General features: G+C 71.2%; 52 protein-coding genes (2 of these 52 running past the window's edge). 32 read left to right on the forward strand and 20 right to left on the reverse strand.

What is annotated here, in order from left to right; genetic code table 11:
* The 6 genes from gap to pgi all read left to right on the forward strand — a co-directional run.
* Positions 1-599 carry the 3' portion of a type I glyceraldehyde-3-phosphate dehydrogenase gene (gene gap, locus ACGFT2_RS31160; protein ID WP_393284761.1) on the forward strand. The gene continues 412 nt to the left of window position 1, outside the view, so the window shows 599 of its 1,011 coding nt (coding positions 413-1,011); its start codon lies off the left edge, out of view; it ends in the stop codon at positions 597-599.
* A 135-nt stretch (positions 600-734) separates the two neighbouring features.
* Complete coding sequence (locus tag ACGFT2_RS31165) at positions 735-1,946, forward strand: phosphoglycerate kinase (RefSeq protein ID WP_393284763.1); 1,212 nt, start codon at positions 735-737, stop codon at positions 1,944-1,946.
* 5 nt (positions 1,947-1,951) lie between these two features.
* Entirely contained in the window at positions 1,952-2,728 is a 777-nt protein-coding gene (gene tpiA / locus ACGFT2_RS31170) for a triose-phosphate isomerase (protein ID WP_393284765.1), read from the forward strand.
* Positions 2,729-2,835: 107 nt separating this feature from the next.
* Positions 2,836-3,072, forward strand: a complete 237-nt coding sequence (secG, locus tag ACGFT2_RS31175; protein ID WP_393284768.1) for a preprotein translocase subunit SecG — start codon at positions 2,836-2,838, stop codon at positions 3,070-3,072.
* A gap of 233 nt (positions 3,073-3,305) precedes the next feature.
* Positions 3,306-3,641 carry an RNA polymerase-binding protein RbpA gene (locus ACGFT2_RS31180; RefSeq protein WP_003957010.1) on the forward strand — a complete coding sequence of 112 codons (336 nt, stop codon included), beginning with the start codon at positions 3,306-3,308 and terminating at the stop codon, positions 3,639-3,641.
* Positions 3,642-3,882: 241 nt separating this feature from the next.
* Positions 3,883-5,535: a glucose-6-phosphate isomerase gene (gene pgi / locus ACGFT2_RS31185; RefSeq protein WP_393284771.1), complete on the forward strand. Its 1,653-nt coding sequence runs from the start codon at positions 3,883-3,885 to the stop codon at positions 5,533-5,535.
* Positions 5,536-5,776: 241 nt separating this feature from the next.
* Here pgi and ACGFT2_RS31190 read toward each other — a convergent pair whose 3' ends face one another.
* From ACGFT2_RS31190 to ACGFT2_RS31200, 3 genes are read right to left on the reverse strand one after another with little or no spacing between them, the layout of a single operon-like run.
* Positions 5,777-8,059, reverse strand: coding sequence for an ABC transporter permease (locus ACGFT2_RS31190; RefSeq protein WP_393284774.1), 2,283 nt, complete (start codon positions 8,057-8,059; stop codon positions 5,777-5,779).
* A gap of 55 nt (positions 8,060-8,114) precedes the next feature.
* Entirely contained in the window at positions 8,115-8,867 is a 753-nt protein-coding gene (locus ACGFT2_RS31195) for an ABC transporter ATP-binding protein (RefSeq protein WP_393284776.1), read from the reverse strand.
* On the reverse strand, positions 8,864-9,379 hold the full coding sequence (locus ACGFT2_RS31200; protein WP_393284779.1) for a PadR family transcriptional regulator: 516 nt from the start codon (positions 9,377-9,379) through the stop codon (positions 8,864-8,866). Before ACGFT2_RS31200 ends, ACGFT2_RS31195 begins: the two co-directional genes overlap by 4 nt.
* 123 nt (positions 9,380-9,502) lie before the next feature.
* On the opposite strand from ACGFT2_RS31200, the gene ACGFT2_RS31205 reads away from it, so the two are divergent.
* From ACGFT2_RS31205 to ACGFT2_RS31225, 5 genes are all read left to right on the forward strand, one after another.
* On the forward strand, positions 9,503-10,774 hold the full coding sequence (locus tag ACGFT2_RS31205) for an ABC transporter substrate-binding protein (RefSeq protein WP_393284782.1): 1,272 nt from the start codon (positions 9,503-9,505) through the stop codon (positions 10,772-10,774).
* A gap of 309 nt (positions 10,775-11,083) precedes the next feature.
* The gene (locus tag ACGFT2_RS31210; RefSeq protein WP_393284785.1) at positions 11,084-12,706 is read left to right on the forward strand and encodes a glycoside hydrolase family 13 protein; all 1,623 of its coding nucleotides are present in this window, start codon (positions 11,084-11,086) and stop codon (positions 12,704-12,706) included.
* 38 nt (positions 12,707-12,744) lie between these two features.
* Positions 12,745-14,070, forward strand: a complete 1,326-nt coding sequence (locus tag ACGFT2_RS31215; protein ID WP_393284788.1) for an ABC transporter substrate-binding protein — start codon at positions 12,745-12,747, stop codon at positions 14,068-14,070.
* Between the two features lie 11 nt (positions 14,071-14,081).
* Positions 14,082-15,434 carry an ABC transporter permease subunit gene (locus tag ACGFT2_RS31220; RefSeq protein WP_393284791.1) on the forward strand — a complete coding sequence of 451 codons (1,353 nt, stop codon included), beginning with the start codon at positions 14,082-14,084 and terminating at the stop codon, positions 15,432-15,434.
* A gap of 22 nt (positions 15,435-15,456) precedes the next feature.
* Positions 15,457-16,296 carry a carbohydrate ABC transporter permease gene (locus ACGFT2_RS31225; protein ID WP_393284794.1) on the forward strand — a complete coding sequence of 280 codons (840 nt, stop codon included), beginning with the start codon at positions 15,457-15,459 and terminating at the stop codon, positions 16,294-16,296.
* A gap of 19 nt (positions 16,297-16,315) precedes the next feature.
* On the opposite strand, the gene ACGFT2_RS31230 is transcribed toward ACGFT2_RS31225, so the two are convergent.
* The 6 genes from ACGFT2_RS31230 to tkt all read right to left on the reverse strand — a co-directional run bounded on the left by ACGFT2_RS31230 (position 16,316) and on the right by tkt (position 23,626).
* Complete coding sequence (locus ACGFT2_RS31230; RefSeq protein ID WP_393284797.1) at positions 16,316-16,813, reverse strand: lamin tail domain-containing protein; 498 nt, start codon at positions 16,811-16,813, stop codon at positions 16,316-16,318.
* A 166-nt stretch (positions 16,814-16,979) separates the two neighbouring features.
* Positions 16,980-17,762, reverse strand: coding sequence for a 6-phosphogluconolactonase (gene pgl / locus ACGFT2_RS31235; RefSeq protein WP_393284799.1), 783 nt, complete (start codon positions 17,760-17,762; stop codon positions 16,980-16,982).
* Positions 17,759-18,850 (reverse strand): glucose-6-phosphate dehydrogenase assembly protein OpcA, encoded by a 1,092-nt coding sequence (gene opcA / locus ACGFT2_RS31240; RefSeq protein WP_393284802.1) that lies wholly within the window; start codon positions 18,848-18,850, stop codon positions 17,759-17,761. The genes pgl and opcA overlap by 4 nt, the downstream gene beginning before the upstream one ends.
* Positions 18,847-20,385: a glucose-6-phosphate dehydrogenase gene (gene zwf, locus ACGFT2_RS31245; protein ID WP_393284805.1), complete on the reverse strand. Its 1,539-nt coding sequence runs from the start codon at positions 20,383-20,385 to the stop codon at positions 18,847-18,849. Before zwf ends, opcA begins: the two co-directional genes overlap by 4 nt.
* 1 nt (position 20,386) lies before the next feature.
* Positions 20,387-21,505 carry a transaldolase gene (tal, locus tag ACGFT2_RS31250; RefSeq protein WP_393284808.1) on the reverse strand — a complete coding sequence of 373 codons (1,119 nt, stop codon included), beginning with the start codon at positions 21,503-21,505 and terminating at the stop codon, positions 20,387-20,389.
* Between the two features lie 33 nt (positions 21,506-21,538).
* On the reverse strand, positions 21,539-23,626 hold the full coding sequence (gene tkt / locus ACGFT2_RS31255) for a transketolase (RefSeq protein ID WP_393284810.1): 2,088 nt from the start codon (positions 23,624-23,626) through the stop codon (positions 21,539-21,541).
* Positions 23,627-24,003: 377 nt separating this feature from the next.
* Here tkt and ACGFT2_RS31260 point away from each other — a divergent pair, with 377 nt between their 5' ends.
* The 3 genes from ACGFT2_RS31260 to ACGFT2_RS31270 all read left to right on the forward strand — a co-directional run bounded on the left by ACGFT2_RS31260 (position 24,004) and on the right by ACGFT2_RS31270 (position 26,783).
* Entirely contained in the window at positions 24,004-24,993 is a 990-nt protein-coding gene (locus ACGFT2_RS31260; RefSeq protein ID WP_393285152.1) for a heme o synthase, read from the forward strand.
* A gap of 90 nt (positions 24,994-25,083) precedes the next feature.
* Complete coding sequence (locus ACGFT2_RS31265) at positions 25,084-25,416, forward strand: hypothetical protein (protein WP_393284812.1); 333 nt, start codon at positions 25,084-25,086, stop codon at positions 25,414-25,416.
* Positions 25,417-25,643: 227 nt separating this feature from the next.
* Positions 25,644-26,783 carry an amidohydrolase family protein gene (locus ACGFT2_RS31270; protein WP_393284814.1) on the forward strand — a complete coding sequence of 380 codons (1,140 nt, stop codon included), beginning with the start codon at positions 25,644-25,646 and terminating at the stop codon, positions 26,781-26,783.
* 1 nt (position 26,784) lies between these two features.
* Here the strand turns inward: ACGFT2_RS31270 and ACGFT2_RS31275 are convergent, their stop codons facing one another.
* The 4 genes from ACGFT2_RS31275 to ACGFT2_RS31290 form a co-directional block, all read right to left on the reverse strand.
* Positions 26,785-27,795 carry a heme A synthase gene (locus ACGFT2_RS31275; RefSeq protein ID WP_393284816.1) on the reverse strand — a complete coding sequence of 337 codons (1,011 nt, stop codon included), beginning with the start codon at positions 27,793-27,795 and terminating at the stop codon, positions 26,785-26,787.
* A gap of 222 nt (positions 27,796-28,017) precedes the next feature.
* Positions 28,018-28,791: an ABC transporter permease gene (locus ACGFT2_RS31280; RefSeq protein WP_393284819.1), complete on the reverse strand. Its 774-nt coding sequence runs from the start codon at positions 28,789-28,791 to the stop codon at positions 28,018-28,020.
* Positions 28,788-29,711 (reverse strand): ABC transporter ATP-binding protein, encoded by a 924-nt coding sequence (locus ACGFT2_RS31285; protein ID WP_393284821.1) that lies wholly within the window; start codon positions 29,709-29,711, stop codon positions 28,788-28,790. Before ACGFT2_RS31285 ends, ACGFT2_RS31280 begins: the two co-directional genes overlap by 4 nt.
* A gap of 31 nt (positions 29,712-29,742) precedes the next feature.
* Positions 29,743-30,558, reverse strand: coding sequence for an aminoglycoside N(3)-acetyltransferase (locus ACGFT2_RS31290; RefSeq protein WP_393284824.1), 816 nt, complete (start codon positions 30,556-30,558; stop codon positions 29,743-29,745).
* A 184-nt stretch (positions 30,559-30,742) separates the two neighbouring features.
* Here ACGFT2_RS31290 and ACGFT2_RS31295 point away from each other — a divergent pair, with 184 nt between their 5' ends.
* From ACGFT2_RS31295 to ACGFT2_RS31330, 8 genes are all read left to right on the forward strand, one after another.
* On the forward strand, positions 30,743-31,486 hold the full coding sequence (locus ACGFT2_RS31295; RefSeq protein WP_393284827.1) for a helix-turn-helix transcriptional regulator: 744 nt from the start codon (positions 30,743-30,745) through the stop codon (positions 31,484-31,486).
* Positions 31,483-32,904 (forward strand): Fe-S cluster assembly protein SufB, encoded by a 1,422-nt coding sequence (sufB, locus tag ACGFT2_RS31300; RefSeq protein ID WP_393284830.1) that lies wholly within the window; start codon positions 31,483-31,485, stop codon positions 32,902-32,904. Before ACGFT2_RS31295 ends, sufB begins: the two co-directional genes overlap by 4 nt.
* 63 nt (positions 32,905-32,967) lie before the next feature.
* Positions 32,968-34,152, forward strand: a complete 1,185-nt coding sequence (gene sufD / locus ACGFT2_RS31305) for a Fe-S cluster assembly protein SufD (RefSeq protein WP_393284832.1) — start codon at positions 32,968-32,970, stop codon at positions 34,150-34,152.
* Complete coding sequence (locus ACGFT2_RS31310) at positions 34,149-34,466, forward strand: non-heme iron oxygenase ferredoxin subunit (protein WP_393284834.1); 318 nt, start codon at positions 34,149-34,151, stop codon at positions 34,464-34,466. The genes sufD and ACGFT2_RS31310 overlap by 4 nt, the downstream gene beginning before the upstream one ends.
* A gap of 7 nt (positions 34,467-34,473) precedes the next feature.
* Positions 34,474-35,238 carry a Fe-S cluster assembly ATPase SufC gene (gene sufC, locus ACGFT2_RS31315; protein ID WP_393284837.1) on the forward strand — a complete coding sequence of 255 codons (765 nt, stop codon included), beginning with the start codon at positions 34,474-34,476 and terminating at the stop codon, positions 35,236-35,238.
* Complete coding sequence (locus tag ACGFT2_RS31320; protein ID WP_393284839.1) at positions 35,235-36,491, forward strand: cysteine desulfurase; 1,257 nt, start codon at positions 35,235-35,237, stop codon at positions 36,489-36,491. Before sufC ends, ACGFT2_RS31320 begins: the two co-directional genes overlap by 4 nt.
* Before the next feature lie 18 nt (positions 36,492-36,509).
* Positions 36,510-36,977, forward strand: a complete 468-nt coding sequence (gene sufU, locus ACGFT2_RS31325; RefSeq protein ID WP_393284841.1) for a Fe-S cluster assembly sulfur transfer protein SufU — start codon at positions 36,510-36,512, stop codon at positions 36,975-36,977.
* On the forward strand, positions 36,974-37,306 hold the full coding sequence (locus tag ACGFT2_RS31330) for a metal-sulfur cluster assembly factor (protein WP_353604701.1): 333 nt from the start codon (positions 36,974-36,976) through the stop codon (positions 37,304-37,306). Before sufU ends, ACGFT2_RS31330 begins: the two co-directional genes overlap by 4 nt.
* A gap of 99 nt (positions 37,307-37,405) precedes the next feature.
* Here ACGFT2_RS31330 and ACGFT2_RS31335 read toward each other — a convergent pair whose 3' ends face one another.
* Positions 37,406-38,158 carry an AbfB domain-containing protein gene (locus ACGFT2_RS31335; protein WP_393284844.1) on the reverse strand — a complete coding sequence of 251 codons (753 nt, stop codon included), beginning with the start codon at positions 38,156-38,158 and terminating at the stop codon, positions 37,406-37,408.
* Positions 38,159-38,358: 200 nt separating this feature from the next.
* Between ACGFT2_RS31335 and ACGFT2_RS31340 the strand changes: the two genes are divergently transcribed.
* The 3 genes from ACGFT2_RS31340 (at position 38,359) to dapD (ending at position 40,279) form a co-directional block, all read left to right on the forward strand.
* Positions 38,359-38,682 carry a DMT family transporter gene (locus tag ACGFT2_RS31340; protein WP_393284847.1) on the forward strand — a complete coding sequence of 108 codons (324 nt, stop codon included), beginning with the start codon at positions 38,359-38,361 and terminating at the stop codon, positions 38,680-38,682.
* Positions 38,682-39,218, forward strand: coding sequence for a TetR/AcrR family transcriptional regulator (locus ACGFT2_RS31345; RefSeq protein WP_393284850.1), 537 nt, complete (start codon positions 38,682-38,684; stop codon positions 39,216-39,218). The genes ACGFT2_RS31340 and ACGFT2_RS31345 overlap by 1 nt, the downstream gene beginning before the upstream one ends.
* 74 nt (positions 39,219-39,292) lie before the next feature.
* Entirely contained in the window at positions 39,293-40,279 is a 987-nt protein-coding gene (gene dapD / locus ACGFT2_RS31350) for a 2,3,4,5-tetrahydropyridine-2,6-dicarboxylate N-succinyltransferase (RefSeq protein ID WP_393284853.1), read from the forward strand.
* Positions 40,280-40,588: 309 nt separating this feature from the next.
* Here dapD and ACGFT2_RS31355 read toward each other — a convergent pair whose 3' ends face one another.
* Both ACGFT2_RS31355 and dapA read right to left on the reverse strand, forming a co-directional pair.
* Positions 40,589-40,876, reverse strand: a complete 288-nt coding sequence (locus ACGFT2_RS31355) for a hypothetical protein (protein ID WP_393284856.1) — start codon at positions 40,874-40,876, stop codon at positions 40,589-40,591.
* A gap of 174 nt (positions 40,877-41,050) precedes the next feature.
* Positions 41,051-41,968, reverse strand: a complete 918-nt coding sequence (gene dapA / locus ACGFT2_RS31360; protein WP_393284858.1) for a 4-hydroxy-tetrahydrodipicolinate synthase — start codon at positions 41,966-41,968, stop codon at positions 41,051-41,053.
* Between the two features lie 826 nt (positions 41,969-42,794).
* On the opposite strand from dapA, the gene ACGFT2_RS31365 reads away from it, so the two are divergent.
* The 3 genes from ACGFT2_RS31365 to ACGFT2_RS31375 all read left to right on the forward strand — a co-directional run bounded on the left by ACGFT2_RS31365 (position 42,795) and on the right by ACGFT2_RS31375 (position 44,780).
* The gene (locus ACGFT2_RS31365) at positions 42,795-43,322 is read left to right on the forward strand and encodes a DUF3618 domain-containing protein (protein WP_393284860.1); all 528 of its coding nucleotides are present in this window, start codon (positions 42,795-42,797) and stop codon (positions 43,320-43,322) included.
* A 104-nt stretch (positions 43,323-43,426) separates the two neighbouring features.
* A complete protein-coding gene (locus ACGFT2_RS31370) occupies positions 43,427-44,029 on the forward strand; it encodes an ArsR/SmtB family transcription factor (RefSeq protein ID WP_393284862.1) in 603 nt (200 codons plus the stop codon).
* Between the two features lie 13 nt (positions 44,030-44,042).
* The gene (locus ACGFT2_RS31375; protein ID WP_393284864.1) at positions 44,043-44,780 is read left to right on the forward strand and encodes an SRPBCC domain-containing protein; all 738 of its coding nucleotides are present in this window, start codon (positions 44,043-44,045) and stop codon (positions 44,778-44,780) included.
* Between the two features lie 160 nt (positions 44,781-44,940).
* Here ACGFT2_RS31375 and ACGFT2_RS31380 read toward each other — a convergent pair whose 3' ends face one another.
* Positions 44,941-46,767 carry an endonuclease/exonuclease/phosphatase family protein gene (locus ACGFT2_RS31380; protein WP_393284867.1) on the reverse strand — a complete coding sequence of 609 codons (1,827 nt, stop codon included), beginning with the start codon at positions 46,765-46,767 and terminating at the stop codon, positions 44,941-44,943.
* Positions 46,768-47,033: 266 nt separating this feature from the next.
* On the opposite strand from ACGFT2_RS31380, the gene ACGFT2_RS31385 reads away from it, so the two are divergent.
* The 4 genes from ACGFT2_RS31385 (at position 47,034) to ACGFT2_RS31400 (ending at position 52,982) form a co-directional block, all read left to right on the forward strand.
* A complete protein-coding gene (locus tag ACGFT2_RS31385; RefSeq protein WP_393284870.1) occupies positions 47,034-48,458 on the forward strand; it encodes a hypothetical protein in 1,425 nt (474 codons plus the stop codon).
* Between the two features lie 243 nt (positions 48,459-48,701).
* Complete coding sequence (locus ACGFT2_RS31390; RefSeq protein ID WP_393284872.1) at positions 48,702-50,153, forward strand: alkaline phosphatase PhoX; 1,452 nt, start codon at positions 48,702-48,704, stop codon at positions 50,151-50,153.
* 547 nt (positions 50,154-50,700) lie between these two features.
* Positions 50,701-52,284: a TROVE domain-containing protein gene (locus ACGFT2_RS31395; protein ID WP_393284875.1), complete on the forward strand. Its 1,584-nt coding sequence runs from the start codon at positions 50,701-50,703 to the stop codon at positions 52,282-52,284.
* Positions 52,285-52,415: 131 nt separating this feature from the next.
* Positions 52,416-52,982 carry a TetR/AcrR family transcriptional regulator gene (locus ACGFT2_RS31400; protein ID WP_393284877.1) on the forward strand — a complete coding sequence of 189 codons (567 nt, stop codon included), beginning with the start codon at positions 52,416-52,418 and terminating at the stop codon, positions 52,980-52,982.
* 54 nt (positions 52,983-53,036) lie between these two features.
* On the opposite strand, the gene ACGFT2_RS31405 is transcribed toward ACGFT2_RS31400, so the two are convergent.
* The 3 genes in view from ACGFT2_RS31405 to ACGFT2_RS31415 are tightly spaced (at most 60 nt apart) and all read right to left on the reverse strand, a layout consistent with a single transcriptional unit that may run on beyond the window.
* Complete coding sequence (locus ACGFT2_RS31405; protein WP_393284879.1) at positions 53,037-54,233, reverse strand: TerD family protein; 1,197 nt, start codon at positions 54,231-54,233, stop codon at positions 53,037-53,039.
* Positions 54,234-54,293: 60 nt separating this feature from the next.
* Positions 54,294-55,283, reverse strand: coding sequence for a zinc-dependent alcohol dehydrogenase family protein (locus tag ACGFT2_RS31410; protein ID WP_393284882.1), 990 nt, complete (start codon positions 55,281-55,283; stop codon positions 54,294-54,296).
* Positions 55,280-55,975: the 3' portion of a carbohydrate ABC transporter permease gene (locus tag ACGFT2_RS31415; RefSeq protein WP_393284885.1), read on the reverse strand. The gene runs 129 nt beyond the window's last position; 696 of the gene's 825 nt are visible here — the last part of the coding sequence; the start codon falls outside the window, past its right edge; the stop codon is at positions 55,280-55,282. Before ACGFT2_RS31415 ends, ACGFT2_RS31410 begins: the two co-directional genes overlap by 4 nt.

Consider the following 55,975-nt stretch of genomic DNA (forward strand, 5'->3'; position numbering starts at 1 on the left):
ACAAGTACGACCCGGCGCAGCACCACGTCATCTCCAACGCCTCCTGCACCACCAACTGTGTGGCGCCGATGGCGAAGGTCCTCGACGAGAACTTCGGCATCGTCAAGGGTCTGATGACCACGGTGCACGCGTACACGAACGACCAGCGCATCCTGGACTTCCCGCACAAGGACCTGCGCCGCGCGCGTGCCGCCGCCGAGAACATCATCCCGACCACCACCGGTGCCGCCAAGGCCACCGCCCTGGTCCTCCCGCAGCTCAAGGGCAAGCTGGACGGCATCGCGATGCGCGTCCCGGTCCCGACGGGCTCGGCCACCGACCTGGTCGTGACGCTCCAGCGCGAGGTCACCAAGGACGAGGTCAACGCCGCGTTCAAGAAGGCGTCCGAGGACGGCGACCTCAAGGGCTACCTGTCCTACACCGAGGACGAGATCGTCTCCTCGGACATCGTCGGCGACCCGGCCTCCTGCACCTTCGACTCCTCCCTGACCATGGTCCAGGAGGGCAACTCGGTGAAGATCCTCGGCTGGTACGACAACGAGTGGGGCTACTCCAACCGCCTCGTCGACCTCACGGTCTTCGTCGGCAACCAGCTCTGATCGCCGCAGCCGAATCTTGAAGTGAGAGCAGGGCCCGGGCAGCGCACCGCCGCGCTGCCCGGGCCCTGCTCTCACGTGCGGACCACGCCCTTTTACGATCAGGTGCACCACGAGCTCTCCTCAGGAGTCCACCCCATGAAGACGATCGACGAACTTCTCGCCGACGGCGTGAGCGGCAAGCGGGTCTTCGTCCGCGCCGATCTCAACGTGCCGCTGGCCGACGGAACGATCACCGACGACGGCCGCATCCGTGCCGTCCTGCCCACCGTCAAGGCCCTCACCGACGCGGGCGCCAAGGTGATCGTCGCCTCGCACCTGGGCCGCCCCAAGGGTGCCCCGGACCCCGCCTTCTCGCTGCTGCCCGCCGCCGAGCGCCTCGGCGAACTGCTCGGCGCCCCGGTCGCCTTCGCCCAGGACACCGTCGGTCCCGCCGCCCACGACGCCGTGGACGGCCTCCAGCCCGGCCAGGTCGCGGTGATCGAGAACCTGCGCTTCAACCCCGGTGAGACCGCCAAGGACGACACCGAGCGGGGCGAGTTCGCCGACCGGCTGGCCGCCCTCGCCGACGTCTACGTCGGTGACGGCTTCGGCGCGGTCCACCGCAAGCACGCCTCCGTCTACGACCTCCCGGCGCGGCTGCCGCACTACGCCGGCTACCTGATCGCCACCGAGGTCGGCGTGCTGAAGAAGCTCACCGACGACGTCAAGCGCCCCTACGTCGTCGCGCTCGGCGGCGCCAAGGTCTCCGACAAGCTCGCCGTCATCGACCAGCTGCTCGGCAAGGCCGACCGCCTCCTCATCGGCGGCGGCATGGCCTACACCTTCCTCAAGGCCAAGGGCTACGAGGTCGGCATCTCCCTCCTGCAGGAGGACCAGGTGCCGGTCGTCACCGAGTACATGGAGCGCGCCGAGAAGAACGGCGTGAAGCTGGTCCTCCCCGTCGACGTCGTGGTCGCCGGGGAGTTCCCGGACCTGAAGACCAAGGCGCCGACCCAGAACACCGTGGTCGACGCGGACAAGATCCCCGCCGACCAGGAGGGCCTGGACATCGGCCCGAAGACCCGAGAGCTGTACGCCTCGGCGCTCGCCGACGCCGAGACCGTCTTCTGGAACGGTCCCATGGGCGTCTTCGAGCACCCCGACTACGCCGAGGGCACCAAGGCGGTCGCCCAGGCCCTCGTCGACTCGGACGGCTTCACCGTCGTCGGTGGCGGTGACTCCGCCGCGGCCGTGCGTACGCTCGGCTTCGACGAGAACGCATTCGGCCACATCTCGACCGGTGGCGGCGCCTCCCTCGAATACCTCGAGGGCAAGACGCTCCCCGGCCTCGCCGCACTGGAGGACTGACCTCAATGAGCACGCGCACGCCGCTGATGGCGGGCAACTGGAAGATGAACCTCAACCACCTCGAGGCCATCGCGCACGTCCAGAAGCTCGCCTTCGCCCTGGCCGACAAGGACTACGAGGCGGTCGAGGTCGCCGTCCTGCCGCCCTTCACCGACCTGCGCTCCGTGCAGACCCTGGTCGACGGCGACAAGCTCAAGATCAAGTACGGTGCCCAGGACATTTCGCAGCACGACTCCGGTGCCTACACCGGCGAGATCTCCGGTCCGATGCTGGCCAAGCTGAAGTGCTCCTTCGTGGCCGTCGGCCACTCCGAGCGCCGCCAGTACCACAACGAGACCGACGAGATCGTCAACGCCAAGGTCAAGGCCGCCTACAAGCACGGCCTGACCCCGATCCTGTGTGTCGGCGAGGAGCTGGACGTCCGCGAGGCGGGCAACCACGTCGGCCACACCCTCGCGCAGGTCGAGGGCGGGCTGAAGGACGTGCCCGCCGAGCAGGCCGAGACCGTCGTGATCGCATACGAGCCCGTGTGGGCCATCGGCACCGGCAAGGTCTGCGGCGCCGAGGACGCCCAGGAGGTCTGCGCCGCCATCCGCGCCAAGATCGCCGAGCTGTACTCGCAGGAGCTGGCCGACCGGGTCCGCATCCAGTACGGCGGCTCCGTGAAGTCCGGCAACGTCGCCGAGATCATGGCCCAGGCCGACATCGACGGCGCGCTGGTGGGCGGTGCCTCGTTGGACGCCGACGAGTTCGTCAAGATCGTGCGCTTCCGCGATCAGTAGGACGAGCTGCGAGTAGGCGGCAGCGGCGATACGTCGTACCCTTGCGGGGGCACAGCCGTGTGCTGTGCCCCCGTCGTCCATCCGTATCCGAGGAAGTTGGTCCAGCCGTGGTTCTGGGGTTCTCGATCGCCCTGATCGTCTTCAGCCTGCTGATGATGCTGCTGGTGCTGATGCACAAGGGGAAGGGCGGCGGCCTCTCCGACATGTTCGGTGGCGGCATGCAGTCCTCCGTCGGCGGTTCCTCGGTCGCCGAGCGCAACCTTGACCGGATCACCATCGTGGTCGGCCTGCTGTGGTTCGCGTGCATCATCGTGCTCGCGCTTCTGATGAAGTCGAACAACTGACGGCACATGCGAACAGCTGGCGTGAACACCGCGTACAGCATGTACATTCCGCACGTAACGCCCCATGTTCGGTACGCGCCCGCGAGCGCGGCCTATCATGGGGCTTGCGTCTATGTGTGGGGGCTGTAACTCCAATCACTGGACGCGCGTTGGGCCTTACGTAGACTGAGGCGCTCGCGGCGAGGCGGAACGCCGAATCGCTTCGCGGCACCATCACGCAGGGAGTTACGACCGTGGCAAGTGGCAACGCGATCCGAGGAAGCCGGGTCGGGGCGGGGCCGATGGGCGAGGCCGAGCGTGGCGAGTCCGCGCCGCGCCTGCGCATCTCCTTCTGGTGCTCCAACGGGCACGAGACGCAGCCGAGCTTCGCCAGCGACGCTCAGGTCCCCGACACCTGGGACTGCCCGCGCTGCGGCTTCCCGGCCGGCCAGGACCGGGACAACCCGCCGGACCCGCCGCGCACCGAGCCGTACAAGACGCACCTCGCGTACGTACGGGAGCGGCGCAGCGACGCGGACGGCGAGGCGATCCTCGCCGAGGCGCTCGCCAAACTGCGAGGCGAGATCTAGTACTTCTCACCGGCCGGGTGCCCACGGGCGCCTGGCCGGAACCGTTTCCGCGCCCAGGGACCAGGCCGGTCGCGAGACGGGGGACAGACATGCGCCCGCGCGGTAGGAGGACCCTCGCACGACCACGGGACGGACCGACCGGTCGTCGCCGGCGGGCACAGCGTCGCGACCGCTCATCGCGTGCACTGATCAACTAGGTTGGAACAGTTGGGACAGGCACGAAAGAAGGCTGAAGTCGCAAATGAACGCAGACGGCCGTACCAGGCTCAACCAGACCCCCGAATGGACCGCTCTCGCCAAGCACCGGGAGGAGCTGGCCGACACCCATCTGAGGGACCTGTTCGCCGCCGATCCGCAGCGCGGTGACACCTGCACGCTCCAGGTCGGCGACCTGTACATCGACTACTCGAAGCACCTGGTCACCGACGAGACGCTGCGGCTGCTGCGCGAGCTGGCCGCCGCCACCGGTGTGTTCGCGTTGCGGGACGCCATGTTCCGCGGCGAGCGGATCAACGTCACCGAGGACCGGGCGGTGCTGCACACCGCGCTGCGCGCCCCGCGGGACGCGGTGATCGAGGTCGACGGCGAGAACGTGGTGCCGCAGGTGCACGCGGTCCTGGACAAGATGGCCGGCTTCGCCGACCGGGTCCGCTCCGGGGAGTGGACCGGACACACCGGCAAGCGGATCAGGAACGTCGTCAACATCGGCATCGGCGGCTCCGACCTCGGCCCCGCCATGGCCTACGAGGTGCTCCGCAGCTTCACCGACCGCGACCTGACGGTCCGCTTCGTGTCGAACGTGGACGGCGCCGACCTGCACGAGGCCACCCGCGACCTGGACCCGGCCGAGACGCTGTTCGTCATCGCGTCCAAGACGTTCACCACGATCGAGACGATCACCAACGCCACCTCGGCCCGCTCCTGGCTGCTGGACGCGCTCGGTGCCGAGTCGGCGGTGGCCAAGCACTTCGTGGCCCTGTCGACCAATGCCGGGAAGGTCGCCGAGTTCGGCATCGACACGGCCAACATGTTCGAGTTCTGGGACTGGGTCGGCGGCCGGTACTCGTACGACTCGGCCATCGGACTCTCCCTGATGATCGCCATCGGGCCCGACCGGTTCCGGGAGATGCTGGACGGTTTCCGCCTGGTCGACGACCACTTCCGCACCGCACCCGCCGAGGCCAACGCCCCGCTGCTGCTCGGCCTGCTGGGCATCTGGTACGACAACTTCCACGATGCCCAGTCGCACGCGGTCCTGCCGTACAGCCACTACCTCTCCAGGTTCACGGCCTACCTCCAGCAGCTGGACATGGAGTCCAACGGCAAGCACGTGGCCCGTGACGGCAAGCAGGTCGACTGGCAGACCGGGCCGGTCGTGTGGGGCACGCCCGGCACCAACGGGCAGCACGCCTACTACCAGTTGATCCACCAGGGCACCAAGCTGATCCCGGCGGACTTCATCGGCTTCGCCGAGCCGGTCGCGGAGCTGAGCGGTGAACTGAAGGCGCAGCACGATCTGCTGATGGCCAACTTCTTCGCCCAGACCCAGGCCCTCGCCTTCGGCAAGACCGCCGAGGAGGTCCGGGCCGAAGGGGTGCCGGACGAGCTGGTCCCGCACAAGTCGTTCCAGGGCAACCGGCCGACGACGACCATCCTGGCCAGGGAACTCACCCCTTCCGTCCTCGGCCAGCTGGTCGCCCTCTACGAACACAAGGTGTTCACGCAGGGCGCGGTGTGGGACATCGACTCCTTCGACCAGTGGGGCGTGGAACTGGGCAAGGTGCTCGCCAAGCGCGTCGAGCCGGCGCTGACCGAGGGCGCGGAGGTGCCCGGCCTGGACGCGTCGACCAAGGCGCTGGTCGCCAAGTACCGGGAACTGCGCGGCCGACGCTGACCGGCGGCCCGGCCCGGCCCGGGCGAACGTGGGACACGGTCTACGCACGGTCGCCCGTGTCCCGCACGCTCCGGACCGCCCCGCCGTGCCCCCCCCCGTGTCCCGCACGCTCCGGACCGCCCCGCCGTGAACATCCTGCGCACCCCTCGGCATGCGCCCGGGCGGCCACAGCGCAGGCGGTGTACGCCCGAACGCCCGGAACCCGTACGGAGGTTGACCGTAGGTCCCGCAGTTCGGCGGCTCAGGCCACCGCGCTCAGCGTGTCCGCGAGCCGCTTGCGGGCCGTGCGAGCAGCGGGGAGTGCGGCCAGTCCCGCCGCCCCCAGCACGGCGGCGGCACCCACCAGGAGCAGCAGCCCGGGGGAGGGTGACTGGGCGATCCCGGCGCCGATGCCGCTCGAGCTGCCCTCGGCGTCGATCAGCCGGTGGGCCAGCGGAAGGCCCAGCACCGTACCGGCGACGGCCGCGGACAGGGCCGTGCAGCTCATCGCCGTGACGGTGATCGCGGTGATCTGCCGCGGGGACATGCCGATCGCCCGCAGCGCCAGCACGTCCCGCTCGCCCTCGCGGACGATGCCGCCGATCGCGGTGAGCAGCTCGACCAGCCCGATGAGGGCCAGGACGGCGATCAGCCCGGCGACGACCGCACGCAGCGGGGACAGCCCGTCGGCCGGGTTCGTCACGGGATGCACGTCCAGGTGGCCCCGGGCGGCCGTGGTGAGCGCGGTGGCCACGCGGTCCGGGTCGGCGCCGGGACGCAGGCGCAGTTCGTAGAAGGCCGGGGCCAGCCCGGGGTCGTTCTCGCGGAGGGTGTCCAGGGAGGTCGTCACCACCCGGCCGGCGTTCCGCGGTTCGAGACTGCGGCCGACGATGTGCAGGATCTGCGGCCGGTCGCCGACCGTCATCCGCACCCAGTCGCCGACCCGCACCCCCAGCAGGTCGAGCAGGCCCTGGCCGGCCACCGCCTCGTCCGGCCCGCGTGCGGCACGGCCGTCGGCGAGCGCGTAGGGGTAGGGCTCGCCGCGGGTGCCGACGCCGCGCAGTGCGATGGTGCCGGTCTGGCCGGGCACCAGCGCGGCCACCTCGACCCCGGGGTAGGCGGCGGCGACCCGGGAGTCACGGGTCAGCAGGGCGCGTACCCGGGCCGGGTCCGCTGTGCCGTCCGCGCGGGCCGTGAGCGCGGTGGGCAGGCCCACCCGCTCGGGACTGCTGTGGAACCGGTCGATCGTGGTCCACGCGCTCAGCGCCACCACGATCAGCAGCAGTGGCAGCGTCAGCCGGGCCACGGTCGCCAGTGACCGGCCGCGTCCGGTGAACGCCCGGTGGCAGCCGAGGACGAGCGCGGCCGGCAACCGCACGCCCAGGGCCCGCCGGGCCAGTCCGGTCAGCCGCCCGCCGGCGGGGGCGGACGGTCGCGGCACGGGAACCGGCGGCACCCGCCCCGCCCGCCAGGCCGCGAGCCCCGTGGTCAGGGCGATCAGCAGCACCGTGCCCACGGGCACCAGGCAGAGCGCCAGGCTGTGCCCGGGCAGCCCCTGCCACACGCCCACGGCGTCCCCGAGCCGCCCCGGTATCCGGCGGCCCAGAACCTCGGTGAGCGCCGCGGCGGACACGGATCCGAACACGGCGTACGCGAGGTGCTGGAGCAGGAAGACCCGCACCACCTGGCCCGGCGTGAAGCCGATCGCCTTGAGCACCGACAGGTCCCGCAGATGGCCGCGGATCCGGGTGGCGATCGCCCCGTGCACCGCGAATCCGGCGGCGACCAGAGCGCCGAGTCCGAACAGCCCGAGCACCTGCCCGAGCAGCCGGTTGTCGCCCTGGGCCGCGGAGCGCGCCTGCTGCCAGGTGGACACCTCGTCGACGGCGCCCGCGCCCAGCACGGTGACGGCGCGCTGCACCGCGTAGTCCGTGTCGTCCGGATCGCCCAGCCGCAGCCCGGTCACCTGGCCGCCGGGGGCGCGCACGGCGGACGGCAGGGCCCACACCAGACCCGGCTGCTCGCCCGGGCCGTAGCGGGGCTCGGCGCTGTCGGCGATGCCCTCGACGGTGAGGGTGCGGGCGGTGCCGGGCAGGGTGAGGGTGTCCCCGGGCTCGGCCAGCAGGGCGCGGGCCAGGCCGCTCTCCAGCACCACACCGTCCGGCTCGGCCGCGTCCAGCCAGTGTCCGGCGGTGAGCAGCGGGCGGCCCACGGCGGGCAGGCGCGCAAGTCCGCGCAGCTCCACGGAGGCGCGGATGCCACGCGAGGAGACCGTGGCGGCCTCGGTGCGGTAGGGGCCGGCGACGGAGTCGACGCCGGGCAGCCGGGCGAGCCCCCGGGCGTCGGTGGACGCGGCGGTGTGGATCCACACGTGCGCCCCGCGGGCCTGGGTGAAGACGCGCTGCCAGGGGTTCGTGGCGTAGCCGAACAGGGCGGTGGCCAGCAGCAGCGAGGCGACGATGCCGGCGGTGGCCAGCACGAGGAAGAGCGCCTCGCCGCGATGCGTGCGCAGGTCGGAGTGCGCCCAGCGCAGGGTGGCTCGCACGCGCCTCAGCCCCTTGCCCCGCGCGGCACCGTCACACACGTCGCCGGCCGCGCCATCAGTCCCTCAGCTCCAGCACACCGGAGATGCCCCCGCGGCGGGGCGGCCCGCCGTCCAGAGCGGCGTCGTCGGCTATCCGGCCGTCGAAGAAGCTGATCACACGGTCGGCGGCGCTCGCCAGCCGGGCGTCATGGGTGACGAGGACGATGCTCTGCCCGCGCCCGTGGAAGCGGGACAGCAGCCGCATCACCTCGCGGGTGCCCTTGCTGTCGAGGCTGCCGGCGGGCTCGTCGGCGAGGAGCAGCGGCGGATGGTTGACCAGGGCCCGGGCGAGCGCGACCCGCTGCTGCTCACCGCCGGACAGCTCGCCGGGCATGCTGCGTTCCTTGCCCTGCAGGCCCAGCTCGGCGAGCAGGGCCTCGCGCTCGGCGCGGGCCTTCTTCGGCGGGACGCCGGCCAGCAGGGCGGGCAGTTCGACGTTGTCGGCGACGGACAGGTTCGACACCAGGTTGAAGAACTGGAAGACGATGCCGACGGCCCTGCGGCGCTCCACCGCCCAGCGCGCCTCGCCGAAGGAGTCCGTGCACCGGCCGTCGAGCCAGATGCTGCCCTCGTCCGGCCGCTGCAGGCCGCCCAGCAGGTGCAGCAGCGTCGACTTGCCCGCGCCCGACGGGCCGGTGATCGCCACGAACTCGCCGCGCGCCACGGCCAGGTCGATGCCGCGCACGGCGCGGACCGGCGCGCCCTCGCCGTGGTGGGTCTTCACCAGTCCTTCGGCACGCAGCAGGGGACCGGCAGAGCCGTCGCTCATTCCAGCTCCTCCAGTTCCTCCTGGCACCGCTCCAGCCAGTCGAGGTCGGCCTGCAGATGCAGCATCGCGCCCTCGATGAGCAGGTGGGCGATTCGGTTGTCCCGGTTCTCGGCCGCGGCCAGCTTGGACAGATTGCGCATGGTGTTGAGGTACTGGCGCCGCTGTCTGTTGATGAGGGCTATCTGGTCGGTGAGACCGGTCTGCGGGGCGAGGGCGAGCTTCATGAAGAACTCGTCCCGTACCCGAGGCTCGTCCTCGGTCTCCTCGAACCAGGCGTGCAGCGCCTCGCGCCCGGCGTCGGTGAGGTGGTAGACCTTCTTGTTGGGCCGGCTGGACTGCTCGATGTCCTCGCCCTCGATCAGTCCCGACTTCTCGAGGCGGCCGAGGGTGACGTAGATCTGGCCGACGTTCGGCTGAGGGTACGCGGCGCCCAGCAGTTGCTCAAGGTCCTGCTTCAGCTCGTAGCCGTGGGCCGGGCCGCGGGCCAGGAGTGCCAGGAGGGGCAGGCGCACTCGTGCTGTCCTCCTGTCTGCTCAATGTGCTCCAGGCCCTAGTATCGCTCATACCTAACAGGTATACATGGCCTCTGATCCCGGGCGAGGGTGCCCGCGATGCCGGTGTACAGGGAGGAACCTATGCGGTGGATGCACGCCGCCGGTAGGGGCCTTCTCGTTCTCGTCGTGATCATGGCAGGGTACGTCGCCTCCGGCGCCCGTGCCGACGAGGGCGGCGCCCAGGGCCGCGGACCACTCACCCTGGCCACGGCCGGCGACCTCACCGGCTATCTCGGCCCGCTCCTGCGGGGCTGGAACCGCGCCCATCCCGGCGAGAAGGTCACGCTCGTCGAGCTGCCGGACTCCGCCGACGAGACCCATGCGCAGATGACCACCGACCTGCGCGGCGGCGACCGCGGCCGCTTCGACGTACTGAACATCGACGTCAACTGGACCTCGGAGTTCGCGGCGGCCGGCTGGATCCGCCCACTTCCCCGTGCCCGCTTCCCGCTGCGGAGCCTCCTGCCGCCGGTCGTGGACACGGCAACCTACGACGGACGCCTGTACGCCGTGCCGTACGTCACCAACGCCGGGCTCCTGCTGTACCGCAAGGACGTCCTCGCCGAGGAGGGCGTCCGGCCGCCGCGGACCTGGGCCGAGCTGGAGCACGACGCGAAGACGCTCGCGCCGAGGCACGGTCTGGGTGGTTACGCCGGCCAGTTCCTGCCCTACGAGGGCCTCACCGTCAACGCGGCCGAGGCCGTCTACTCGGCGGGCGGCACGATCCTCGGCGCCGAGGGCACCCGCGTCACCGTCGACTCGGCCGCCGCCCGCGAGGGCATCGGCTTCCTCGCGCGGGGGGTCCGGGAGGGCTGGATCCCGAAACAGGCGCTGACGTACAAGGAGGAGGAGTCCAAACAGGCCTTCCAGGACGGCCATCTGCTCTTCCTGCGCAACTGGCCCTACGTCTACGCCGTCGCCTCCGCCAAGGGGTCGAAGGTCGCCGGGAAGATCGGCGCGGTACCGCTGCCCGGGCCCGACGGGCCGGGGACGAGCGTCCTCGGCGGCTCCAACCTCGCGGTCAACGCCCACACCCGCCACCCAGACTCCGCCGCACGTCTGATCGCCTACCTCACCAGCGAGCCCGTCCAGCGCCAGGTGCTCACCCGCGGCGCACTGCCGCCGGTGCGCGCCGCGCTGTACGCGGATCCCGCGCTGGTGCGGCGGTTCCCCTATCTGCCGACCCTGCGTACCGCCGTCCTCACCGCCGCCCCGCGCCCCAAGAGCGCGCACTACGACCAGGTCAGCCTGGTGGTGCAGGCGGTCGTCCAGGACGCGCTCACCGGGCGCCTGACACCGGGGCAGGCCGTGCGCAGGCTGGCGCGCGAACTCGACGCGATCGCGCGCCGCTAGTCGGCTCCACGCGCCGCCGGTCGGCTCCACGCGCCGCCGGTCGGCTCCACGCGCCGCCGGTCGGCTCCACGCGCCGCCGGTCGGCTCCACGCGCCGCCGGTCATGCGTCGGGCGCCGCCGCCCACTCGATCCCGCGGATAGTTACGTGTTAAGTAACGCCACCATCACGACTGCGGTTGCCTTGTTCTGAAATGCCCTGATTCCAGAGGATGACCAGCCGGTAGCTTCCGTTCATTTCATTGACACCTGTGCGCGACGCCTACCTAACATGCATGCACAACAGCCCCCCTCAGAGACAGGTCCACAGGGTTGAACAGGCAACATTGGTGGCGCGACGCGGTGATCTACCAGGTGTACGTCCGCAGCTTCCTGGACAGCACCGGCGACGGCATCGGCGACCTGGCCGGCGTCCGGGCCGGCCTGCCGTACCTGAAGAAGCTCGGCGTCGACGGCATCTGGCTGAGCCCGTTCTACCCCTCGCCGCAGCACGACCACGGCTACGACGTGGCCGACTACCGCGGCGTCGACCCGGTCTTCGGCGACCTCGACGAGTTCGGCCTGCTCATGGCCGCCGCCCGGCGGCTCGGCATCAAGGTGCTCCTCGACATCGTCCCCAACCACTGCTCCAGCGAGCACCCGTGGTTCCGCGAGGCCCTGGCCGGCGCACCCGGCAGCCCGGCCCGCGCCCGCTTCCACTTCGCCGACGGCCGCGGCCCCGAGGGCGCCGAACCGCCCAACAACTGGCACGCCATGTTCGGCGGCCCGGCCTGGACCCGGGTCACGGAGCCCGACGGCCGCCCGGGCCAGTGGTACCTGCACATGTTCACGCCCGAGCAGCCCGACTGGAACTGGCGGGAACCGGAGATACCCGCGGAGTTCGACCGCGTCCTGCGGTTCTGGCTCGACCGCGGCGTGGACGGCTTCCGGATCGATGTGGCGGCCGGGCTGTACAAGCACCCCGAGCTGCCCGACTCCGACGACCCCGAGGCCGACGCCCGCACCCGCGACTCCGTCAACCCGCTGGCCTGGAACCGGCCCGAGGTGCACGACGTGTGGCGGCAGTGGCGCGCCACCTGCGAGGAGTACACCGCCCGGGACGGCCGCGAACGCCTCCTCGTCGGCGAGGTCTCCGTCCCCACCGCCCGCGAACACGCTCGCTACGTCCGCCCCGACGAACTCCACCAGGCCTTCTTCTTCGACCTGCTCGGCGCCCCCTGGGACGCCGAGGCCTTCCGCAAGGTCATCACCGAGGCCATGCAGGACATAGCCGGCACCGGCTCGACCGTCACCTGGGTCCTCAACAACCACGACCAGGTCCGCACCGTCACCCGGTACGGCGAACCCGCCGTCGAGGGCAGCGGCCTCGGCCCCGCCCGCGCCCGGGCCGCCGCCCTGCTGATGCTGGCGCTGCCCGGGGCCGCGTACATCTACCAGGGCGAGGAGCTGGGGCTGCCGGAGGTCGTCGACCTGCCCGACGACGTGCTGACCGACCCGATCTTCCACCGCACCGGCAGCCGCGCCCGCATCCGCGACGGCTGCCGGGTGCCGCTGCCCTGGTCCGGGCAGGCCTCCCCGTTCGGCTTCACCTCCGGCGCGGAGGGCGCCAAGCCGTGGCTGCCGCAGCCCGAGTACTTCGCCGAGTACGCCACCGACCGCGCCCTCGCCGACACCCGCTCCTTCTGGCACCTGTACCGCGACGGACTCCAGCTGCGGCACTCCCTGCCCCAGCTGGGCGAGGGCACGCTGCGCTGGCTGGACACCCAGCCCGGCGTCCTCGGCTTCGTGCGCGGCGACGGACTCGTCTGCGCCGTCAACTTCGGGACCGCACCCTCCCCCGCGCCGGTCTCCGGCACCCCCCTGCTCGCCAGCGGCCCCTGCCCGCCCGGCGTCCTGCCCGGCTCCACGGCGGCCTGGTGGCTGAACGACCTCTGATCCGCCGTCAACAACCACCCCTCGAAGGGACATCGACGATGATGCGACGACGTACGACCCTGCTCACCGCCTGCACCGCGGTCACCCTGGCCCTCTGCGCCACCGCCTGCGGCGGCGGCCCGGTCTCCGCGGGCGGCGGTGACAAGGCGCTCGGCGGCCAGACGGTCACCGTGGCCGGCGTCTGGACCGGCAGCGAGCTGAAGAACTTCCAGAAGGTGCTGGACGCCTTCACCGAGAAGACCGGCGCCAAGACCCGGTTCGTGTCCACCGGTGACAACGTCTCCACCGTCGTCGGCAGCAAGATCGAGGGCGGGAACGCACCCGACGTGGTGATGGTCCCGCAGGTCGGCGTGTTGCAGCAGTTCGCGAAGAAGGGCTGGCTGAAGCCGCTGTCCACCGCCACCGAGAAGTCCGTGGACGCCGGGTACGCGCCCGTCTGGAAGAAGTACGGCAGCGTCGACGGCACCCTCTACGGCCTCTACTTCAAGGCCGCCCACAAGTCCACCGTCTGGTACAGCCCCGAGGCGCTCACCCAGGCCGGGGTCCAGCCGCCGAAGACCTACGGCGAGCTGCTGAAGGCCGGGCACACGGTCTCCGACTCCGGTCTCGCCGCCTTCTCGGTGGCCGGAGAGGACGGCTGGACCCTCACCGACTGGTTCGAGAACGTCTACCTCTCCCAGGCCGGCCCCGAGAAGTACGACGCCCTCGCCGCCCACAAGCTGCCGTGGACCGACCCCAGCGTGGTGAAGGCGCTCACCACCCTCGGCAAGCTCTTCAAGGACAAGCAGCTCGTCGCCGGTGGCTCGAAGGGGGCCCTGGACACCGACTTCCCCGGCTCGGTGGAGAAGGTCTTCGGCCCCAAGCCCGAGGCCGGCATGGTCTACGAGGGCGACTTCGTCGCCGGGGTCGCCCACGACCAGTACGGGAAGTCGATCGGCAAGGACGCGAACTTCTTCCCCTTCCCCGCGGTCGACGGGGGCCGCGCACCGGTCGTCAGCGGCGGTGACGCGGCGGTCGTCCTCAAGGACGCCAAGAACGGCAAGGCCGGTATGAAGCTCCTGGAGTACCTGGCCACCCCGGAGGCGGCCGGCGTGTGGGCGAAGGCGGGCGGCTTCCTGTCCCCGAACAAGAAGCTCGGCCTCGACCAGTACGGCGACGACGTCACCCGCGCCACCGCCAAGTCCCTCGTCGGCGCCGGTGATTCGGTCCGCTTCGACATGTCCGACCAGGCGCCCGCGGCCTTCGGCGGCACCAAGGGCGCCGGCGAGTGGAAGCTGCTGCAGGACTTCCTGCGCGACCCGTCGGACCCGAAGGGCACCGCGGCGAAGCTCGAAGCCGCGGCGGCCAAGTCCTACCAGGACTGAGCGGCAGCACCATGACCGTCACCACACTCGAGAAGAAGCAGGCGGGCCGGCAGGCCGCCGGCGCGCCGCGCGGGCGCCGCGGCCGGCGGCGCGCCCGGCTCGGCGCCCTGCTCTTCGTCTTCCCCGCGCTGCTCCTGCTCGGCGCCCTCGTCGTCTACCCGGTGCTGTTCTCCGTCGGCCGAAGCTTCTTCGACGCCTCCGGCGCCCGGTTCGTCGGCGGCGACAACTACGCCGAGATGTTCCGGGACCCGGCCACGCTGAAGGCCGTCCGCAACACCACCATCTGGGTGGTCGTGGCCCCGGCCCTGCTCACCGGTCTCGGTCTGATCCTGGCCGTCCTGGTGGAGAAGGTCCGCTGGGCCACGGCGTTCAAGCTGCTCCTCTTCATGCCGATGGCGGTGTCCTTCCTCGCCGCCGGCATCATCTTCCGCCTCGCCTACGACCAGGACCCGGACAAGGGCGTGCTGAACGCGGCCGTCGTCTCCGTCCACGACGCCTTCACCGGGACACCGGCGTATCCGACGGCCCGGGGACGCCAGGGCCTGGTGACCCAGGACCGGGACGGCTCCTACGGCACGACCGCGGCGACGGGCCGCCCGGTGACGCTTCCCATGGTCGGCGTCCTGCCGGCGGACCTGCCCGGGGACGCGTCGCCCGCGTATCCCGCGGCCGGCGCGAAAGCCGCCGCCGACGAGCTGCGCGGTGTCGTCTGGCTGGACTTCACACCCGGCGGCGGAGGCAGGCAGGGCAAGGTCGACCGGCGGGAGAGCGGGCTGCCCGGCATGAAGGTCGAGGCGGTGCGGGACGGGAAGACGGTCGCGAGCACGACGACCGCGGCCGACGGCTCCTTCCGCATCCAGGGGCTCGACCAGGGCTCCTACACGGTGAAGCTGCCCGCCGCCAACTTCGCCGCGCCCTACCAGGGCGTCTCCTGGCTCGGTCCGGCCCTCGTCACCCCGGCGATCATCGGGGCGTACCTGTGGATCTGGACGGGATTCGCGATGGTGCTGATCGGCGCCGGCCTCTCCACGCTGCCCCGGGACACGCTGGAGGCGGCCCGGATGGACGGCGCGAACGAGTGGCAGATCTTCCGCCGGATCACGGTCCCGCTGCTCGCGCCCGTGCTCACGGTGGTCTTCGTGACCCTCGTGATCAACGTGATGAAGGTCTTCGACCTCGTCTACATCATCGCGCCCGGCCCGGTGCAGGAGGACGCCACCGTCCTCGCCACCCAGATGTGGCTCGTGTCCTTCGGCGGCGGCAACAACCAGGGACTCGGCAGCGCCCTCGGCGTGCTCCTGCTGCTCCTGGTGATCCCCGCGATGGTCTTCAACGTCCGCCGTTTCCGACAGAGTCAGCGATGAGGTCAGCGATGAGGAGTCAGCGATGAACGCGGTTCGGCGAGGTCTGGGCAACGCCCTGGTGCAGGCCTTCCTGGTGGTGCTCGGCCTGGTCTGGCTGACGCCGCTGGCCGGACTGTTCCTGTCCTCCATGCGGTCGGCGCAGGACACCGCGAAGGGCGGCTGGTGGACGGCCCTGGCCGGCCCCGGGCAATTGTCCTTCGACAACTACTCGGCGTTGCTGAAGAACTCCGGTATCACCCACGCCTTCTGGAACACCGTGCTGATCTCGGTGCCGGCGACCACCCTGGTCGTGGTGATCGCGGCGCTCGCCGGATACGCCTTCGCCTGGCTGGACTTCCCCTTGCGGGAGCCCCTGTTCCTGCTGGTGGTGGCCCTGCTGGTGGTGCCGGTGCAGATCGGTCTGCTGCCCGTGGCCAAACTCTTCGGGCAGCTCGGCCTGTTCGGCACCATCCCCGGCGTCGTCCTGTTCCACGTGGCCTACGGGCTGCCGTTCGCGGTGTTCCTGCTGCGCAACTACTTCGCCGAGATACCGAAGGAGATGCTGGAGGCGGCGCGGATGGACGGCGGCAGCGAATGGCGCATCTTCACGCGCCTCGTGCTGCCGGTGGGCCGCCCGGCCATCGCCTCGCTCGCCATCTTCCAGTTCCTGTGGGTCTGGAACGACATGCTGGTCGCGCTGCTCTTCGCCGACAGCTCGTCCCAGCCGCTGACCGTGGAACTCCAGTCCCAGATCCGCCAGTTCGGCAGCAACATCGACGTCCTGGCGCCCGGCGCCTTCCTGTCCCTCATCGTCCCGGTGGCGGTGTTCTTCGCCTTCCAGCGGCACTTCGTCCAGGGAGTGATGGCGGGCTCGGTCAAGTGACCGAGCCCGGCCCGTGGCGTCAGCCGTGGTAGGCGATGTAGCCGTTGCCGTCGCGGTCGTCGTGGGACTTGGTGTAGGCGTGGGTGTCGGCGTGGGCGCCGGACGGCTTGTACAGGTAGACGGTGTCCTTGTCGTTGTTCCAGATGAAGTTGCAGTTCTGGCGGTAGACGACGTTCTTGGCGTCCGAGTCCGTGCCGTGGCCCCCGCGCAGCTGGACGTAGTCGCCGGGCTGGAGGTAGTGGTCGGCGGCGAAGGTGAACCGGTTGCCGGTGGCGTCCTTGACGACGTACCCCTTCAGGTTCACCGTCGCCGTGCGCGAGTAGTTCTTGACCGTCAGGTACTCGCTCTTGCTGTTGCCCGTACGGCAGTTGTTGGAGTCCCGGCCTGGTGCGTCGTACTGGACGCCCTTGATCTTCAAGGACGACGAGTACTCGGTGGCCTGGGCCGGGCTCGCGACGACGACGGCGAGCGTTGCGGCCGTGACGGCGCCGGCGGCCAGGGCGAAGCGTATGCGCATGAGGTCCCCCCTCGATGGTGCGGATGGAGCGGCAGGAGCTTACACAAAGCATGGACGGCATGTGGCCGTATGGTGCAGGAAGTGTGAACTGCCTGATGGGGAGGGGGGAGTGGGGAGATGACGAAGCGGCGGGGAGCAACTCCCCGCCGCCTGCGTCGGATGTGCCTCAGGGCGAAGCCGGCGGATACAGCGAACGCGGCAGCTGCGAGGCCGCCGCCGCGTCCAGCAACCACAGTGTGCGCTGCCGGCCGTACGCGCCCGCCGCCGGGGCCTGGATCTCGCCCGCGCCCGACAGGGCGATGGCCGCGGCCTCGGCCTTGTCCTCCCCGGCCGCGAGCAGCCACACCTCGCGGGCCGAGCGGATCGCCGGGAGGGTGAGCGAGATGCGGGTGGGCGGCGGCTTCGGCGCGCCGTGCACACCGACCACCGTGCGCTCGGTCTCCCGTACGGCCGGCAGCTCCGGGAAGAGCGAGGCCACATGGGTGTCCGGCCCGACGCCCAGCATCAGCACGTCGAACGTCGGGACCGAGCCGTGGTTCTCCGGCCCGGAGGCCTTCGCCAGTTCCGCCGCGTAGGCTTCCGCGGCGGCCTCGACGTCCGCGCCGTACGGGCCGTCGGAGGCGGGCATGGCGTGCACGCGCTCCGGGTCCAGCGGCACGGAGTCCAGCAGGGCCTCGCGGGCCTGCGTGACATTGCGCTCGGGATCGCCCTCGGGCAGGAAACGCTCGTCGCCCCACCACAGGTCGAGGCGGCCCCAGTCGACGGCGTCCCGGGCGGGGGCCGCCGCCAGCGCGGCCAGCAGGCCGTTGCCGTTGCGGCCGCCCGTGAGGACCACGGACGCGGTACCCCGGGAGGCCTGCGCGTCCACGATCTTCGTGATGAGGCGGGCCGCGGCGGCCTGCGCCATCAGTTCCTTGTCGTGGTGGACGACCAACTGCGGAGTGCTCACTTCGCCGCTGCCTTCCTCGCCGGTGCCTTCTTCGCCGTCTTGGCCGCGGCCTTCTTCGCGGGTGCCTTCGCGGCCTCCTCGACCGGCTCCGGCTCGGCCCCGGCACCCGGCCCGACGGCCTCGGCGGCCCCCGGCCCAGCGCTCTCGGACTGCTGCTCCGGGACGGTGTGCAGCCGATCCACGCCGTAACGCAGCGCCGACGCGTAGGTGTCGTCCGGGTCGAGCCGGCGCAGCTCCTCCGCGATCAGCTCGGCGGTGTCCCGCCGGTTGAGCGCCACGGCGCGGGGTGGCTGCCCCTCGATGGACAGCGTCGCCAGCGATCCGTCCGCCCGGTCCAGGGCGATCGGGCCGCAGGTGGTGTCCATCCGGACGGCCGTCAGCCCCGGTCCGGGCGACAGCGACCGCCGCACCGGCACGTCCAGCCGGTCCGCCAGCCACATCGCCAGCAGCTCGCAGCTCGGGTTGAACTCCTCGCCCTCCACCTCGACGGCCTTCACCTCGCAGGTGACCTGGTCCAGGGCCGCCGCGAGCATCGAACGCCACGGCGTGATCCGGGTCCAGGACAGGTCGGTGTCGCCGGGCGTGTAGGCCTCGGCGCGGGCGGACAGCTCCCGCACCGGCTGCTCGGCGGTGTAGGTGTCGGTGACCCGGCGCTGGGCGAGCGCGCCCAGCGGGTCCTTCGCCGGGTCCGGCGGAGAGTTCACCGGCCACCACACGACCACCGGCGCGTCCGGCAGCAGCAGCGGCAGGACGACCGAGTCGGCCTGGTCGACCACCTCGCCGTACAGCCGGAGCACGACCGTCTCGCCCGTGCCCGCGTCCGCGCCCACCCGCACCTCGGCGTCGAGACGCGAGGACGTGCGGTCGCGCGGGCCTCGGGAGACCCGCTTGATGACCACGAGCGTGCGCGAGGGGTGCTCGCGCGAGGCGTCGTTGGCGGCCTTCAGCGAGTCGTAGGCGTTCTCCTCGTCGGTGACGATGACGAGGGTCAGGACCATGCCGACGGCGGGTGTGCCGATGGCCCGGCGGCCCCTGACGAGCGCCTTGTTGATTTCGCCGGCAGTGGTGTCGGTCAGGTCCATCTTCATGGCCGGCGCCAGCTCCGTCCGTCTCGTGCGAGCATCTCGTCCGCCTCGGCGGGGCCCCAGGTGCCCGACTTGTACTGGGCCGGCCTGCCGTGCTTGTCCCAGTAGTGCTCGATCGGGTCGAGGATCTTCCAGGACAGCTCGACCTCCTCCGTGCGCGGGAAGAGGTTGGCGTCGCCGAGCAGCACGTCCAGGATCAGGCGCTCGTACGCCTCCGGGCTGGACTCCGTGAACGACTCGCCGTAGGCGAAGTCCATGGAGACGTCCCGGATCTCCATCGAGGTGCCCGGCACCTTGGAGCCGAAGCGGACCGTGATGCCCTCGTCCGGCTGGACGCGGATGACGATCGCGTTCTGGCCCAGTTCCTCCGTCGCCGTGTGGTCGAAGGGGGAGTGCGGGGCCCGCTGGAAGACGACCGCGATCTCGGTGACCCGGCGGCCCAGCCGCTTGCCGGTGCGCAGGTAGAAGGGGACGCCCGCCCAGCGGCGGTTGTCGATCTCCACCTTGACCGCGGCGTAGGTGTCGGTCTTCGACCCCGGGTCGATGCCCTCCTCCTCGAGGTAGCCGACGACCTTCTCGCCGCCCTGCCACCCGGCCGCGTACTGGCCGCGCACACTGTGCCGGCCGAGGTCGTCGGGCAGCCGCACCGCGCCGAGCACCTTCTCCTTCTCCGCGGCCAGCGCGTCCGCGGAGAACGAGGCGGGCTCCTCCATGGCGGTGAGGGCCATGAGCTGGAGCAGGTGGTTCTGGATGACGTCACGGGCGGCGCCGATGCCGTCGTAGTAGCCGGCCCGGCCGCCGATGCCGATGTCCTCGGCCATGGTGATCTGCACGTGGTCCACGAAGGACCGGTTCCAGATCGGCTCGAACATCGTGTTCGCGAAGCGCAGCGCCAGTATGTTCTGGACGGTCTCCTTGCCGAGGTAGTGGTCGATCCGGAACACCTGGTCCGGTTCGAACACCTCGTGCACGACCTTGTTCAGCTCCTCGGCCGACTTCAGGTCGTGGCCGAACGGCTTCTCGATGACCGCGCGCCGCCAGGAACCGCCCGACTGGTCGGCCAGGCCGTGCTTCTTCAGCTGCTGGATGACCACCGGGAAGGCGCCGGGGGGCACCGACAGGTAGAAGGCGAAGTTGCCGCCCGTGCCCTGGGCCTTGTCCAGCTCGTCGATGGTCGCGCGCAGCCGCTCGAAGGCCTCGTCGTCGTCGAAGGTGCCCTGGACGAAGCGCATCCCCTGGATGAGCTGCTGCCAGACCTCCTCGCGGAACGGCGTGCGCGAGTGCTCCTTGACCGCGTCGTGCACGACCTCGGCGAAGTCCTCGTGCTCCCAGTCGCGGCGGGCGAAGCCCACCAGCGAGAAGCCCGGCGGCAGCAGACCCCGGTTGGCGAGGTCGTACACCGCGGGCATCAGCTTCTTGCGGGACAGATCGCCCGTGACGCCGAAGATGACCAGACCGGACGGCCCCGCGATGCGCGGGAGCCGTCGGTCGGCCGGGTCACGAAGCGGGTTGGCTCCGGAACCGGAAACGGGTGACAAATCAGCCCTCCGAGGGGGCAAGGCGCTCGAGCTCCGCCTGGGTCGACTTCAGCAGGTCGTTCCAGGACGCCTCGAACTTCTCGACGCCCTCCTCCTCCAGCACCCGGACCACGTCGTCGTACGAGACCCCGAGGTTCTCCAGGGCGTCGAGGTCGGCGCGGGCCTTCTCGTAGGTACCGGCGATCGTGTTGCCGGTGATCTCGCCGTGGTCCTCGGTGGCCTCCAGCGTGGCCTCCGGCATGGTGTTCACCGTGTTCGGCGCGACCAGCTCGGTGACGTACATGGTGTCCGGGTAGGCCGGGTCCTTCACGCCGGTCGACGCCCACAGCGGACGCTGCTTGTTGGCGCCCGCCTTCTCCAGCGCGTTCCAGCGGTCGGAGGAGAAGACCTCCTCGTACGCCTGGTAGGCGAGACGCGCGTTGGCCACGGCCGCCTTGCCGCGCAGCGCCGCGGCCTCGTCGGTGCCGATCTCGTTCAGGCGCTTGTCGATCTCGGTGTCCACACGGGACACGAAGAAGGACGCCACCGAGTGGATCTTCGACAGGTCCAGGCCGCGCTCCTTGGCCTTCTCGAGGCCGGAGAGGTACGCGTCCATGACGGCCCGGTACCGCTCCAGGGAGAAGATCAGCGTGACGTTGACGCTGATGCCGAGGCCGATGACCTGCGTGATCGCCGGGATGCCCGCCATCGTGGCCGGGATCTTGATGAGGGTGTTCGGGCGGTCGACGAGCCAGGCCAGCTGCCGGGCCTCGGCGACGGTCGCCTTCTCGTTGTGCGCGAGGCGCGGGTCGACCTCGATGGAGACCCGTCCGTCCTTGCCGCCGGTGGCGTCGAAGACGGGGCGCAGGATGTCGGCGGCGTCGCGGACGTCCGCCGTGGTGATCATGCGGATGGCCTCTTCGACGGTGACCTTGCGGGCGGCGAGGTCGGAGACCTGCTGGTCGTAGCCGTCGCCCTGCGAGATCGCCTTCTGGAAGATCGTCGGGTTGGTGGTGACGCCCACGACGTGCTGCTGGTCGATCAGCTCGGCGAGGTTGCCGGACGTGATCCGCTTGCGCGACAGGTCGTCCAGCCAGATCGCGACGCCTTCTTCGGAGAGGCGCTTGAGTGCGTCTGTCATGGAATTACATCTCCTACGTGTCGTATGTGAGCGTCAGCGCTGGGCGGCGGCGATGGATTCCCGGGCCTTGGCGGCCACGTTCTCGGCAGTGAAGCCGAACTCGCGGAAGAGCACCTTGCCGTCGGCGGAAGCACCGAAGTGCTCCAGGGAAACGATGCGGCCGGCGTCCCCCACGTACTTGTGCCAGGTCAGCCCGATGCCCGCCTCCACGGCGACACGGGCCTTCAGGGACGGCGGCAGCACGGATTCCCGGTACCCCTGGTCCTGCTGCTCGAACCACTCCACGCACGGCATCGACACCACCCGGGTGGGGACGCCCTCGGCCTGGAGCCGCTCACGGGCCTCGACGGCCACGTGCACCTCGGAACCGGTCGCGATCAGCACGACCTGCGCCTCGCCGCCCTCGGCCTCGAAGAGGACGTAGCCACCGCGGGCGGCGTCCTCGTTCGGCTCGTAGGCCGGCACACCCTGGCGGGTCAGGGCGAAGCCGTGCGGCTGGCCCTTGCCGAACTCCTTCGTGTACCGCCCGAGAACCTCGCGCCAGGCGATCGCGGTCTCGTTGGCGTCCGCCGGGCGGACGACGTTCAGGCCCGGGATGGCGCGCAGCGAGGCCAGGTGCTCGACCGGCTGGTGGGTGGGGCCGTCCTCGCCGAGACCGATGGAGTCGTGCGTCCACACGTACGTCACCGGCAGGTGCATCAGGGCCGACAGGCGCACCGCGTTGCGCATGTAGTCGGAGAAGACGAGGAACGTGCCGCCGTAGACCCGGGTGTTGCCGTGCAGCGTGATGCCGTTCAGCTCCGCGCCCATGGAGTGCTCGCGGATACCGAAGTGGATCGTGCGCCCGTACGGGTTGGCCTCGGGCAGCGGGTTGCCCTCGGGGAGGAAGGAGCTGTCCTTGTCGATCGTGGTGTTGTTCGACCCGGCGAGGTCGGCGGAGCCGCCCCACAGCTCGGGGATGACCGCGCCGAGCGCCTGCAGCACCTTGCCGGAGGCGGCTCGCGTGGCGACCGCCTTGCCCGGCTCGAAGATCGGGAGCTTCTCCTCCCAGCCGGTGGGCAGCTCGCCCTTGCTGATGCGGTCGTACTCGGCGGCGCGCTCGGGGTTCGCCTCCCGCCATGCCTGGAAGGGCTTGTCCCACTCGGCCTTGGCCCGGCGGCCCCGGTCGAGGGCGCCGCGGGTGTGGGCGAGCACCTCGTCGTCGACCTGGAAGGACTTCTCGGGGTCGAAGCCGAGGACGCGCTTGGTGGCCGCGACCTCCTCCTCGCCCAGCGCCGAGCCGTGCGCGGCCTCGGTGTTCTGGGCGTTCGGGGCCGGCCAGGCGATGATCGAGCGCATCGCGATGAAGGACGGCCGGTCGGTGACCCGCTTGGCCTCCTGGATCGCGGCGAAGATCGCCTCCGGGTCCAGGTCGCCGTCCTCCTTGGCGGCCACGCGCTGGACGTGCCAGCCGTAGGCCTCGTACCGCTTGACGGTGTCCTCGGAGACGGCCGTCTCGGTGTCGCCCTCGATCGAGATGTGGTTGTCGTCCCACAGCAGGACCAGGTTGCCCAGCTTCTGGTGGCCGGCCAGCGAGGACGCCTCGGCGGAGATGCCCTCCTGCAGGCAGCCGTCACCGGCGATGCAGAAGACGAAGTGGTCGAAGGGGGACTCGCCCTGAGGGGCCTCCGGGTCGAACAGACCGCGCTCGTAGCGGGCTGCCATCGCCATGCCCACCGCGTTGGCCACGCCCTGGCCCAGCGGGCCGGTGGTGGTCTCGACGCCCCTGGTGTGCCCGTACTCCGGGTGGCCCGGGGTCTTCGATCCCCAGGTGCGGAAGGACTCCAGGTCCTCCAGCTCCAGGCCGAAGCCGGCCAGGTAGAGCTGCGTGTAGAGGGTCAGGGACGAGTGGCCGGCGGACAGCACGAAGCGGTCGCGGCCGACCCACTCCGGGTCGGCCGGATCGTGCCGCATCACCTTCTGGAAGAGGGTGTAGGCGGCGGGGGCCAGGCTCATCGCCGTACCGGGATGGCCGTTGCCGACCTTCTGTACGGCGTCGGCGGCCAGGACGCGGGCGGTGTCCACGGCCCGCTGGTCCAGGTCGGTCCACTCAAGGTCTGTGGTGGTCGGCTTGGTGCTCACCCTGGGTCAGGGCTCCTCTCCACATGTCGGTCGCCGGTCTTCGGGGCATGCGCCCACCCGGCCGCCGGCGTGCTTCTGCCCGCCGGCCGCTGTCGAGCCTACCCCCGTAAGGACGTGCGTTTTTTCGACTGTTTCCAGACTGCCGGGACTCCGTGCGATCCGCCTCCCGACTGGCCGACAAGGCATTTGGCACATGAATACGGAGCCGCTCATCTGACTGCTCAATCGAGCCCCTTGACCCCTCTTCTGTGCTGCCCGCCAACACGAGCCCACCCCCGCGAAGGGCGGGGTATGGGCAACGTCTAAAGTGGCGTGGTACGCGCGAGCCTTTACCGGTACTTCACACGGGAGGGCTTGCTGGGATGTCTCTGTCAGGGGTGTGCGTGACGGCCGTCGAATCCCGTCCTGGGGGCACCTCCCAGGCCTTCAAGGCCCTGGGGGAGGGTGCGCTCGGCGATGCGGGCCAGGGCCCGGCTCATCGGCCGTTCGGGGCCCGCGTCAAGGCGTTCGTGGCGCTGACCAAGCCGCGGATCATCGAGTTGCTGCTCATCACCACCGTTCCGGTGATGTTCCTGGCGCAGCAGGGTGTGCCCGACCTGAGGCTGGTCCTGCTCACCTGCGTCGGCGGCTACCTCTCCGCGGGTGGCGCCAACGCGCTGAACATGTACATCGACCGGGACATCGACGCGCTCATGGACCGCACCGCGCAACGGCCGCTGGTGACCGGCATGGTCAGCCCGCGCGAGTGCCTGGCCTTCGGCATCACCCTCGCCGTCGTCTCGACGCTGCTGTTCGGGCTCACCGTCAACTGGCTGAGCGCCTGGCTGTCACTCGGGGCGCTCCTTTTCTACGTCGTCGTCTACACGATGCTCCTCAAGCGGCGTACCTCGCAGAACATCGTCTGGGGCGGTATCGCCGGGTGCCTGCCGGTGCTGATCGGCTGGTCCTCGGTCACGAACTCGATGTCCTGGGCGCCGGTCGTCCTCTTCCTCGTCATGTTCTTCTGGACCCCGCCGCACTACTGGCCGCTGTCCATGAAGGTGCGGGAGGACTACGCGCGCGTGGGCGTGCCGATGCTGCCGGTCATCGCCTCCAACAAGGTGGTCGCCCGGCAGATCGTCATCTACAGCTGGGTGATGGTCGCCGTCTCGCTGCTGCTGACCCCGCTCGGCTACACCGGCTGGTTCTACACCGTGGTCGCCCTCGCGGCCGGCGGCTTCTGGCTCTGGGAGGCGCACGGCCTGCAGAACCGGGCGAAGGCCGAGGTGACCGGGGGCAAGCTGAAGGAGATGCGGCTCTTCCACTGGTCGATCACCTACGTGTCGATCCTCTTCGTCGCCGTCGCGGTGGACCCCTTCCTGCGATAGCGCCCTTCTGCGCCGGCGGGAGGGGTGCGTGGTCAAGGCCACGCACCCCTCCCGTCGCCGTTCGATCTACTCGTCGGTAGCATCCTGGCCATGGCAGACACGCAGCAGGTTGACCCGAAGGCAGACGCCAAGTCCGAGCGGCAGGTGGCGAAGCTCGTCCGGCGGATCGGCGCCTTCTCCAAGGCCCACGGCGGCGCCGAGGGCCAGGTGGCCCATCTCGGCGAGCGCGGTGCCCGGATCGTGCTCGTCGGCGAGGACGGCGGCTGGGGCGATCTGGTGGCACCGAGCACGGCGATCGCCGAACAGGCGGTGGCCCAGGCCGGCATCACCGTCCACGAGTCCTTCGACGGCGAGTTCGCGGCGAAGGTGAAGACGGGCCCGTACGAGTGGAAGCGGATGGCGGGCATGCAGATCGGCGGATGACCCGGGTGCGCCGGTCGCCCGGTGGCGTGTGATCGGCGGTGATCCGGTCACGTGGGTCGCCCGGTTGCACGTGATCGGCGCATGACGCAGGTATCCCGGTCGCTCCGTTTCCGTGCGCCCCCCCGGGACGATTTCGCGCGCCCCTTCCGGTCGGCCGCCGCCACCTGAACCCCGAGTCACCCGTTAGGACGGGCAAGGCAGCACAGCGCGTCCTCACGGGAGCCGGAATGATCGAAACGCCGTCCCTCGTGGACCAGTACTGCCACGGAGTGCTGCGCACCGAGCTGGGCCTCGGCACCTTCGAGGCCCAACTGGCCCGCACCGAGGGACCGCCGGCGCCGGGCACCACCCTCTTCGACACCCAGACGGGCTTCGCGGTACGGCGCTGGTGCCCGCCCCTGCTCGGCCTGGAACCGCACTGCCCGCCCGCCCGCTATCTGGCCCGGCGCCGGGAACTGGGCGTCCTGGAAGCGGGCCGCCGGCTGCTGCGGGGCAGCGGGATCACCACCTACCTCGTCGACACCGGCCTGCCCGGTGACCTCACCGGCCCCGCCGAGATGGCCTGTGACGGCGGCGCGGTGGCGCGCGAGGTCGTCCGTCTCGAACTGCTGGCGGAGCAGGTCGCCGACACCTCCGGCACCGTGGAGTCCTTCCTCGCCAACCTCGCCGAGTCCGTACACGGCGCCGCCGCGAACGCGGTCGCCTTCACCTCGGTCGCCGGCCTCCGGCACGGTCTGGCCCTGGCTCCCGAGCCACCGGGAGCGGGGGAGGTGCGGGGCGCGGCGGGCCGCTGGCTGACCGGCCGGCGGGTCGGCGGCCCGCTGACCGATCCGGTCCTGCTCAGGCATCTGCTGTGGATCGCGGTCGCCTCCGGGCTGCCACTGCAACTGCACGCCGGGCTCGGCGAGGTCGGCGCCCGTACCGACCGCACGGATCCGGTGCTGCTCACCGACTTCGTGCGGGCCACGGCCGGCCTCGGCACCGATCTGATCCTGCTGCACGGCTACCCGTACCACCGCCACGCCGCCCATCTGGCCGGTGTCTTCCCGCACGTCTACGCCGACTCGGGCGCCGCGCTCGTCCGCACCGGCGCCCGCGCGGCCACGGTCCTCGCGGAGATCCTGGAGCTGGCCCCCTTCGGCAAGATCCTCTTCTCCACCGGCGCCCACGGCCTGCCCGAACTGCACGTCGTCGGGGCCCGCCTGTTCCGCGAGGCCCTGGGCCGGGTCCTGGGCACCTGGGTCGCCGAGGGCGCCTGGTCCCTGGAGGACGCCCAGCGGGTCGCCCGGATGCTCGCGGCGGACAACGCGTGCCGGGTGTACGGGCTGGACCGGCACGTCCCCTCGCCGGTCACCCCGTACGGGTGAATCAGGCGCGCGTGCCGACCGTCATCTCGGCCGCGGGGCCGGGCAGGTCCAGGCCGGCCGCCGGGCGCTCGCGCAGCGACAGCAGGACGCGCAGGACGCCGATCCAGATCAGGCACGAGCCGAGCATGTGCAGGCCGACCAGGACCTCGGGCAGATGCGTGAAGTACTGCGCGTAACCGATCACGCCCTGGGCGAGCAGGACGAGGAACAGCTCCCGGGTCCGCGCCAGCGGTCCCGCGGGCGCGTCCACCGCCTTCAGCACGAACCACAGCGCGAAGGTCAGCGTCACCACGATCCAGGCGAGCACCGCGTGCAGCTTGGCCACGGTCTCCCAGTCGATGTGGATGCGGTCCACCTCGCTGGAGTCACCCGCGTGCGGTCCGGCACCGGTCACCACCGTGCCCACCGCGATGAGCAGCACGGTCGCGGCCACCAGGAACCACACCAGCTGCTGCACCGCCTTGCCGACCAGCGGACGCGGCGCGGTGTCGCCCTCGCGGGTGCGCTGCCACGTCACCGTCGCGACGGCGATCAGGGCCGTGGAGAGCAGGAAGTGCGCGGCGACCGTGTACGGGTTGAGGCCGACCAGCACCACGATGCCGCCGAGCACCGCGTTGCCCATGACCACCCAGAACTGCGCCCAGCCCAGCCGGGTCAGTCCGCGCCGCCACGGCTTCTCGGAGCGGGCCGCGACGATGGCCCAGCCGACGGCCGCGCACAGCACGTACGTCAGCATGCGGTTGCCGAACTCGACGATCCCGTGGAAGCCCATCTCCCGGGTGGTGGTCAGCGAGTCGTCGGTGCAGGTCGGCCAGGTCGGGCAGCCCAGGCCGGAGCCGGTCAGGCGTACGGCGCCGCCGGTGACGACGATGACCACCGACATGACGAGCGCGGCGAGCGCCGCCCGCCGGACGGTCCGGGGGTCCGGGGTCCACCGGTCGGCGATGAAGGCGAGCGGATTACGCAGGGCCGCCTGGGCGTCGGCGGGGGTCAGCTTTGGCACGCGCACCATGGTAGGCCGCCGCTTGTGCACGCGTTCACGAGGGTCACCCCAAGCGTGGTCACGCGGGTCGTGCCAGGCGTGGTCACGAGGGTCGCGCCAAGCGTGGTCACGCGGGTCGCCCCAGGCGTGGTAACGAGGGTCGTGCCAGGCGTGGTCACGCGGGTCGTGCCAGGCGCGTTCACGAGGGTCGCCCCAAGCGTGGTCACGCGGGTCGCGCCCGGCCGAGGGGGCTCACTCCCAGCGGAAGAACCTGCCCGCGGCCGCCAGCCCGAGCACCGCCCACACCGCGAGGACGCCCAGGTCGCCCCACGGCATCCCGGCGCCGTGCTGGAGCACGTCGCGCAGGCCGTCCGAGAGGGCCGAGATCGGCAGCAGCCCGAGGACGTGCTGTCCGGCCGAGCCGAACCTCTCCAGCGGGACGATCACCCCGCCGCCCACGAGCAGCAGCAGGAACACCAGGTTGGCGGCGGCCAGCGTGGCCTCGGCCTTCAAGGTGCCCGCCATCAGCAGTCCGAGCCCGGAGAAGGCGGCCGTGCCGAGGACCAGCAGAAGCAGCACGGCGACCGGGTCACCGTGCGGGGACCAGCCCAGCGCGAAGGCGATCACCGTCAGCAGGATCACCTGGAGGACCTCGGTGACCAGCACGGACGCCGTCTTCGCGGCCATCAGGGCCCAGCGGGGCAGCGGGGAGGACGCGAGCCGCTTCAGGACGCCGTAGCGGCGCTCGAAGCCGGTCGCGATGGCCTGCCCGGTGAACGCCGTCGACATCACGGCCAGGGCCAGGATGCCCGGCGCGAGGAAGTCCACGGCCTTGCCCGTGCCGGTGTCGACGACGTCCACGGAGCTGAACAGCACCAGCAGCAGGGTGGGGATCACGACCGTCAGCAGCAGCTGCTCGCCGTTGCGCAGCAGCATCTTCGTCTCCAGCACCGCCTGCGACGTGATCATGCGGGACAGGGGCGCGGCGCCCGGCTTCGGGGTGTAGGTGCCCGAGGCGGTGGTCATGAGCGCAGCTCCTTGCCGGTCAGTTCGAGGAAGACGTCCTCCAGGGTGTGCCGCTCCACCGAGATCCGGTCCGGCATCACCCCGTGCTGGGCACACCACGAGGCCACCGTGGCGAGCAGTTGCGGGTCGACCTTGCCGGTCACACGGTAGGCGCCCGGGGTCAGCTCGGCGGCCGTGCAGTCGGCCGGGAGCGCCTTGAGCAGGGAGCCCACGTCGAGCCCGGGACGGCCGGTGAAGCGCAGGGTGTTCTCGGCGCCGCCCCTGCACAGCTGCTCCGGGGAGCCCTGGGCGATGACCCGGCCGCCGTCGATGATCGCCACGTCGTCGGCGAGCTGCTCGGCCTCGTCCATGTGGTGCGTGGTGAGGATCACCGCGACGCCGTCGGCACGCAGGTCCCGCACCAGGTCCCAGGTGGCCCGGCGGGCCTGCGGGTCGAGGCCGGCCGTCGGCTCGTCCAGGAACACCAGCTCCGGGCGGCCCACGACGGCCATGGCGAGCGCGAGCCGCTGCTGCTGGCCGCCGGACAGCCGCCGGTACGCGGTCCGGCCGCAGGAGCCGAGGCCCAGCCGTTCGATCAGCGCGTCCACGTCCAGCGGGTGCGCGTGCAGTCCGGCGACGTGACGCAGCATCTCGTCGGCTCTGGCGCCCGAGTACACACCGCCCGACTGGAGCATCACGCCGATACGGGGCCGCAGCTCGGCGGAGTTCCGTACCGGGTCGAGGCCCAGGACGCGCACCGTGCCGGAGTCCGGCCTCCGGTACCCCTCGCAGGTCTCGATCGTGGTCGTCTTCCCCGCCCCGTTGGGGCCGAGTACGGCCGTCACTCCGGCCTGGGCCGCCAGGTCGAGGCCGTCCACCGCGGTCTTCGTGCCGTACCGCTTCACCAGGGCCTGGACCTGGACCACGGGCTCACTTCGCATGGGTCCAGAGTCTAGGGAGACCGCTTGCCGTTCAGGCGCGGGGGTGGCGGAACTGCTCGGGACGGGGGCGGTGCAGCGGCAGCCAGCGCTCGGCGTAGGCCACCGCGTCCGCCAGCGGGAACAGCCGTGTCTCGGCCGCGCCCACCTTCCCCCGCAGGACGGGCCGGTCCCGTTCGAAGTCGTGCCCCAGCTCGTCGAAGCGGTCGGAGGTGATGGAGACCTCGACGACCGTCTCCCAGCCGCCGCCGGGAGCGGGCCGGCCGACCTCTACGCGGGGCGACGGCGTCCGGTACTCGGCGAGGTGGAAGCCGGTGCAGGCGTCGTAGCCCGCGCCGAGGAGCAGCACCCGGGCGCCCAGCTTCTCCAGCCGGGCCAGCGGGCTGCGCTCGCCGAGCCGGCAGTCGGGCGCATGGCCCTCGGTGATCTCCCGCGCCTGTGGGCCGACGGCCGCGAAGGACGTCTGCGGATGGGCGCTGCGCAGCGCGCCGGGCCAGGTCCGCAGCGTCTCGGGGACGACGCCGACTCCGCGCGTGGGGGTGATCAGCGGGTCGTACGGCGGCATGGTGGCCCGGATGCGCTCCCACCACTCCTCGGGGACCGGCGGGTTCCCCCACACGGCCGGGTCGGACTGGTCACCGGTCTGGGTGGGGACCACGAGGGTGCCGCGCGGCCCGAGCGCGTCGAGGATGCCCTGGACGACGGCGACGGCGCCTCCGTTGACCCAGCCGAGGGAACTGAGCGAGGAATGTGCGAGGAGGGTCTCGCCACTCTCCACTCCAAGCATCCGCAGCTGTGCAGCGACTGCGTCCCGGGTGACGAGAGGGCCGGTCGGAGGGGGTGTGGACATGGCCCGGGAGTCTTCCGGAAGGAGGCTCGCGGCGCCAGCGCGTAAACCGCGCCGACGTGCGGAGATGATCGATCAGAAGATCGTTTCCGCAGGTCAGATTAGGTATACCTAAGTGACGCAGGGCACCGGTCGATGATCCGGACGCCGCTTGTCAGGCTCCGAGGAATTACGCAACAATGGCGTTGTGAAAAACGTCGGCGAGGCTCGGGAGACCCCGATGGGGACCCCCCAGGAGGAGCTCGCGGCCGGGTCGCGGTCGGATCATTCGACGCGCAACCGGGTCGCGCGGTCGATCCTGGACCACGGCCCGTCGACCGTCGCCGATCTCGCCGGCCGGCTGGGGCTCACCCAGGCGGCCGTCCGGCGCCACCTGGACGCGCTGGTCGCCGACGACGTCGTGCAGGCCCGCGAGCAGCGGGTGTACGGCACGCGCACCCGTGGCCGCCCGGCCAAGGTCTTCGCGCTCACCGACTGCGGCCGCGACGCCTTCGACCAGTCGTACGACAAGCTGGCCGCGGACGCCCTGCGCTGGATCGCCGAGCGCGAGGGCGGGCCGGAGGCGGTCGCCGCCTTCGCCCGCGCCCGGATCGCCGCCCAGGCGGGCGCGTACCGCCAGGCGATCGAGAGCGTGAGCCCCGACAAACGCGCCGAAGCGCTGGCCAAGGCGCTGAGCGCCGACGGGTACGCTGCTACGGCGCGGAGCGCACCGGTCGGCGAGCAGCTCTGCCAGCACCACTGCCCGGTCGCCCACGTCGCGGAACAGTTCCCGCAGCTGTGCGAGGCGGAGACCGAGATCTTCGCCGAGCTGCTGGGTACCCACGTCCAGAGACTGGCGACCATCGCGCACGGCGACGGCGTCTGCACGACGTTCATCCCCAAGATTTCCACTGACGCACCTGCAAGTACGGCCGGGAGGAACCCCGCATGACTCTCCCCACGGAGACTGCTCACCCCGAACTCGAGGGCCTGGGCAAGTACGAATACGGCTGGGCCGACTCCGACGTGGCTGGTGCGTCCGCGCGCCGTGGCCTGAACGAGGACGTCGTCCGCGACATCTCGGGCAAGAAGGCCGAGCCGGAGTGGATGACGAAGCTGCGCCTCAAGGGCCTGCGGCTCTTCGACAAGAAGCCCATGCCGAACTGGGGCTCGGACCTCTCCGGCATCGACTTCGACAACATCAAGTACTTCGTGCGCTCCACGGAGAAGCAGGCGGAGTCCTGGGAGGACCTGCCCGAGGACATCAAGAACACCTACGACAAGCTGGGCATCCCCGAGGCCGAGAAGCAGCGCCTGGTCGCCGGCGTCGCCGCCCAGTACGAGTCGGAGGTCGTCTACCACCAGATCCGCGAGGACCTGGAGGAGCAGGGCGTCATCTTCCTGGACACCGACACCGCCCTGAAGGAGCACCCGGAGCTCTTCAAGGAGTACTTCGGCACGGTCATCCCGGTCGGTGACAACAAGTTCGCCTCGCTGAACACCGCCGTGTGGTCGGGCGGCTCCTTCATCTACGTGCCGAAGGGCGTGCACGTCGAGATCCCGCTCCAGGCCTACTTCCGCATCAACACGGAGAACATGGGCCAGTTCGAGCGGACGCTGATCATCGTCGACGAGGACGCCTACGTCCACTACGTCGAGGGCTGCACCGCGCCGATCTACAAGTCGGACTCCCTGCACTCCGCGGTCGTCGAGATCATCGTGAAGAAGGGCGCCCGCTGCCGCTACACGACCATCCAGAACTGGTCGAACAACGTCTACAACCTGGTCACCAAGCGCGCCGTGGCGTACGAGGGCGCGACCATGGAGTGGATCGACGGCAACATCGGCTCCAAGGTGACGATGAAGTACCCGGCCGTCTACCTGATGGGCGAGCACGCCAAGGGCGAGACGCTCTCCATCGCCTTCGCGGGCGAGGGCCAGCACCAGGACGCCGGCTCCAAGATGGTCCACATGGCGCCGAACACGTCCTCCAACATCGTCTCCAAGTCGGTGGCGCGCGGTGGTGGCCGTACCTCCTACCGCGGTCTGGTCGAGATCGGCGAGGGCGCGGCCGGATCCAAGTCGAACGTGCTGTGCGACGCGCTGCTCGTCGACACCATCTCCCGCTCCGACACGTACCCCTACGTGGACGTCCGCGAGGACGACGTGTCCATGGGCCACGAGGCGACCGTCTCCAAGGTCTCCGAGGACCAGCTCTTCTACCTGATGAGCCGCGGTCTGAGCGAGTTCGAGGCGATGGCGATGATCGTGCGCGGCTTCGTCGAGCCGATCGCCAAGGAGCTGCCCATGGAGTACGCCCTCGAACTCAACCGGCTGATCGAGCTGCAGATGGAAGGCGCGGTCGGCTGAGGCCCCGCACTTCCGGACGACAGCCAGCGAAACTGACGCAGGAAAGAGAGCAGACCGACAGCCATGGCTGAGGCTCAGAACTACCCGGTCGGATCCACCACCGCCGGCCAGATCGCGGTGGCCGCCGAGTCGACCGTCGCCACGCGCATGAGCGCGCCCCCGTCCTTCGACGTGGCGGACTTCCCCGTCCCCCACGGCCGTGAGGAGGAGTGGCGGTTCACGCCGCTGGAGCGGCTGCGCGGGCTGCACGACGGCACCGCGGTCGCCACCGGCGACGGCGTGAAGGTGGACGTCCAGGCCCCCGAGGGTGTGCGCGTCGAGACCGTCGGCCGCGACGACGCCCGCATCGGCAGGGCCGGCGCCCCGGTGGACCGCGTCGCCGCCCAGGCCTACTCGGCCTTCGAGAAGGCCGGCGTGGTCACCGTCCCCAAGGAGACGGTGCTCACCGAGCCGATCCGCATCGCCGTGCACGGCGAGGGCGGGGTCGCCTACGGCCACCAGGTCGTGGAGCTGGAGGCCTTCGCCGAGGCCGTCGTCGTCATCGACCACACCGGTGACGCCGTGCTCGCCGCCAACGTCGACTACATCCTGGGCGACGGCGCCAAGCTGACCGTCATCTCCGTCCAGGACTGGGACGACAAGGCCGTCCACGTGGGCCAGCACAACGCGCTGATCGGCCGGGACGCCACCTTCAAGTCGTTCGTGGTCACCTTCGGCGGCGACCTGGTGCGCCTGCACCCGCGCGTCGCCTACGCCGGTACCGGCGGCGAGGCCGAGCTGTTCGGTCTGTACTTCACCGACTCCGGCCAGCACCAGGAGCACCGCCTCCTCGTCGACCACAACACCCCGCACTGCAAGTCCAACGTCATGTACAAGGGCGCGCTGCAGGGCGAGAGCGCGCACGCCGTGTGGATCGGCGACGTGCTGATCGAGGCGAAGGCCGAGGGCACCGACACCTACGAGATGAACCGCAACCTCGTCCTCACGGACGGCGCGCGCGTCGACTCGGTGCCGAACCTGGAGATCGAGACCGGCGAGATCGTCGGCGCCGGTCACGCCTCCGCCACCGGCCGCTTCGACGACGAGCAGCTCTTCTACCTGATGGCCCGCGGCATCCCGGAGCACGAGGCCCGCCGCCTGGTGGTCCGCGGCTTCTTCGCCGGGCTGGTCCAGCAGATCGGTGTCGCCGACATCGAGGAGCGCCTGCTCGCCAAGATCGCGGAGGAGCTGGAGGCCTCGGTCGCATGACCTTCGTACGCGCCTGCGGGCTGAGTGAGCTGGACGAGGACACCCCGAAGCGGGTGGAACTCGACGGCACGCCGGTCTCGGTCGTGCGGACCGAGGGCGAGGTGTTCGCGATCCACGACATCTGTTCCCACGCGAACGTCTCCCTCTCCGAGGGCGAGGTGGAGGACTGCCAGATCGAGTGCTGGCTGCACGGCTCCTCCTTCGACCTCCGCACCGGAAAGCCGTCCGGCCTCCCCGCGACGCGCCCCGTCCCCGTATACCCCGTAAAGATCGAAGGGGACGACGTTCTCGTCTCCGTCACCCAGGAGTCCTGAGGCACCCATGGCAACGCTTGAAATCCGAGACCTGCACGTCACCGTCGAGGCCGACAACGCCACGAAGGAGATCCTCAAGGGCGTCGACCTCACCGTGAAGCAGGGCGAGACGCACGCCATCATGGGCCCCAACGGCTCGGGCAAGTCGACCCTCGCCTACTCCCTCGCGGGTCACCCGAAGTACACGATCACCGGCGGCACCGTGCTGCTCGACGGCGAGGACGTCCTGGAGATGTCCGTCGACGAGCGCGCCCGCGCCGGCCTCTTCCTGGCGATGCAGTACCCGGTCGAGGTCCCCGGCGTCTCGGTCTCCAACTTCCTGCGCACCTCCGCCACCGCCGTCCGCGGCGAGGCCCCCAAGCTGCGCACCTGGGTGAAGGAGGTCAAGGAGGCCATGGAGCGCCTCAACATGGACCCCTCTTTCGCCGAGCGCAACGTGAACGAGGGCTTCTCCGGCGGTGAGAAGAAGCGGCACGAGATCCTCCAGCTCGAGCTGCTCAAGCCGAAGGTCGCGATCCTCGACGAGACCGACTCCGGCCTGGACGTCGACGCGCTCCGCATCGTCTCCGAGGGCGTCAACCGCGTCCGCGAGACCGGCGAGGTCGGCACCCTCCTGATCACGCACTACACGCGCATCCTGCGCTACATCAAGCCCGACTTCGTCCACGTCTTCTCCGCCGGCCGCATCGTCGAGTCCGGCGGCGCCGAGCTGGCCGACAAGCTGGAGAACGAGGGCTACGAGGCATACACGAAGGGTGGCGTATCCGCGTGACACAGCTGCCGGGCCTCCTCGACACAGAGGCGATCCGCAAGGACTTCCCCATCCTGGACCGACTGGTCCACGACGACCGGAAGCTCGTCTACCTGGACAACGCGGCGACCTCGCAGAAGCCGCGCCAGGTACTGGACGCCCTGAGCGAGTACTACGAGCGCTACAACGCCAACGTCCACCGCGGTGTGCATGTGCTCGCCGAGGAGGCCACGGCGCTGTACGAGGGCGCGCGCGACAAGGTCGCGGAGTTCGTCAACGCGCCCAGCCGCGACGAGGTGATCTTCACCAAGAACGCCTCCGAGTCGCTGAACCTCGTGGCGAACATGCTGGGCTGGGCCGACGAGCCCTACCGCGTGGACCACGAGACCGAGATCGTCATCACGGAGATGGAGCACCACTCCAACATCGTGCCGTGGCAGCTGCTGGCGCAGCGCACGGGCGCGAAGCTGAAGTGGTTCGGCCTGGACGACGACGGCCGGCTCGACCTGTCCAACATCGACGAGGTCATCACCGAGAAGACGAAGATCGTCTCCTTCGTGCTGGTGTCGAACATCCTGGGCACGGTCAACCCGGTCGAGGCGATAGTCCGCCGTGCGCAGGAGGTCGGCGCGCTCGTCTGCATCGACGCCTCCCAGGCCGCCCCGCACATGCCGCTGGACGTGCAGGCCCTCCAGGCCGACTTCGTGGCCTTCACCGGCCACAAGATGTGCGGCCCGACCGGCATCGGCGTCCTGTGGGGCCGCCAGGAGCTGCTGGAGGACCTGCCCCCGTTCCTGGGCGGCGGCGAGATGATCGAGACCGTCTCGATGCACTCCTCCACCTACGCCCCGGCGCCGCACAAGTTCGAGGCGGGCACCCCGCCGATCGCCCAGGCGGTCGGTCTCGGTGCCGCGATCGACTACCTGAACTCGATCGGCATGGACAAGATCCTCGCCCACGAGCACGCGCTGACGGAGTACGCCGTCCAGCGGCTCGCACAGGTCCCGGACCTGCGGATCATCGGCCCCACCACGGCCGAGGACCGCGGGGCCGCGATCTCCTTCACACTCGGCGACATCCACCCGCACGACGTGGGCCAGGTCCTCGACGAGCAGGGCATCGCGGTCCGCGTCGGCCATCACTGCGCGCGCCCCGTCTGCCTGCGCTACGGAATTCCCGCGACCACGCGAGCGTCGTTCTATCTGTACTCCACGCCCTCCGAGATCGACGCACTGGTCGACGGGCTGGAGCACGTACGGAACTTCTTCGGCTGAGGGACGTGAGCTGAGACAGTGAAGCTGGACTCCATGTACCAGGAAGTCATCCTGGACCACTACAAGCACCCGCACGGGCGGGGCTTGCGGGATGGCGACGCCGAGGTCCACCACGTGAACCCGACGTGCGGCGACGAGATCACCCTTCGCGTGAAGTACGACGGCACGACGATCGAGGACGTCTCGTACGAGGGCCAGGGCTGCTCGATCAGCCAGGCCTCCGCCTCCGTGCTGAACGAACTCCTGGTCGGCAGGGAACTGGCCGACGCGCAGAAGATCCAGGAGACCTTCCTGGAGCTGATGCAGTCCAAGGGCCGGATCGAGCCGGACGACGCGATGGAGGAGATCCTGGAGGACGCGGTCGCGTTCGCCGGTGTCTCCAAGTACCCCGCGCGGGTCAAGTGCGCCCTCCTGAGCTGGATGGCGTGGAAGGACGCGACGGCCCAGGCACTGGACGGCGCCGACGCCGAAAGGAAGACCGTATGAGCGACACCGTGGAGACGAAGCCGGCCTCGGAGGAGGAACTCCGCGAGGCCCTGATGGACGTCGTCGACCCCGAGCTGGGCATCGACGTCGTCAACCTCGGCCTGATCTACGGCATCCACGTCGACGAGGCCAACATCGCCACCATCGACATGACCCTGACGTCGGCGGCCTGCCCGCTGACGGACGTCATCGAGGACCAGGCCAAGTCCGCCACCGACGGCCTCGTCAACGAGCTGCGCATCAACTGGGTCTGGATGCCGCCGTGGGGCCCGGACAAGATCACGGATGACGGCCGCGAGCAGCTCCGGGCGCTCGGGTTCAACGTCTGAGCACTTCTCGCGCCTGAATCCGGGCACTCCGCGCGGAATCCGAGCGCTCCTCGCGCGTGAAGCGGCGGTACCCGTCCGGGTGCCGCCGCTTTCGCATGCTCAGCCCAGCCCGTCCACCAGCAGGAACGCCGAGTCCGCCCGGTAGAGGTCGGTGTTCTGCGCAGCGGCGAGCCGGAGCCGGTGGTCCTGCCGGCGCAGAAAGCGGCCCGGGCGGTCGGCCGACTCCAGCAGGGTCGCCCCGGCGAAGGTGGAGCGGCGCGGGCAGAAGGTGGCGTCGCGCCCGAACGCGTGCGAGCCGTCGTCGCGATCGGCGCGCAGTCCGTCGTCCCGGTGGCGCAGGAAGCGGCCGTCGGCCGTGCCGAAGGAGTAGCACCGGGCGTCGGCGAGGCCCTCGACCAGGGTGAAGGTGGCGGCGCGGCGGGCGGCCGGCGAGGTGACGGGATCGACCTTCACCTGACCGCCGGCGACCTGCCAGTAGCGGTCGGGGTGGTTGAGGGAGCGGACGGACCTGCGCTTTCCCGGATGCCGGGCGGAACCGCCCTGTTCGGTGGCGGACCTGCCGGGGGAGGAGGGCGTGGCGGACCCGGAGGGCACGGGGGACGGGGACTGCGCGCCGGGCGCGCCGGGCGCGAGCGGCGTCTTGCCCTGCGCCGCCGGTGCACCGCCCGCGGCCGAGGCCCTCTTGTCCTCCGGGGCCCGGTCGTTCAGGGTCGTCACGGTCACGCAGGCGACGACGGCCGCCAGGACGAGTACGCCGACGGGCCAGAGCTTTCGGACGCGGGAGGCCCGGGAGGTACCCGGCCGCTCCTCCCGGGGTTCCGGCTGCGGGGGACGGCTGGTGTCTTCAGACATGTGTGCTTCTCCGCCGCCGCCCGGGGACCAGCCGGGGGCGTGAGGGTGAGGTGAGTGATGTGTGGCGAAAGTGTGGTGTCGAGGGCTGGACCCTAGCGATCCCGATCCCGTCCGGGGGCCGTTTCGCCGAGCACCTTCCCCGAAAGTGTGACTTTCGGGTTGTGTACGCCGGTACCTATCCGTTGTGTACGCTCGTACACATGGGTTATCTGACGCTCGCCGGCGCCATAGCCGCCGAGGTCGCCGCCACCACGGCGATGAAGTACACCGAGGGGTTCAGCAGACTCTGGCCCTCCCTCCTGACCGCTCTCGGCTACGTCGTCTCCTTCGCGCTGCTCGCCCGGACGCTGCAGACCGTGCAGATCGGCACGGCGTACGCGATCTGGTCCGGGGTGGGCACCGCGGCCATCGCCGTCCTCGGCCTGCTGCTGTTCGGCGAGGGGCTGAGCGCGACCAAGGTCGCCGGTGTGCTGCTGATCATCGGCGGAGTGGTGGTCCTGAACCTGGGCGGGGCGACGCACTGATGCCCCGCCGCTACGACCCCGAACGGCGCCGGCGGATCATCGACGCGGCGATCCGCGTGGCCGGCCGGGACGGCATCGCCGGACTCAGTCACCGGTCCGTGGCCGCCGAGGCCGACGTACCGCTCGGTTCCACGACCTACCACTTCGCCACCCTGGACGACCTGCTGGTGGCCGCCCTCTGCCAGGCGAACGAGGGCTTCGCCCGGGCCCTCGGCGACAGCGGGGTGCTGGAGGACACCGACGGCGACCTCGCGGCCGGTCTCGCCAGGGTCCTCGGCGAGTGGCTGGGCGGCGACCGGCCCGGCGCCGAGCTGGAGTACGAGCTGTATCTCGCGGCGCTCCGCCGTCCCGCCCTGCGGCCCGTCGCCGCCCAGTGGACCGAGGAGACGGCCGAGCGGCTGGCCGCGCGGGTGGACCCGGTGACGGCACGGGCCCTGCCGGCGCTCATGGACGGCATCTGCCTGCAGGTGCTGCTGACGGGCGGTTCGTACGACGAGGAGTACGCGCGCGAGGCACTGGCTCGGCTGATCCCCTGAAACCGCGCCCGGCACCTGAGACGCCCCCGGCGGCGGTTGGCCTCCGCGACCCCGCCCACGTTAGGTTTTCCCCCATGACCGACTCTGCTTCCCGCACCACCGGCGCCGTGGCCGCCGGCCTCGCCACGATCGCCTCCGACGGCACCGTTCTCGACACCTGGTTCCCGGCGCCCGAGCTGGTCGCCGAGCCGGGCCCCGCCGGCACCGAGCGGCTGACCGCAGAGCGGGCGGCGGAGCTGCTGGGCGGCGGCGCGACCGCGGCGGCCGGCCCGGACAGCCGCCGGGGTGTCGAGGTGGTCGCGGTCCGCACGGTCATCGCCTCGCTGGACGAGAAGCCGATCGACGCGCACGACGTCTACCTGCGCCTGCATCTGCTCTCGCACCGCCTCGTCAAGCCGCACGGCCAGAGCCTGGACGGCATCTTCGGCCACCTCGCGAACGTCGCCTGGACCTCGCTCGGCCCGGTCGCCGTGGACGACGTCGAGAAGGTGCGGCTGAACGCCCGCGCCGAGGGCCTGCACCTGCAGGTGACCTCGATCGACAAGTTCCCGCGCATGACGGACTACGTCGCCCCGAAGGGTGTCCGCATCGCCGACGCCGACCGGGTGCGCCTGGGCGCCCACCTCGCCGAGGGCACCACGGTCATGCACGAGGGCTTCGTCAACTTCAACGCCGGCACCCTCGGCACCTCCATGGTCGAGGGCCGGATCTCCGCGGGCGTCGTGGTCGGCAACGGCTCCGACATCGGCGGCGGCGCCTCCACCATGGGCACCCTGTCCGGGGGCGGCAACGTGACCATCTCCATCGGCGAGCGCTGCCTGGTCGGCGCCGAGGCGGGCGTCGGCATCGCGCTGGGCGACGAGTGCGTGGTCGAGGCCGGCCTGTACATCACCGCGGGCACCCTGGTCACCATGCCCGACGGGCAGATCGTCAAGGCCCGCGAGCTGAACGGCGCCTCCAACATCCTCTTCCGCCGCAACTCGGTCACCGGCAAGGTCGAGGCCCGCCCGAACAACGCGGTCTGGGGCGGCCTGAACGACATCCTGCACAGCCACAACTGATCGCGGGCGGCCGTGAGCTGCGGCCGCCGCATCGCTCAACGCCCCGACCTGCTGCCGACCTGTGTCGGTTGTCGACGCCGGTCGCCATCGAGCGCCCTTCCACGGACCGAGGACGGCCCGGGAGGGCGCTCGCGCGTGAGCACCGCTTCAGGAAGTTCGTTCTCCACCCGGCCCGGCCGGGGCCCGCCTCGTGCCCCGGTCCCTACACGGCTGCCGGCCGTCGCCGTGCGGCGACGCCGTCGGGAGGCCCGGTCACGGGAGCCACGGCAGCGGGGGAGTCCGGGCCACGGAAGCCACGGCGTCCGTCGGTCAGCGGATGAAGATGCTGTGCGTTCCGGGCACCTGCTCCGCCAGCCCGGGGTTGATGATGTGGATGAACCCGCCTGCGCAGCCCGGAACGTTGTGGACCAGGGCGGGCACGTCCGTGAGGTTGAAGACGGTCGACAGCGCAGGAATCTCGAAGCAGCCCTTCGGGGCGGCGTGGGGCACGCCGTTGATCACGAGGGATCCGTTCGCGCCGAAGGCCGAGCCGGTGACGGCGACCGTGAGCAGTCCGGCGGCGGAGAGTATGGCGAGTGTCGAGCTGATGCGGCGCATGGCGAACCTCCCGGCATGTGGGCCGGGCACCTCCCGTCCCTGTAACCGACCGTACGGAAACGTGCACGCACTGCATCCCGGCATCCCCCAGGTGGGCTACGGCCCCGACTCCGGCCGCGTTCGTCGCCCCCGCGCCCCTGACCGGGCCGCCGTCGCCGCGCCGCCCCGCGGTGGTCAGGGTGTGAGCGGGGCCTCGGTCATGAGGCGGGTGTGCAGTGCCAGCAGGGCGTCGGACGTCTCCCGGTCCGCCGGCAGCAGCGGGGCGCGCACCGGGCCGGCGGGCAGGCCGAGGCGCGCCAGCAGGGCCTTCGCGCCGACCGTGCCCGGCAGACCCGCGCCGCTCATCGCCTCGATCAACGGCGTGGCCTTCAGCTGGAGTTCCCTCGCCCGGCCGGTGTCGCCCGCGTCGAAGGCGTCCAGGACGGCGGCGATGTGGGCCGGTGCCACGTTGCCGACGGTGCTCACGCAGCCCGCGCCGCCCACCGCGTACAGCGCGAGCACGTGCTCGTCGCAACCGGCGTAGTACGCCAACTCCGTCTGCGCGAGGACCTTCTGGGCGCCGAGGAAGTCGTAGGAGCAGTCCTTGACGGCGACGATCCGGGGATGTTCCGCGAGCCGGATCATCGTGTCCGGTTCGATCCGGGTGCCGGTGCGGCCCGGGATGTCGTAGAGCATGACCGGAAGCCCGCTCGCGTCGGCCACCGCCAGGAAGTGGGCGGCCACGGCCTCCTGCTGCGGCCTGCTGTAGTACGGCGTCACCACCAGGACGCCGTCGGCGCCCGCCTTCTGCGCCGCGCGGGCCAGTTCGGCCGTGTGCCGGGTGTCGGACGTGCCCACGCCCGCGACCAGCGTGACCCCGTCGCCGACCGCGTCCCGGACGGCCGAGACCAGCTCGGCCTTCTCCGTGTCCGTGGTGGTCGGGGACTCGCCCGTCGTGCCGTTGAGGACCAGCCCGTCGCAGCCCTCCCCGACCAGCCGGGCGGCCAGGCGCCGGGCTCCGCCCAGGTCGAGCGCGCCCCCTTCGGTGAACGGCGTGATCATCGCGCAGAGCGTGCGGCCGAAGGGCGGGGCGGGCTTGCGGGTGCTCGTCATGGGAACAGTCTCGGCATCGCCATGTCGTAGTTCAACTTAAACTTTCTGGACAGTATTGATAAGCATCTCTGAATTCCTGTCGACCGTGGCCGATGATCCTGTGTCACTTCGGCGCGGTATGGGTCACTATGGCCGAGGGGTCACCGACGCCAGGTCATGGGAGGCGCCATGAAGCTGGGCAAGGCACCGGCCACCGGAGTCGCCGAGGAACGGCCGCCCGTCGGCGAGGGGGAGCCCCGGCTCGCCGGGGACGGTGTCCGCACCGGCGGAGCCGGGCCGCCATGAGGTACCGGCGGCCCGATGGGACCGCGGCTCCCGGTGGAACGCCCGACGGAGCCGCCGACGGGATGCGGGATCGCCCACCCGGTGCTGTCCGGGGACGGCACCCGGGCGGCTTTCACGGGCGTGTCCCAGGGCGGTGCGCTGCGGTACGGGGTGCTCGACCAGGCCCCGCGCCTCCACGGCCGCCGGCACGGCCCGCCCGCGCGACTGCGGCTTCCCCCTCCGCGGCACGGCGGAGCCGCCCGCCGAGTTGACCGCCGGATCCGGTCCCGGTGTGCCCGAACCCGCCGCGGAGGCGGCGCCGTTGCAGGCGCGTCTCGACTGGTTCCGGGCACAACCCGCCCGCCTCGGGGAACACGGTGCCGAGGGACCGGACCACGGCTGAGGGGCCGCATGCCGGGTACCCGCGTTCCGTGCTGAGGGGCCGCACGCCGGGTACCCGTGTTCCGTACGGAGCGGAGCCGGAGTTCCCTGCGAACCCGTACGAGGCGGCGTCAGGGTGGACGCCGATGCGAGTCGACGCGATCAGGGAAAGGGCACACCGATGAAGCACAGGATTCCGCACGGCTCGGGCGCCAAGGGCCCCGACGAGCTGCGGCAGCAGATCGAGCAGACCAGGAGCCAACTCGGCGAGACGGTCGCCCAGCTGGTCGGGAAGGCCGATGTAAAGGGCCGGGCCCGCGCACGGGCCGCCGACCTGAGGGACAAGGCCGGCGCCATGACCGTCCAGCTGCGCGCGAGCGCCACCCACGCGGGGCACGCCGTTCAGGGCACCGCGTCCAGGACCGGGCACGCGATGCAGGACCGGGCGGCCAGGACCGGCCACGTCATGCAGGACCGGGCGTCCCAGGCCGGGCATGCCGTCCGGGACCGGGCCGGCCGGGCCGGGCACGCCGCAGAGCACAGGGCGGGCCGCGCCGGGCACGCGATGGAGGGCGCCGTCCCGCAGCCGCTGCGCGGCGCGGTGCGCACGGGACTGCGCCACCCGGGCCCGGTCATCGCCGTCGGCGTCCTGGGCGCGGCCGCGGTGACGGCCGGCATCGCCTGGCGCCGTCGCCGCCACGGGCGCTGAGCGAAGGCCCGGGCGACACCGCGGCTCCCTCCCGCTCCGCTCACCCTCCCACCGAAAACTCAGTCCGTCTGGACAAGAAAAGTTTTCGGTGGGAGGGTGAGCGCATGCTGGACGTGACCGTGATCGAGGACCCTGAAGCGGCGGCCGTATCGCTCGACCCCACCAGGGCCAGGCTGCTCGCCGAGCTGGCCGCCGAACCCGCCTCCGCGGCGATGCTGGCCGGCAAGGTCGGTCTGCCCCGGCAGAAGGTGAACTACCACCTCAAGACGCTGGAGCGGCACGGTCTGGTCGAACTGGCCGGGGAGCGCCGCAAGGGCAACGTCACCGAGCGGCTGATGCGCGCGACGGCCGCGTCGTACGTCATCTCGCCCGCCGCCCTGCCCGCCGTGCAGCCGGACCCGGACCGCTTCCGCGACCAGCTCTCCGCACGCTGGCTGCTCGCGCTCGGCGCCCGCCTGGTGCGGGACGTCGGTGAGCTGATCACCGGCGCCGGCAAGGCGCGCAAGCGGCTGGCGACCTACGCCCTGGACGGCGAGGTCCGCTTCGCCTCCGCGGCCGACCGCGCGGCCTTCGTGCAGGAGCTGACGGCGGGCGTGAGCGCGCTGATCCGCAGGTACGACGCCCCCGGCGCCGAAGGCGGCCGCGACCACCGGATCGTCGTCGCGCTGCATCCCACGGTCAAGAACCGGCCCACCGTCGAAAGCTGAGCAGGAGCCCGCGATGTCCGAGGAGTTCGAGATCGTCCGCGAGTTCGAGGTCGACGTCCCACCCGAGAAGGTGTGGGAGGCGATCACCACCGGAACCGGCGGCTACCTGTGGCCGATGGACCCGCCCGAGCCCCGGGAGGGCGGCAGCGGCCCCTTCGGTTCGACGGTCACCGCCTGGGACCCGCCCCACCGCTACACCAACCGCAGCGAGGACGTCGGCTTCCCGGGCCAGTCGCTCAACCAGCTCGACCACACCATCGAGCCCCGCGACGACGGCCGCCGGGCCTGGGTGCGCTATGTCCACAGCGGCATCTTCACCGACGACTGGAACAACCAGTACGACGGCGCGAGCAAGCACACCAACTTCTACCTGCACACCCTGCGCGAGTACCTCACGCGCTTCGCGCCCCGCCCGGTCACCTTCGCCCAGCTGGAGGGCCCCGAGGTGACCCGGAGCCCGCGAGCGCTGGCCGCCGCCGGCCGCGCGCTCGGCCTGGCGGACGACACGGCCGCGGGGACGAAGGTCCGGGCCCGGGGCCCCGGCGGGCGGACCCTGGACGCCGTGCTCGACTACCGCAATCCGTACTTCATCGGGCTGCGCACCGACGACGCCCTCATCCGCTTCTTCGGACGTGGGCACTGGGGTGCACCGCTCGGCATCAGCGTGCACGACTTCGCGCCGGACGCCGACGCCCGGGAGAACGAGACGGCCTGGCAGGACTGGCTGAACGGCGTGTTCAGCCGGCCCTGAGCCGGCCGCCGGTTCCCCGGGCCACGGGGATCTCCGGGGCCCCGGGGATGTCCGGTGCCGCGGGGATCCCGGGATCAGCGGCATAGCCGGGCCGCGGGGATCCCCGGTTCACCGGAATCCCCGGGCTGCGAAGATCCCCCGGTTCTCCGGTACCGCCGGGCTACGGGCGGAAGCGGAGCACCTGCGGGTCGTGGTCGCTGACCTGGTCGTTGAACTCCGAGTTGATGTGCACGCTGTCGTACTCGAAGTCGTCGCCGCGCCGGATCGCCGGGCTGATCAGGATCTGGTCCAGGACCTGCTGGTTGCCCTGGTAGTCGTAGGTGTAACGCTCTCTCTTCGGCAGCGACTTGATCGCCGACCACAGCTCGCCGTGCCCTTCGAGGATCTTCGTGGTGCCGGAGAACTCGAAGTCGTTCATGTCGCCCAGCGCGATGACGTTCGCGTCCTTCTGGGCGTGCAGGAGGTCCTTGACGAACGCGTTCACCAGGGTCGCCTGTGCGTGGCGCTGCACCTCGGAGCTGCGCACAGGGGGCTGGTACTGCGCGGTCAGGCCCTGGTCGCCGCCCTTGGAGTTGAGGTGGTTGGCGATCACGAAGACCGTCCTGCCCCGGAAGGTGAACTCGCCGGCCAGCGGCTTGCGGCTGTTCGCCCAGGCCGTGTCCGCCGGGGCGATGCGGCCCGGGGAAACCGTCAGCCGCGCCGCGCCGTGCACCTTGGTGACGCCGACGGCGGTGGTCGAGTCGCCGCCCGCGCGGTCGACGAAGGACACCCGCTGCGGGTTGAACAGGAACACCTGGCGGATGTTGCCGCCCGGCTCGCCGCCGTCCTGGTCGTTGACCGGGTCGATCGAGCGCCAGTCGTACTTCGGGCCGCCGGCCGCGACGATCGCGTCGATCAGCTTGTTCACGGTCGCGCTCGCACCGACCGTGCCGTCGTCCTTGGCGCCGTTGTCGTCCTGGATCTCCTCCAGGGACACGATGTCCGGCGACTGCAGGTTGCCGACGATCGCGGCGGCGTGCTTGTCGAAGGTGGCGTCGGCCGGGTCGAGGTTCTCGACGTTGTAGGTCGCCACCGCCAGTTCGCGGCGCGACTGCTGCTGCGTCGTCTCGCGCTGCAGACCGGCGCTCTTCAGCGCCCCGAGCCGGCTCGCGACGAGGGTGTAGCCGCCGAACTGGTTGAAGTCCATCGGGCCGGTGGTGGCGCCGGTGAGCGTGTCGCCGACGTTCGCCTTCGGGAAGTCGGCGGTCGCGCCCAGTGACTGGATCTGGAGCCGGCCGGTGTTCTGGGACTCGTAGGAGCCGTAGACCGTGCCGCCGCGGCGGCTGCGGTGCTCCCGCGGCTTCACCGTGACCCACAGCTCGGAGTACGGGTCGGTCGCGGTGACCACACGGGCGTCGGCGACCTGGACGTTCATGCCCTCCAGGGACTCGTAGTAGTCCGTGGCGTACTTCGACGGCTGCAGGGCGAGGCCGTTGACGGAGCCGCTCGCGGCGGTGTCGCCCGTCGGGGTGTAGCTGCTCGGCACCGACCTGGCGTCGACCACCGTGGGCGCCGGGACCGCGTTGCCCGCGGAGACGGTGGTGATCACCGGCTTCGTGATCTCCGTCAGCGACTGGTTGCCGGAGGAGGCGCCACCCGGCACGTACTCCGACACGGTGCCGTTGACCGTGACCGAGTCGCCGACCGCGACCTTCGGCGTGGAACCGGTGAAGACGAACACGCCCTCACTGGTGGCCGGGTTGTCGTCCGGCGTCGGGTCCTGCAGCCAGAAACCTCTGGAGGAGCCGTACGTGCGGGTCGCCGTGACGATGCCGGGCACGTCGGCCACCGACTGGCCGGCGAACGGCGATATACGGGTCGTGCCCTGGACGTCGTGGATGCGCACCGAGTCGGCGTGCGCGGGTGACGTGAGGACGACGGCGGACGTCGCGCTGCAGACGGCGGCGACGGTGAGCGCGGCGAGGCGCGCGGAAGACCTGCTCGGCAAGGGGTTCCCTCCGGGGACGTGCGTGAGCGCCGGGACGAAGGTGGAACGGGAGCGTGCGGGGCTCGTCGCCCTCTGTGACACGCGTAGAGCCGAGTGAACAGTTGTCCCCCCAACTTCTACGCGCGTCAATCTCCTGTGTCACGGCGGGAGTTGTCAAGGTTTCGGCCATGTACGGCGGCTGTCGGGATGATGAACCGGGCGGCATGGGTGGAAATCCGTCTAGGCTGAGCGGCTGAGCCCGCTCACGGTCCGAGGAGAACCAGCCGATGTCCGACTCCCCCCTGCCGCCCGTACGGCTGCACCCCGAACCGGAGCTGGCGCGCGCCGCGCTGTCCACCCCGCTGCTCTCCCGCGCCGCCCGCCTCGCCCGCTGGGCCGGACCCGCCACCCGCGTGGACGCCGGTGGCGGGCTCGTCGAGGAGCAGCTGCCGGCCGCCGCCGAACTGCTCGGGCTGAGCGGTGACGACGCCGCCGCTTCCGCGAGCGAGGCCTGGCGGGTCGCCGTGGACGCCGGTCTGGTCGAGATCGTGGACGAGGAGGCCGGCACCGTGACGGCCGGCGCCGACCTCGCACTGCTCACCGGCGGCTCCCCGCACGACGTCCTCGCCGTATGGCTCGCCGCCCTGGAGACCGTCGTCTCGGACGCGGGCGTGCCCGACCTGGACGGCCTGGTCGAGGCGTTGGACGAGGGCGGAGAGATCGATTTCTCGTCACTCGACTGGGACCCGGAGGCCGAGGCGGACTTCCTCGACGGCGTCCTCGGCAATCTGTACCTGCTGACCGTGAGTGAGGAAGGGCCCGGCGAGGGGACCGTACCGCTGCCCGCCCTCGCAGCGTCGATGATCGTGCCCGACGACATGGGGGAGCCCACCAACGACGTCCTGGAGCAGGTCTCCGACGCCATGATGCGGCTCGACGACCAGTTCCGGCTGCTGGAGCCGATCGGCCTGGTGGAGTACCGGCCGGTGGACGAGGCGCTGATGGCCGACGCCGACGAGGAGCCCGCCGCACCGGACGACGACACCGACGTCTCCCGCTACGGCATGGTCCGGCTCACCCCGCTCGGCGCCTACGGGCTGCGGGCGCGGCTGCTGGAGGCCGGCTTCGAGGCGCCTGCCGTCGGTGAACTCGCCGACAAGGGCGCGGACGCGCTGCTGGACGGCACGGCGCACTTCGGGCAGACCGCCGCGCGCGCCGAGACCGAGCACTGGCTCGCCCGTCGTGAATCCCTCGCCGCCGCGCGGGAACTGCTCGCGGCGGCACGGGGAGGGGACGCCGGAGCGCCGCTGCGCAGGCTGCGCTGCCAGCAGGCGCTGTCGCTGGTCGGCGCGGAGGCCGAGCCCGCGCTGCGTGACGTCCTGGACGACCCCGAGCTGGGCGGCCTCGCCCGGGTGTGGCTGAGCGAGCGGGGCGCGGCCGAGGTGCCGCCGCCCTCGCAGGAGCTGGTCTTCTGGCTGACCATCGACACCGTGGCCGCGCAGCTGCAGGCCGAGGGTAACTCGGAGGAACTCCAGGCCCTCGTGGAGGGGCTCGCCGAGCAGCACAGCGGATTCTTCGCGGCGGCCTGGCGGGTGGACCACCCCGCGACGCCCGACGTGCTGGAGGCGATGGGGCGGCTGCACCCCGACAAGAGGGTGGCGAAGGAGGCCCGCAAGGCCGCGTTCAAGGCCCGCTCCCAGCAAGGGGGGTGAACGGCCCGCTCCCCGCAAGGGGGGTGAACGCGGCACGCCCGGTTGTCCCGGACCGGCGCGGTGACCCTGGTGGCCGGGTGGGCCAAGTGGTTCTGCTGCTCATGGTGCAGTGCGTACGGATTCTCGAACAAGGGCCTGTGAAGTAGCCCGTCGTTCAACTCCCGTTCAGCGGGGGGCGGGAACGTGTGCGCCGAACCGGGGCCCGCCACCCTCCACGGCACACCCACCGTCACAGGAGACACCATGTCGCTCACCCGCAGGGACTTCGCCAGAACATCCGCGGTCACCGGTGCAGGGGTCGCGCTGGCGGGCAGCGTCGGCGCGCTCGCCACCGCGCCGAACGCCCTCGCGTCCACGGAGACCGACGTCGAGGCCGCGGACGGCGCGCCGGCGCACGGCCACCACGGCGTCGGCTACGGACCGCTGATCCCCGACCCGAAGGGCATCCTGGCCCTCCCCGCGGGCTTCACGTACAAGATCATCACTTACAGCGGCAGGACCAAGCTGGAGTCCGGCGAGTTCACCCCGTCCAACCACGACGGCACCGCCGCCTTCGACGGTCCGCGCGGCACCACCCTCCTCGTCAACAACCACGAGCTGGCCGGCGCCCGCGCCGACTGGCCGCACCCCGTGCCACTCACCGAGGGCCTCGTCTACGACCCGGCGGCGGCCGGCGGCTGCACCGTCGTCGAGGTCCGCCGCGGTGGCGAGGTGGCCGAGTGGGTGGGCATCGCCGGCACCGCGACCAACTGCGCCGGTGGCAGCACCCCGTGGGGCACCTGGCTGACCTGCGAGGAGACCGAGGACAAGGCCGGCAAGCACGGTTTCACCAAGGACCACGGCTACGTCTTCGAGGTCGACCCGGAGGACCACCGGGCCAACCGCGCACCGAAGCCGGTCAAGGCCCTCGGCCGCTATGCCCACGAGGCCGTCGTCGTCGACCCCGGGCGCGGCCACCTCTACCTCACCGAGGACGCCTCCGGACCCAACGGCCTGCTGTACCGCTGGACCCCGCCGCACGGCTTCCACCACGGCCGCGGCCGGCTGCGCACCCTCGCCGACGACGCGGGCGTACTCCAGGCCTTCAAGTGCTTCGACTCCGGCGGCGGATTCGTCGACGACCTCTCCCGCGCCACGAGGACCGGCACCGTCTACGGTGTCGACTGGGTGGACGTCCCGGACCGCGACGCCACGACGGTGTCGGTCCGCAAGCAGTTCACCGAGGGCCAAGTCACCCGCGCACGCAAGCTCGAGGGCATGTGGTGGGCCGACGGCGGCGCCTACGTCGTCTCCTCCTACGCCCGTGCCGAGAGCCCGGTCCGGCACGACGGCCAGGTCTGGTTCTACGACCCCAAGCGGCGCACCCTGACCCTCAAGGTCCTGCTCGGGGTGAACCCCGACCCGGCCGAGGACGGCGCCTTCGACGGCCCCGACAACATCACCGTCTCCCCCTACGGCGGCCTGGTCGTCGCGGAGGACGGCGAGGGTGTCCAGCACCTGTTCGGCGCCACCGACAGCGGCCGTACCTACCCGATCGCCCGCAACGAGCTGAACAGCGGCACCGCCGAGGAGCCCGAGTACAGCGAGTTCACCGGCGTCACCTTCTCGCCCGACGGCCGGACCCTGTTCGCCAACATCCAGACCCCGGGCATCATGCTCGCCATCACCGGGCCCTGGAAGCGGCAGAAGCGGTAGCCGACGACACCACCACCGCCGACGGGCCGGACGAGCGGAATACGCACGCCGGCCCGTACGCGGCGCCGTAAATTCGCTCGCACGTTCCGTGGGCCGCTCCCAGAGTGATGAACGTCCAGGTGCGACAGGCAGGACCTACTTCCACTTCTCATGGGGAGGCCGCGGGTTCGAGTCCCGCCACCGGCACCACAGGCCGGTGTAGCTCAGGGGCCAGAGCACCATCGTCGGTTCCGCCGGCCCAGATCTCTGGACAGCAAGACTTCACGCACCTCCCGGTGCGAAGGCGACGGCTACTTCTTCTGCAACGAGAATCCCCGCCGTCGCCGACTTGAACTCGGGAGGCGTGGCACGGGTGGGTGCCCGGTGCGCAGGCAGCGGTTACTTCATCGGACCGGAAGGTTGCGGGTTCGAGTCCCGTCGTCGACTCCGTGTCGGCGCAGCTCGATCGGTGGAGCGTCCGGACAGGTCCGCAGCCGATTCCCGAACTCGGGCACCCTCCCCTTGCCGTGCCTCCGTGGAAATGTGAATGAATTCGGGGGAATTCACCATGGCGCGATTCAACACGCCTGCGGCGAAGGCGCGGCCGAAGTCGGCTGTGACATCGACCGGCCGGGTGCTGCGGACCTACGAGGGCGGCCGGGGCCAGGAGCGCGATCCGCGCTCGGAACTGTTCCTGCTCGCCGTCTCCAACTTCGTCTCGCAGCACACCTTCTACGAGAAGAGCGACGAGCGCGACGACCGGTTCGCCCGGCTCGTACGGGACCTCGCGGTGACCGACCCGGCCTGGACGGCCGGCCTGCTCCACTGGCTGCGCGGTGAGGGCAACATGCGCACGGCCTCCCTCGTGGGAGCCGCCGAGTACGTCCACGCACGACTGGCGGCCGGGGCCACCGACGGCCCCTCGAACCGGCAGGTCGTGGCCGGGGTGCTCCAGCGACCGGACGAGCCCGGCGAGTTCCTCGCGTACTGGACGTCGGCCTACGGCCGTGCGCTGCCCAAGCCGGTCAAGCGCGGTGTCGCCGATGCCGTACGACGGCTCTTCCACGAGAAGTCGCTGCTCAAGTACGACACCGCGGCCAAGGGCTACCGCTTCGGCGACATCCTGAACCTCGCGCACGCCTCGCCCGACCCGGCCAAGCCGTGGCAGGGCGAGCTGTTCCGGTACGCACTCGACCGGCGGCACCACCCGGACACCGCCGTGCCGCCCGACTCGCTCGCGACGCTCACCCGGCACCGCGAGCTGATGGCGCTGCCCGTGGAACAGCGGCGGGCGGTCGTCACCTCGCCCGACGGCGCCGAGCGGCTGGCCGCCGCCGGCATCACCTGGGAGGCGCTGGCGGGCTGGCTGCAGGGGCCGATGGACAAGGCGGCCTGGGAGGCCGTGATCCCGTCCATGGGCGCGATGGCGCTCATGCGCAACCTGCGCAACTTCGACCAGGCGGGCGTCGGCGACGAGGTCGCCGCCCGGGTCGCGGCGAAGATCAGCGACCCGGAGCAGGTCGTGCGCTCGCGCCAGTTCCCCTTCCGCTACCTCGCCGCCCACCGGCACGCGCCCTCGCTGCGCTGGTCCTACCCGCTGGAGCAGGCGCTCGGCCACTCGCTGGCCAACGTGCCGGCACTGCCCGGCCGGACGCTGGTCCTGGTCGACCGGTCCGGCTCGATGTTCTGGTCCCAGGTGTCCGAACGCTCGCAGCTCACCCGGGCCGACGCGGCGGCGATCTTCGGCACGGCCCTCGCGTTGCGCGCGGCCGACGCCGACCTCGTGCAGTTCGGCTCGACCAGCGACAAGGTGAGGTTCCGCAAGGGGGAGTCGGTGCTGAAGATCCTGGAGCGCTTCGGTGACCTGGGCGGCACCGACACCACCGCGGCGGTGCGCCGGCACTACACGGAACACGACCGGGTGCTGATCGTCACCGACGAGCAGTACGCGCCCGGCCGGCACGGTGATCCCACCTCCCGGATCCCGGACCGGATTCCGGTCTACACCTGGAACCTGGAGGGCTACCGGCCGGGCCACGGCCCCTCGGGCACGGGGAACCGGCACACCTTCGGAGGGCTCTCGGACGCGGCCTTCCGGATGGTGCCGTTGCTCGAAGCGGGCCGTGACACCCGCTGGCCCTGGCAGCACTGATCCCGGCGGCCCTGAGCCCGGCCCGCACCTCCGCGGGGGTGCGGGCCGCGGTCCCGCCGCCGCTGCGGTCCGTTCCGGGTGCTTCACGGATAACATGCGGGGACAGTCGCCGGTTCGCGAGGAGTTGCTGGATGGCACCGGTCAGGCCCATGCGCGCGGACGCTCGGCGCAACTACGAGCGATTGCTCCAGGTGGCGGCGGAGGCCTTCGCCGAGCACGGGGAGAACGCCTCGCTCGACCAGATCGCCAAGCGGGCGGGCGTCGGCTCGGGCACGCTCTACCGGCACTTTCCGACCCGGCAGGCGCTGCTGGAGGCGGCGTACGTGGACCGGATCGAGGCGCTGGGGCACCGGGCAGGGGAACTGGCCGGTGCACTGCCGCCGGGCGAGGCGCTGATGCAGTGGCTGCACGAGTTGTGTGTGGCCACGCTTCGGCTGCGCGGCATGAAGGTGCTGCTGGAGGCGGCGGTCACCGACGGCGGCTCGGCGGCGCGCACGGTGTGCGGTACGGCGGTGCAGGGTGCGGCGAGCCGGCTGGTGGGGGCGGCGCAGGCGGAGGGGACCCTGCGGGCCGACCTGGAGCCGATCGAGGTCCTGCGGCTGGCACACGGGATCGCCACGGCGTCGGAACTCGGGAACGGGCACGCCGGGGAGATCCGCCGCTATCTGACCCTGCTGACGGAGGGCCTGCGCCCGTAGGCCCCGGCCCGGCGTGGCCGGGGCCCCCGGCGGCCGACCCGCCGCATCCGGTCGCTACAGAGCCCCGGCCCCCGGCTTCACCATGTTCCGCACCGTGCGGGCCTTGACGAAGTCGCCGATGGCCGTCATGTCCCACTCGCCGGAGAACTGGCGGACGAGCTTGGCCATCATCACACCGGTCTGGGGCTCCGCGCCGGTCAGGTCGAAGCGGACCAGTTCCTCGCCGGTCGCCGTGTCGACGAGGCGGCAGTACGCCTTGGCGACCTCGGTGAACTTCTGACCGGAGAAGGAGTTGACCGTGAAGACCAGGCCGGTGACCTCCTGGGGGATCCGGCCGAGGTCGACCACGATGACCTCGTCGTCGCCTCCGCCCTCACCGGTGAGGTTGTCACCGGAGTGCTTGACCGCGCCGTTCAGGATGGTCAGCTTGCCGAAGTAGCAGCTGTCGATGTGGTTGCGCTGCGGGCCGTAGGCGATGACCGAGGCGTCCAGGTCGATGTCCCTGCCGCGGAAGGCGGGCTCCCAGCCGAGGCCCATCTGCACCCGGGAGAGCAGCGGGCGACCGCCCTTGACCAGGGAGACGGTCTGGTTCTTCTGCAGGCTGACCCGGCCCTTGTCCAGGTTGATCTTCCCGGCACCGGGGGCGGGAGGCGCGGGCGGGGCCGGGGGAGCCGGGGGAGCCGACGGGACCGGGGGTGCCGACACCGCCGGGGCCGGCGCGGCGGCCGGCTGCGGCGGGGCGGCGAGGGCGGCGGCCGGCTCCTCCACCGTCACGCCGAAGTCCGTCGCGATACCGGCCAGCCCGTTCGCATACCCCTGGCCGACGGCGCGGGCCTTCCACTGGCCGTTGCGCCGGTAGATCTCCACGATCACCAGCGCCGTCTCCGCGCCGAGCTGCGGCGGGGTGAACGTGGCCAGTGCCGCGCCGCCGTCCGCGTCGCGGATCGTGGCCGTCGGCTCGATGCCCTGGAAGGTCTGGCCGGCCGCGTCCGGGCTGGCCGTGACCACGATCTTGTCGATGTCCGGCGGCACGGCGGCGGTGTCCACCGTGATCGCGTCCGGTGCGGCGCCCCCGCCGGACCGGTACGTCACGCCCGGTCCGGTGGGCTGGTTGTAGAAGATGAAGTCGCCGTCGGAACGCACCTTGCCGTCGCCCGTGAGCAGCAGGCCCGACACGTCGAGCCGCACCGGAGCGGCGACGTCCACCGTCACGCGCGCGGCGGTAAGAGGGATGTTCGAGCCTGGGGTCATAGCTGTCATGCCGGGTGAACGAACGACACCGCTTTACCGTTCCCTTACCCGCCGAACGGCCTACGGCACCACGACGATCTTGCGTCCCACGCCCGCCGCGAACTGCTCCAGCGCCTGCGGGTACCGCTCCAGCGGGATCCGGTCGCTGATGAACACGTCCGGGTCCAGCACCCCGCCCGCGAACAGCTCGGCGGCCCGCTCGAAGCTGTGCAGCACGGCCATGGAACCGGTGACGGTGATCTCCTGGTGGTAGATCCGGTACGGGTCGATCGTCACCCGGGTCGCGTAGTCGGCCACCCCGAACTGCAGGAACGTGCCCGCCTTCGCCACCCGGTCCAGACCGTCCTGGATGGCGGCCGCGTTGCCGGTCGCGTCCACGACCACGTCCCAGCCCTGCGGCCGGTCCAGTTCGCCGGCGCCGGCCGCCGCACCCGAGACGCCGAGCCGGCGGGCCGTCTCCAGGCGGGCCGGGTTCACGTCGACGACGTCCACGCTCGCGGCGCCCGTGCGCTTGGCCAGCTCCAGCATCATCAGCCCCATGGTGCCCGAGCCGTAGATCAGGACGTGGGCGCCCAGCCTCGACCTCAGCACGTCGTAACCGCGCACCGCGCAGGACAGGGGCTCCACCAGGGCCGCGTCCTCGGTGCGCACGTGCTCGGGCAGCTTCACGCAGTTCGCCACGGGCGCCACCGCGTACCGGGCCGCGCCGCCCGCCGTCGTCACACCGATCGCCGCCCACCGCTCGCACAGGTTGTTGTGGCCGTGACGGCAGTAGCGGCACTCTTGGCAGTAGAGGGAGGGGTCCACGGCCACCCGGTCGCCCACCGCGACCTCGGTGACCTGGGTGCCGACGCCGACGATCTCGCCCGCGAACTCGTGCCCGGGGACGATCGGCAGCTCGGGCGCGAACTCCCCCTGGAGGATGTGCAGGTCGGTGCCGCACAGGCCGCACGCGGCGACCTCGACGACGACCTCGCGGGGGCCCGGTGCCGGATCGGGCACCTCGGTGACGACGGCGCGGCCCACAGACTCGATGACGGCGGCCTTCATTTCACGGCTCCCAACGACAGGCCCTGGACGAGTTTGTCCTGGGCGGCGAACCCCGCGGCGAGCACCGGCAGGGAGACGACGAGCGACGCGGCGCACACCTTGGCCAGGAACAGGCCCTGACTCGTGATGAAGCCGGTCAGGAAGACGGGGGCGGTCCCGGCGACCACGCCCGTCAGGACCCGGGCGAACAGCAGCTCGTTCCAGCTGAAGATGAAGCAGATCAGGGACGTGGCGGCGATGCCGGGCAGGGCGATCGGGGCCACCACGCGCGAGAGGATGACGGGCAGGCCGGCGCCGTCCACCCGGGCCGCCTCGATGACGGCGACCGGCACCTCGGCGAGGAAGGACTGCATCATCCACACCGCGATCGGCAGGTTCATGGAGGTGTAGAGGACGACGAGGAGCCAGATGTCGTCCAGCATCCCGGCGTTCTCGGCGAAGAGGTAGATCGGCAGCAGGCCGGCCACGGCGGGCAGCATCTTGGTGGACAGGAAGAAGAAGAGCACGTCCGTCCACTTCCTCACCGGCCGGATCGACAGTGCGTAGGCCGCCGGCAGGGCCAGCAGCAGGACGCAGAGCGTCGAGGCCACCGAGGCCACCGTGGAGTTGACGAGCGCGGGCCAGGGGCTCGCCCCGCCACCGCTGCCGAAGAACTCGCGGTAGCCGTCCAGGGTGAGCGAGGCGGCGAAGGA

Source organism: Streptomyces sp. NPDC048514, assembly GCF_043199955.1.
Classification (GTDB): domain Bacteria; phylum Actinomycetota; class Actinomycetes; order Streptomycetales; family Streptomycetaceae; genus Streptomyces.

Bases quoted from the DNA above. Each gene is read 5' to 3' on its own strand.
- ACGFT2_RS31370 (WP_393284862.1), top strand. From the start codon at position 43,427: ATGCTGGACGTGACCGTGATCGAGGACCCTGAAGCGGCGGCCGTATCG.
- ACGFT2_RS31165 (WP_393284763.1), top strand. From the start codon at position 735: ATGAAGACGATCGACGAACTTCTCGCCGACGGCGTGAGCGGCAAGCGG.
- dapA (WP_393284858.1), bottom strand. From the start codon at position 41,968: ATGACGAGCACCCGCAAGCCCGCCCCGCCCTTCGGCCGCACGCTCTGC.
- ACGFT2_RS31375 (WP_393284864.1), top strand. From the start codon at position 44,043: ATGTCCGAGGAGTTCGAGATCGTCCGCGAGTTCGAGGTCGACGTCCCA.
- pgi (WP_393284771.1), top strand. From the start codon at position 3,883: ATGAACGCAGACGGCCGTACCAGGCTCAACCAGACCCCCGAATGGACC.
- ACGFT2_RS31270 (WP_393284814.1), top strand. From the start codon at position 25,644: ATGATCGAAACGCCGTCCCTCGTGGACCAGTACTGCCACGGAGTGCTG.
- ACGFT2_RS31275 (WP_393284816.1), bottom strand. From the start codon at position 27,795: ATGGTGCGCGTGCCAAAGCTGACCCCCGCCGACGCCCAGGCGGCCCTG.
- ACGFT2_RS31290 (WP_393284824.1), bottom strand. From the start codon at position 30,558: ATGTCCACACCCCCTCCGACCGGCCCTCTCGTCACCCGGGACGCAGTC.
- ACGFT2_RS31335 (WP_393284844.1), bottom strand. From the start codon at position 38,158: ATGTCTGAAGACACCAGCCGTCCCCCGCAGCCGGAACCCCGGGAGGAG.
- sufD (WP_393284832.1), top strand. From the start codon at position 32,968: ATGGCTGAGGCTCAGAACTACCCGGTCGGATCCACCACCGCCGGCCAG.
- ACGFT2_RS31390 (WP_393284872.1), top strand. From the start codon at position 48,702: ATGTCGCTCACCCGCAGGGACTTCGCCAGAACATCCGCGGTCACCGGT.
- ACGFT2_RS31395 (WP_393284875.1), top strand. From the start codon at position 50,701: ATGGCGCGATTCAACACGCCTGCGGCGAAGGCGCGGCCGAAGTCGGCT.
- dapD (WP_393284853.1), top strand. From the start codon at position 39,293: ATGACCGACTCTGCTTCCCGCACCACCGGCGCCGTGGCCGCCGGCCTC.
- ACGFT2_RS31205 (WP_393284782.1), top strand. From the start codon at position 9,503: ATGCGGTGGATGCACGCCGCCGGTAGGGGCCTTCTCGTTCTCGTCGTG.
- ACGFT2_RS31215 (WP_393284788.1), top strand. From the start codon at position 12,745: ATGATGCGACGACGTACGACCCTGCTCACCGCCTGCACCGCGGTCACC.
- tpiA (WP_393284765.1), top strand. From the start codon at position 1,952: ATGAGCACGCGCACGCCGCTGATGGCGGGCAACTGGAAGATGAACCTC.
- ACGFT2_RS31280 (WP_393284819.1), bottom strand. From the start codon at position 28,791: ATGACCACCGCCTCGGGCACCTACACCCCGAAGCCGGGCGCCGCGCCC.
- tal (WP_393284808.1), bottom strand. From the start codon at position 21,505: ATGACAGACGCACTCAAGCGCCTCTCCGAAGAAGGCGTCGCGATCTGG.
- ACGFT2_RS31265 (WP_393284812.1), top strand. From the start codon at position 25,084: ATGGCAGACACGCAGCAGGTTGACCCGAAGGCAGACGCCAAGTCCGAG.
- sufB (WP_393284830.1), top strand. From the start codon at position 31,483: ATGACTCTCCCCACGGAGACTGCTCACCCCGAACTCGAGGGCCTGGGC.
- opcA (WP_393284802.1), bottom strand. From the start codon at position 18,850: ATGAAGATGGACCTGACCGACACCACTGCCGGCGAAATCAACAAGGCG.
- ACGFT2_RS31340 (WP_393284847.1), top strand. From the start codon at position 38,359: ATGGGTTATCTGACGCTCGCCGGCGCCATAGCCGCCGAGGTCGCCGCC.
- ACGFT2_RS31355 (WP_393284856.1), bottom strand. From the start codon at position 40,876: ATGCGCCGCATCAGCTCGACACTCGCCATACTCTCCGCCGCCGGACTG.
- ACGFT2_RS31225 (WP_393284794.1), top strand. From the start codon at position 15,457: ATGAACGCGGTTCGGCGAGGTCTGGGCAACGCCCTGGTGCAGGCCTTC.
- ACGFT2_RS31410 (WP_393284882.1), bottom strand. From the start codon at position 55,283: ATGAAGGCCGCCGTCATCGAGTCTGTGGGCCGCGCCGTCGTCACCGAG.
- ACGFT2_RS31330 (WP_353604701.1), top strand. From the start codon at position 36,974: ATGAGCGACACCGTGGAGACGAAGCCGGCCTCGGAGGAGGAACTCCGC.
- ACGFT2_RS31365 (WP_393284860.1), top strand. From the start codon at position 42,795: ATGAAGCACAGGATTCCGCACGGCTCGGGCGCCAAGGGCCCCGACGAG.
- ACGFT2_RS31405 (WP_393284879.1), bottom strand. From the start codon at position 54,233: ATGACCCCAGGCTCGAACATCCCTCTTACCGCCGCGCGCGTGACGGTG.
- ACGFT2_RS31345 (WP_393284850.1), top strand. From the start codon at position 38,682: ATGCCCCGCCGCTACGACCCCGAACGGCGCCGGCGGATCATCGACGCG.
- sufC (WP_393284837.1), top strand. From the start codon at position 34,474: ATGGCAACGCTTGAAATCCGAGACCTGCACGTCACCGTCGAGGCCGAC.
- ACGFT2_RS31220 (WP_393284791.1), top strand. From the start codon at position 14,082: ATGACCGTCACCACACTCGAGAAGAAGCAGGCGGGCCGGCAGGCCGCC.
- ACGFT2_RS31310 (WP_393284834.1), top strand. From the start codon at position 34,149: ATGACCTTCGTACGCGCCTGCGGGCTGAGTGAGCTGGACGAGGACACC.
- ACGFT2_RS31400 (WP_393284877.1), top strand. From the start codon at position 52,416: ATGGCACCGGTCAGGCCCATGCGCGCGGACGCTCGGCGCAACTACGAG.
- ACGFT2_RS31385 (WP_393284870.1), top strand. From the start codon at position 47,034: ATGTCCGACTCCCCCCTGCCGCCCGTACGGCTGCACCCCGAACCGGAG.
- ACGFT2_RS31195 (WP_393284776.1), bottom strand. From the start codon at position 8,867: ATGAGCGACGGCTCTGCCGGTCCCCTGCTGCGTGCCGAAGGACTGGTG.
- ACGFT2_RS31285 (WP_393284821.1), bottom strand. From the start codon at position 29,711: ATGCGAAGTGAGCCCGTGGTCCAGGTCCAGGCCCTGGTGAAGCGGTAC.
- ACGFT2_RS31230 (WP_393284797.1), bottom strand. From the start codon at position 16,813: ATGCGCATACGCTTCGCCCTGGCCGCCGGCGCCGTCACGGCCGCAACG.